This is a genomic window from Bacillus sp. ISL-7, assembly GCF_018613065.1.
Genome location: NZ_JAGGQW010000015.1, coordinates 1 through 57,671, shown reverse-complemented (window position 1 = coordinate 57,671; position 57,671 = coordinate 1). Strand labels below are relative to the sequence as shown.

At 37.9% G+C, this 57,671-nt stretch carries 56 protein-coding genes and 3 pseudogenes (1 of these 59 running past the window's edge); 40 read left to right on the top strand and 19 right to left on the bottom strand.

What is annotated here, in order from left to right:
- Positions 1–68: the 5' end (the start) of a hypothetical protein gene (locus J7E66_RS04100; protein ID WP_214998155.1), read on the bottom strand. Its footprint begins 787 nt before the window's first position; the window shows 68 of its 855 coding nt (coding positions 1–68); its start codon is at positions 66–68; the stop codon falls past the left edge of the window.
- Positions 69–297: 229 nt separating this feature from the next.
- Complete coding sequence (locus J7E66_RS04095; protein WP_214998154.1) at positions 298–639, bottom strand: DUF3889 domain-containing protein; 342 nt, start codon at positions 637–639, stop codon at positions 298–300.
- Positions 640–791: 152 nt separating this feature from the next.
- Between J7E66_RS04095 and J7E66_RS04090 the strand changes: the two genes are divergently transcribed.
- The 5 genes and pseudogenes from J7E66_RS04090 to J7E66_RS04070 all read left to right on the top strand — a co-directional run bounded on the left by J7E66_RS04090 (position 792) and on the right by J7E66_RS04070 (position 5,140).
- Positions 792–1,796 carry a DUF3231 family protein gene (locus J7E66_RS04090; protein ID WP_214998153.1) on the top strand — a complete coding sequence of 335 codons (1,005 nt, stop codon included), beginning with the start codon at positions 792–794 and terminating at the stop codon, positions 1,794–1,796.
- Between the two features lie 166 nt (positions 1,797–1,962).
- Positions 1,963–2,439 (top strand): annotated as a pseudogene (locus J7E66_RS04085) (N-acetyltransferase family protein); the annotation flags it as partial.
- 9 nt (positions 2,440–2,448) lie between these two features.
- Positions 2,449–3,021 (top strand): GNAT family N-acetyltransferase, encoded by a 573-nt coding sequence (locus J7E66_RS04080; protein WP_214998164.1) that lies wholly within the window; start codon positions 2,449–2,451, stop codon positions 3,019–3,021.
- Positions 3,022–3,053: 32 nt separating this feature from the next.
- Positions 3,054–3,593, top strand: coding sequence for an HD domain-containing protein (locus J7E66_RS04075; protein ID WP_214998152.1), 540 nt, complete (start codon positions 3,054–3,056; stop codon positions 3,591–3,593).
- A gap of 128 nt (positions 3,594–3,721) precedes the next feature.
- Positions 3,722–5,140 carry a tetratricopeptide repeat protein gene (locus J7E66_RS04070; RefSeq protein WP_214998151.1) on the top strand — a complete coding sequence of 473 codons (1,419 nt, stop codon included), beginning with the start codon at positions 3,722–3,724 and terminating at the stop codon, positions 5,138–5,140.
- A 95-nt stretch (positions 5,141–5,235) separates the two neighbouring features.
- Here J7E66_RS04070 and J7E66_RS04065 read toward each other — a convergent pair whose 3' ends face one another.
- A complete protein-coding gene (locus J7E66_RS04065; RefSeq protein ID WP_214998150.1) occupies positions 5,236–5,463 on the bottom strand; it encodes a hypothetical protein in 228 nt (75 codons plus the stop codon).
- A 129-nt stretch (positions 5,464–5,592) separates the two neighbouring features.
- On the opposite strand from J7E66_RS04065, the gene J7E66_RS04060 reads away from it, so the two are divergent.
- Positions 5,593–6,075, top strand: coding sequence for a DUF2269 family protein (locus tag J7E66_RS04060; RefSeq protein WP_251032753.1), 483 nt, complete (start codon positions 5,593–5,595; stop codon positions 6,073–6,075).
- A 61-nt stretch (positions 6,076–6,136) separates the two neighbouring features.
- Here J7E66_RS04060 and J7E66_RS04055 read toward each other — a convergent pair whose 3' ends face one another.
- Complete coding sequence (locus J7E66_RS04055; RefSeq protein ID WP_214998149.1) at positions 6,137–6,808, bottom strand: hypothetical protein; 672 nt, start codon at positions 6,806–6,808, stop codon at positions 6,137–6,139.
- A 101-nt stretch (positions 6,809–6,909) separates the two neighbouring features.
- The gene (locus J7E66_RS04050) at positions 6,910–7,197 is read right to left on the bottom strand and encodes a hypothetical protein (protein ID WP_214998148.1); all 288 of its coding nucleotides are present in this window, start codon (positions 7,195–7,197) and stop codon (positions 6,910–6,912) included.
- Positions 7,198–7,352: 155 nt separating this feature from the next.
- Between J7E66_RS04050 and J7E66_RS04045 the strand changes: the two genes are divergently transcribed.
- From J7E66_RS04045 to J7E66_RS04025, 5 genes are all read left to right on the top strand, one after another.
- The gene (locus J7E66_RS04045) at positions 7,353–8,030 is read left to right on the top strand and encodes an AlkZ-related protein (RefSeq protein WP_214998147.1); all 678 of its coding nucleotides are present in this window, start codon (positions 7,353–7,355) and stop codon (positions 8,028–8,030) included.
- Between the two features lie 281 nt (positions 8,031–8,311).
- Complete coding sequence (locus tag J7E66_RS04040; protein WP_214998146.1) at positions 8,312–9,556, top strand: MFS transporter; 1,245 nt, start codon at positions 8,312–8,314, stop codon at positions 9,554–9,556.
- A 662-nt stretch (positions 9,557–10,218) separates the two neighbouring features.
- Positions 10,219–11,850, top strand: coding sequence for a M4 family metallopeptidase (locus J7E66_RS04035; protein ID WP_214998145.1), 1,632 nt, complete (start codon positions 10,219–10,221; stop codon positions 11,848–11,850).
- A 413-nt stretch (positions 11,851–12,263) separates the two neighbouring features.
- The gene (locus J7E66_RS04030) at positions 12,264–13,460 is read left to right on the top strand and encodes a class I SAM-dependent rRNA methyltransferase (protein ID WP_214998144.1); all 1,197 of its coding nucleotides are present in this window, start codon (positions 12,264–12,266) and stop codon (positions 13,458–13,460) included.
- A 176-nt stretch (positions 13,461–13,636) separates the two neighbouring features.
- Positions 13,637–13,858: a hypothetical protein gene (locus J7E66_RS04025; RefSeq protein ID WP_214998143.1), complete on the top strand. Its 222-nt coding sequence runs from the start codon at positions 13,637–13,639 to the stop codon at positions 13,856–13,858.
- 57 nt (positions 13,859–13,915) lie between these two features.
- Here the strand turns inward: J7E66_RS04025 and J7E66_RS04020 are convergent, their stop codons facing one another.
- The 4 genes from J7E66_RS04020 to J7E66_RS04005 form a co-directional block, all read right to left on the bottom strand.
- Positions 13,916–14,425, bottom strand: coding sequence for a DoxX family membrane protein (locus tag J7E66_RS04020; RefSeq protein WP_214998142.1), 510 nt, complete (start codon positions 14,423–14,425; stop codon positions 13,916–13,918).
- Between the two features lie 214 nt (positions 14,426–14,639).
- Positions 14,640–15,029, bottom strand: coding sequence for an SRPBCC family protein (locus tag J7E66_RS04015; protein WP_214998141.1), 390 nt, complete (start codon positions 15,027–15,029; stop codon positions 14,640–14,642).
- A 56-nt stretch (positions 15,030–15,085) separates the two neighbouring features.
- The gene (locus J7E66_RS04010) at positions 15,086–15,541 is read right to left on the bottom strand and encodes an SRPBCC family protein (protein ID WP_214998140.1); all 456 of its coding nucleotides are present in this window, start codon (positions 15,539–15,541) and stop codon (positions 15,086–15,088) included.
- Positions 15,525–15,848 (bottom strand): ArsR/SmtB family transcription factor, encoded by a 324-nt coding sequence (locus tag J7E66_RS04005; protein ID WP_210427106.1) that lies wholly within the window; start codon positions 15,846–15,848, stop codon positions 15,525–15,527. Before J7E66_RS04005 ends, J7E66_RS04010 begins: the two co-directional genes overlap by 17 nt.
- A 192-nt stretch (positions 15,849–16,040) precedes the next feature.
- Between J7E66_RS04005 and J7E66_RS04000 the strand changes: the two genes are divergently transcribed.
- The 4 genes from J7E66_RS04000 to J7E66_RS03985 all read left to right on the top strand — a co-directional run bounded on the left by J7E66_RS04000 (position 16,041) and on the right by J7E66_RS03985 (position 18,675).
- Entirely contained in the window at positions 16,041–16,748 is a 708-nt protein-coding gene (locus tag J7E66_RS04000) for an MBL fold metallo-hydrolase (RefSeq protein ID WP_214998139.1), read from the top strand.
- Positions 16,749–16,760: 12 nt separating this feature from the next.
- Positions 16,761–17,333, top strand: a complete 573-nt coding sequence (locus tag J7E66_RS03995) for a TetR/AcrR family transcriptional regulator (protein WP_214998138.1) — start codon at positions 16,761–16,763, stop codon at positions 17,331–17,333.
- Between the two features lie 221 nt (positions 17,334–17,554).
- Positions 17,555–18,160 (top strand): exonuclease domain-containing protein, encoded by a 606-nt coding sequence (locus J7E66_RS03990; RefSeq protein ID WP_214998137.1) that lies wholly within the window; start codon positions 17,555–17,557, stop codon positions 18,158–18,160.
- Between the two features lie 119 nt (positions 18,161–18,279).
- Positions 18,280–18,675, top strand: a complete 396-nt coding sequence (locus tag J7E66_RS03985; protein ID WP_214998136.1) for a VOC family protein — start codon at positions 18,280–18,282, stop codon at positions 18,673–18,675.
- A 72-nt stretch (positions 18,676–18,747) separates the two neighbouring features.
- On the opposite strand, the gene J7E66_RS03980 is transcribed toward J7E66_RS03985, so the two are convergent.
- Positions 18,748–19,173 carry a VOC family protein gene (locus J7E66_RS03980; RefSeq protein ID WP_214998162.1) on the bottom strand — a complete coding sequence of 142 codons (426 nt, stop codon included), beginning with the start codon at positions 19,171–19,173 and terminating at the stop codon, positions 18,748–18,750.
- A 235-nt stretch (positions 19,174–19,408) separates the two neighbouring features.
- The gene (locus J7E66_RS03975; RefSeq protein WP_214998135.1) at positions 19,409–19,933 is read right to left on the bottom strand and encodes a DinB family protein; all 525 of its coding nucleotides are present in this window, start codon (positions 19,931–19,933) and stop codon (positions 19,409–19,411) included.
- 265 nt (positions 19,934–20,198) lie between these two features.
- Between J7E66_RS03975 and J7E66_RS03970 the strand changes: the two genes are divergently transcribed.
- The 8 genes from J7E66_RS03970 to J7E66_RS03935 all read left to right on the top strand — a co-directional run bounded on the left by J7E66_RS03970 (position 20,199) and on the right by J7E66_RS03935 (position 29,467).
- Positions 20,199–20,426 (top strand): hypothetical protein, encoded by a 228-nt coding sequence (locus J7E66_RS03970; protein ID WP_214998134.1) that lies wholly within the window; start codon positions 20,199–20,201, stop codon positions 20,424–20,426.
- 139 nt (positions 20,427–20,565) lie between these two features.
- A complete protein-coding gene (locus J7E66_RS03965) occupies positions 20,566–20,988 on the top strand; it encodes a hypothetical protein (RefSeq protein WP_214998133.1) in 423 nt (140 codons plus the stop codon).
- 233 nt (positions 20,989–21,221) lie between these two features.
- Positions 21,222–22,055, top strand: coding sequence for a BglG family transcription antiterminator LicT (gene licT / locus J7E66_RS03960; protein ID WP_214998132.1), 834 nt, complete (start codon positions 21,222–21,224; stop codon positions 22,053–22,055).
- A gap of 356 nt (positions 22,056–22,411) precedes the next feature.
- A complete protein-coding gene (locus J7E66_RS03955) occupies positions 22,412–24,277 on the top strand; it encodes a beta-glucoside-specific PTS transporter subunit IIABC (RefSeq protein WP_214998131.1) in 1,866 nt (621 codons plus the stop codon).
- Positions 24,278–24,363: 86 nt separating this feature from the next.
- Positions 24,364–25,809 (top strand): glycoside hydrolase family 1 protein, encoded by a 1,446-nt coding sequence (locus tag J7E66_RS03950; RefSeq protein WP_214998130.1) that lies wholly within the window; start codon positions 24,364–24,366, stop codon positions 25,807–25,809.
- 73 nt (positions 25,810–25,882) lie between these two features.
- Complete coding sequence (locus tag J7E66_RS03945) at positions 25,883–27,343, top strand: glycoside hydrolase family 1 protein (RefSeq protein WP_214998129.1); 1,461 nt, start codon at positions 25,883–25,885, stop codon at positions 27,341–27,343.
- 316 nt (positions 27,344–27,659) lie between these two features.
- The gene (locus J7E66_RS03940; RefSeq protein WP_214998128.1) at positions 27,660–29,060 is read left to right on the top strand and encodes a hypothetical protein; all 1,401 of its coding nucleotides are present in this window, start codon (positions 27,660–27,662) and stop codon (positions 29,058–29,060) included.
- A 23-nt stretch (positions 29,061–29,083) separates the two neighbouring features.
- Entirely contained in the window at positions 29,084–29,467 is a 384-nt protein-coding gene (locus J7E66_RS03935; protein ID WP_214998127.1) for a VOC family protein, read from the top strand.
- 63 nt (positions 29,468–29,530) lie between these two features.
- Here the strand turns inward: J7E66_RS03935 and J7E66_RS03930 are convergent, their stop codons facing one another.
- Both J7E66_RS03930 and J7E66_RS03925 read right to left on the bottom strand, forming a co-directional pair.
- Positions 29,531–29,845, bottom strand: a complete 315-nt coding sequence (locus J7E66_RS03930) for a DMT family transporter (RefSeq protein ID WP_088085642.1) — start codon at positions 29,843–29,845, stop codon at positions 29,531–29,533.
- Between the two features lies 1 nt (position 29,846).
- A complete protein-coding gene (locus J7E66_RS03925; protein ID WP_168242060.1) occupies positions 29,847–30,194 on the bottom strand; it encodes a DMT family transporter in 348 nt (115 codons plus the stop codon).
- Positions 30,195–30,426: 232 nt separating this feature from the next.
- Here J7E66_RS03925 and J7E66_RS03920 point away from each other — a divergent pair, with 232 nt between their 5' ends.
- Positions 30,427–30,831 carry a globin domain-containing protein gene (locus tag J7E66_RS03920; protein ID WP_214998126.1) on the top strand — a complete coding sequence of 135 codons (405 nt, stop codon included), beginning with the start codon at positions 30,427–30,429 and terminating at the stop codon, positions 30,829–30,831.
- A 59-nt stretch (positions 30,832–30,890) separates the two neighbouring features.
- Here the strand turns inward: J7E66_RS03920 and J7E66_RS03915 are convergent, their stop codons facing one another.
- From J7E66_RS03915 to J7E66_RS03905, 3 genes are all read right to left on the bottom strand, one after another.
- Positions 30,891–32,189, bottom strand: coding sequence for an ABC transporter substrate-binding protein (locus J7E66_RS03915; protein WP_214998125.1), 1,299 nt, complete (start codon positions 32,187–32,189; stop codon positions 30,891–30,893).
- 89 nt (positions 32,190–32,278) lie between these two features.
- Positions 32,279–33,106, bottom strand: coding sequence for a carbohydrate ABC transporter permease (locus J7E66_RS03910; RefSeq protein ID WP_168242063.1), 828 nt, complete (start codon positions 33,104–33,106; stop codon positions 32,279–32,281).
- On the bottom strand, positions 33,106–34,074 hold the full coding sequence (locus tag J7E66_RS03905; RefSeq protein WP_214998124.1) for a carbohydrate ABC transporter permease: 969 nt from the start codon (positions 34,072–34,074) through the stop codon (positions 33,106–33,108). Before J7E66_RS03905 ends, J7E66_RS03910 begins: the two co-directional genes overlap by 1 nt.
- Positions 34,075–34,285: 211 nt before the next feature.
- Here J7E66_RS03905 and J7E66_RS03900 point away from each other — a divergent pair, with 211 nt between their 5' ends.
- From J7E66_RS03900 to J7E66_RS03870, 7 genes are all read left to right on the top strand, one after another.
- On the top strand, positions 34,286–36,109 hold the full coding sequence (locus J7E66_RS03900; protein WP_214998123.1) for a sensor histidine kinase: 1,824 nt from the start codon (positions 34,286–34,288) through the stop codon (positions 36,107–36,109).
- Positions 36,106–37,695 carry a response regulator transcription factor gene (locus J7E66_RS03895; RefSeq protein ID WP_214998122.1) on the top strand — a complete coding sequence of 530 codons (1,590 nt, stop codon included), beginning with the start codon at positions 36,106–36,108 and terminating at the stop codon, positions 37,693–37,695. The genes J7E66_RS03900 and J7E66_RS03895 overlap by 4 nt, the downstream gene beginning before the upstream one ends.
- A gap of 156 nt (positions 37,696–37,851) precedes the next feature.
- On the top strand, positions 37,852–39,648 hold the full coding sequence (locus tag J7E66_RS03890; RefSeq protein WP_214998121.1) for a cache domain-containing sensor histidine kinase: 1,797 nt from the start codon (positions 37,852–37,854) through the stop codon (positions 39,646–39,648).
- Positions 39,626–41,206 (top strand): response regulator transcription factor, encoded by a 1,581-nt coding sequence (locus J7E66_RS03885; RefSeq protein ID WP_214998120.1) that lies wholly within the window; start codon positions 39,626–39,628, stop codon positions 41,204–41,206. The genes J7E66_RS03890 and J7E66_RS03885 overlap by 23 nt, the downstream gene beginning before the upstream one ends.
- 26 nt (positions 41,207–41,232) lie before the next feature.
- Positions 41,233–42,558: an ABC transporter substrate-binding protein gene (locus J7E66_RS03880; RefSeq protein WP_214998119.1), complete on the top strand. Its 1,326-nt coding sequence runs from the start codon at positions 41,233–41,235 to the stop codon at positions 42,556–42,558.
- A gap of 26 nt (positions 42,559–42,584) precedes the next feature.
- The gene (locus J7E66_RS03875; protein ID WP_214998118.1) at positions 42,585–42,971 is read left to right on the top strand and encodes a glyoxalase superfamily protein; all 387 of its coding nucleotides are present in this window, start codon (positions 42,585–42,587) and stop codon (positions 42,969–42,971) included.
- A gap of 99 nt (positions 42,972–43,070) precedes the next feature.
- Positions 43,071–43,238 carry a hypothetical protein gene (locus tag J7E66_RS03870; RefSeq protein ID WP_214998117.1) on the top strand — a complete coding sequence of 56 codons (168 nt, stop codon included), beginning with the start codon at positions 43,071–43,073 and terminating at the stop codon, positions 43,236–43,238.
- 64 nt (positions 43,239–43,302) lie between these two features.
- Here the strand turns inward: J7E66_RS03870 and J7E66_RS31585 are convergent, their stop codons facing one another.
- Both J7E66_RS31585 and J7E66_RS31580 read right to left on the bottom strand, forming a co-directional pair.
- Positions 43,303–43,704: a hypothetical protein gene (locus tag J7E66_RS31585; protein ID WP_251032751.1), complete on the bottom strand. Its 402-nt coding sequence runs from the start codon at positions 43,702–43,704 to the stop codon at positions 43,303–43,305.
- A gap of 38 nt (positions 43,705–43,742) precedes the next feature.
- On the bottom strand, positions 43,743–44,207 hold the full coding sequence (locus J7E66_RS31580) for a nuclease-related domain-containing protein (protein WP_251032750.1): 465 nt from the start codon (positions 44,205–44,207) through the stop codon (positions 43,743–43,745).
- A gap of 268 nt (positions 44,208–44,475) precedes the next feature.
- Here J7E66_RS31580 and J7E66_RS03860 point away from each other — a divergent pair, with 268 nt between their 5' ends.
- From J7E66_RS03860 to J7E66_RS03825, 8 genes and pseudogenes are all read left to right on the top strand, one after another.
- Positions 44,476–45,411, top strand: coding sequence for an ABC transporter permease (locus J7E66_RS03860; RefSeq protein WP_246869768.1), 936 nt, complete (start codon positions 44,476–44,478; stop codon positions 45,409–45,411).
- 18 nt (positions 45,412–45,429) lie between these two features.
- Positions 45,430–46,311, top strand: coding sequence for a carbohydrate ABC transporter permease (locus J7E66_RS03855; RefSeq protein ID WP_214998116.1), 882 nt, complete (start codon positions 45,430–45,432; stop codon positions 46,309–46,311).
- 61 nt (positions 46,312–46,372) lie between these two features.
- Positions 46,373–47,989 (top strand): ABC transporter substrate-binding protein, encoded by a 1,617-nt coding sequence (locus J7E66_RS03850; RefSeq protein ID WP_214998115.1) that lies wholly within the window; start codon positions 46,373–46,375, stop codon positions 47,987–47,989.
- Positions 47,990–48,085: 96 nt separating this feature from the next.
- A complete protein-coding gene (locus J7E66_RS03845) occupies positions 48,086–49,555 on the top strand; it encodes a glycoside hydrolase family 32 protein (RefSeq protein ID WP_251032749.1) in 1,470 nt (489 codons plus the stop codon).
- A 71-nt stretch (positions 49,556–49,626) separates the two neighbouring features.
- The gene (locus J7E66_RS03840) at positions 49,627–53,433 is read left to right on the top strand and encodes a GH32 C-terminal domain-containing protein (RefSeq protein ID WP_214998114.1); all 3,807 of its coding nucleotides are present in this window, start codon (positions 49,627–49,629) and stop codon (positions 53,431–53,433) included.
- A gap of 150 nt (positions 53,434–53,583) precedes the next feature.
- Complete coding sequence (locus tag J7E66_RS03835) at positions 53,584–54,543, top strand: carbohydrate kinase family protein (RefSeq protein ID WP_214998113.1); 960 nt, start codon at positions 53,584–53,586, stop codon at positions 54,541–54,543.
- A 61-nt stretch (positions 54,544–54,604) separates the two neighbouring features.
- Positions 54,605–55,744 carry a Gfo/Idh/MocA family protein gene (locus tag J7E66_RS03830; protein ID WP_214998112.1) on the top strand — a complete coding sequence of 380 codons (1,140 nt, stop codon included), beginning with the start codon at positions 54,605–54,607 and terminating at the stop codon, positions 55,742–55,744.
- Positions 55,745–55,875: 131 nt separating this feature from the next.
- Positions 55,876–55,989 (top strand): annotated as a pseudogene (locus J7E66_RS03825) (helix-turn-helix domain-containing protein); the annotation flags it as partial.
- A gap of 82 nt (positions 55,990–56,071) precedes the next feature.
- Here the strand turns inward: J7E66_RS03825 and J7E66_RS03820 are convergent.
- Positions 56,072–56,494: pseudogene (locus J7E66_RS03820) on the bottom strand (transposase); the annotation flags it as partial.
- A gap of 181 nt (positions 56,495–56,675) precedes the next feature.
- On the opposite strand from J7E66_RS03820, the gene J7E66_RS03815 reads away from it, so the two are divergent.
- A complete protein-coding gene (locus J7E66_RS03815; RefSeq protein WP_214998111.1) occupies positions 56,676–57,446 on the top strand; it encodes a DeoR/GlpR family DNA-binding transcription regulator in 771 nt (256 codons plus the stop codon).
- The last annotated feature ends 225 nt before the right edge of the window (positions 57,447–57,671 follow it).

The following is a 57,671-nucleotide window of genomic DNA, read 5'->3' as shown; positions in this document are numbered from 1 at the left end:
AATAGTATAAAACAAAATACACAAGTGCTGAGAACCAGTAAAGCATAATACCAATATGAATTATGCATATTATTCACTCCGATAGTAACTGGATTAATATAGTTTGTTCCTAAGAATGGAAATTATGCACTAGGGCTTACTATTTATAAACAAAACCACTAAGTAGAGACTTTTCTTAGTGGTTTACTTGGTTTTTAATAATGTTCTTATTTTTTATCAATCAGGTCATAGCCAGCAATATCCAAATTCCTATAGAATCCTGTCTTACTAGGCATTTAGATCCACCTTCAAAAGGAATTACCTTGCTGTCTCCTCAAAAGTTACCTTAAGGACCTTTTCGGTCTGCTTGTTAAATTCAATTGTGATGAAAACGCCGAATTCTCCATTGTTTTCTTTTAACCAAAGCTTGAACCTTTCAGTGGAGGTTTGTGGTCCACTCGTTCTTCCAATGTGGAGATAATCAATTATTTTTGCATGCGGATATTTTTCATGAGTTTTCTTTAGTGCTAATGTACCCCACTTGGCATAGGAGGGAATCGGTTTGTGTTGTGCACTTACTTCATGAATGGGGGTCAGTGGATGTACACTTACCGAGATGAAAAGTAAGCTTATATATAAACTAATCAGGATCTTTTTCACGTAATTACCCTCTTTGTTTTTGCTTATATCATTTCATTTTGAGCAATAACTTATGTAGGTTTTTGTCAATCACTTTATTTGTTTACCTTACACACAAAATAATTCATAACCCTCGCTCATTTGGTAAATAATACAATTGAGGTGGCGAAAATATGGATAAGGGAAATTTAAGACTCACAGCTTCCGAAATAGGTTCTCTTTGGGGACAATATATAAATGGAACGATGACTGACGTAGTAAATAGATATATGGTCTCCATTATTGATGATCAATCAATAAAGGCCTTTTTTGAGGATGCCATTCAGACCTTCGGAGGACAAAAGAAACAAGCCGCTGCTTTTTTAGAGAGTGAGGGCTTTCCGGTTCCGATTGGATTTACTGAATATGATATCAATAAAGGTGCAAAGAGATTATTTACTGATATATTTTGCTTAAATTACTTACATATCATGACCCTGCATGGGCTTATAGGTCATTCAACATCCTTATGTGTTTCTGTCAGAGCAGATTTACGCCATTTTTTCGATTCATGTTTAAATGATGGAAGTAGGATGTACCACCAAACCGTTGAGCTATTGCTCGAGAAAGGGCATTTCCAGCGCGACCCTTATATTTATCCTTCCGTGAACCCTGAGTTTATCTCCAGCAATGATTTCATCGATGGATTTTTTGGAAAAGGGAGAAGTTTAGCATCCATTGAAATCATCAGTATTTTTTTAAACCTAAAGAAAAGTATGATGAGTAAAGCCCTTTGTGTTGGATTTAGTCAGGTTGCTCAATCAACAGAAGTAAGGAAGTTTATGACAAAGTCGCAAAACGTGGCTGAGCAGCATATCGCAACCTTTTCAAAAATCCTGCAGGCAGATCATTTACCAGTTCCTCGTTCCATGGAAACGGAAGTGACCACTTCAACAGTGTCTCCTTTTTCCGATAAGTTAATGATGTATCATATAGGTTTCTTGTCACAAGTTGCGCAAGCCTATCATGGGACAGGTTTGGCATCTTCCATGAGATCAGACCTCGTTGCAGCGTATGAAACCATTATTCTAAAAAATTTGTACGTAACCAAAAAATGGTTTAACATAATGGAACAAAATAAGTGGTTGGAGCAACCGCCACTTGCCCCTAATAGAACAGAAATTGCCAAAGAAAAATAATTTAGGACCTAAAAGCCAAGATGTAGATGATATCTCGGCTTTTTACGTTTTCCGAGCAATAAACAGGAATGGAATTATATTTATAGAATTAATAAGAGAAGCAATTTGTAGTGGGTAAATTTTAGGTAAATAGAGAAACACAAAATGGATTAAAGGGGGGATCATTTTGAACATTAAATTATTAGATACATCTGATGCAGAGAGGTATTGGAAGTTAAGACTAGAAGCACTTAAACAAAATCCAGAGGCATTTTTAACAAGTTATGAGGATGCCATAAAAAGAGAAAATCCCATTGACCAAGTTGCCCGTAACTTTACCATAGAAGGAAACTTTACGTTTGGTGCATTTGATGAGGAAGAACTAATCGGAGTAGTCACCTTACTTCAAGAAAGTTCCGAGAAAATACGGCATCGAGCAAATATTTTTGCGATGTATGTCACGCCCAAGAAACAAGGACTAGGCGTAGGTAAGGCATTAATGGAAGAGGCGATCAATAAAGCTAAAACGATGGAAGAGATTGAAAAAATTAATTTATCAGTGATGGCAAGCAATGAAAAGGCGAAAAATCTTTATACCCAAATAGGTTTTAAAGTGTATGGATTTGAAGAAAATGCCCTAAAAGTGAACGGAATTCATTATAATGATGAACATATGGTTCTGCATTTGAAATCGGTAAAGGGAGATTCGACCTTTAAAGGTGAAAACATCTATATTCGACCATTTTCCACAGAAGATGCACATGCACTGCTTACATTACAAACCGAAAACCGTAGTTTTTTCGAAAAGTTTTCGATGGAACGAAATGACGATTTTTATTCGGTTGATACTCAGTTGAACCGGATACGTATGTATGAAGAAGATAGTAAAAGTGATCAGACATATACGTTTGGAATTTTTAAAAATGATGGTCTCTTAATTGGTACTATTAATCTATTTCAAGTACTAAGAGGCTCGCTTCAAAGTGCGTTCATCGGTTATTTTTTAGATGAAAAGCACAATGGGAAGGGCTACACAACTGAAGCGGCTAAGCTGCTTGTGAAATATGCATTCAATGAATTGAAATTACACCGGATAGAAGCCGGTGTCATGCCTCATAATATTGGTTCCATTCGAGTGTTAGAAAAATCCGGATTTCATAAAGAAGGAATCGCTATGAAAAATGTAAAGATCAACGGAAAATGGGAAGACCATCAAGTTTTGGCGATTATTAATCCGAATGACTAATATTATTTAACGTGAAAAGGAAGGTCCAAAAAATGAATATAGTTGAAAAAGCGCTGCAGATAGCGAGTAAAAGTCACCGAAACCAATTCAGAAAGAATACCGACATCCCTTATATCACGCACCCGGTTACAGTTGGAATGATGTTAATGAAAGCAGGGTACGATGATGACATCATCGCAGCGGGAATTTTGCATGATACAGTTGAAGATACAGAACTTACTTTGAAAGATATTGAGCGGGAATTTGGACCAAGAATTGCTAGCATTGTGGAAGGATGTTCTGAACCCGATAAATCGCTTCCCTGGAAGGAGCGAAAGGAACATACGATTGAGTTTTTAAAGACAGCATCAGAGGAAATTCGTGTGGTTGCCTGTGCCGATAAATTACATAACATTCGCTCCATCATAAAGGATTATGAGCAGCAGGGGGATGCTGTGTGGAACATATTTAACGCCGGCAAAGAACATCAAGCGTGGTACTACACAAATATTATTGACAGTCTCGGTCACAAGTCAACTTTCCCATTACAAAGGGAATTAGTAGTTGAAGTAAATCTGCTTTTTAAAAAATAATGTCGGTAAGACTCGGATCGGAAGGAGAGGACCTTGGTAAAGGAACTCTTTTTTTCGATTATGCTATAATAAAGTCACAAAAGTAAATTACTTTAATAAGTGTATATTATGATAGGGGGCAAAGGTGAATGGATAAAAAACTAATTATGCCAACTGAAATGTCGATAAAAGATAAAAAACATAATGTAAAGGGTAATATAATAAGGACAGCCGTATTTGCACGAAGCAAAGTAATCGAGGTAATGACCGCTGACCAGGAAAGATATTATCTTATTTATTATAAAAATGCCCTTATATATGGGGAGAAGCTTGATCAGATTGAAGAAGGAACATTTATAGATAAGGCATTTCATGAAGGTATTATTATTGAATCCCCACATCCGCTCTTAAGCGCATTAATTCCCCACGTAAACAACACCATTCCGAATAAAAATAACCTTTTTTCTCAATTACAAATCCATTATTCTCTTCAGGAAATGGTCTACATTCTGACAACACTTGACTCGTTTTTTCAAAAAGAACAGCTGATTAAGATCATCGACAAAGTATTCTACCACTTTAGAAGAAACGGAAAATTTATGAAATCCTTTCAAATCATTCAAATGTTAGCTGATTTTGCACCGACAATAAAATCTGCACAAGAACGTTTGGCCTCTCTCGAATTGAGTTCATACAACCATTTTTACCATTCCTCGAGTTTACCTGTAATCCAAATGAAGGACCCTCTATATGTTGAATTACATTGCTTCAAAAATCGAACCAATCCAGATGAACGAATATTATTAGAAGAAATCGTAAGAAAACAAGACGGTTTAGATGAGTTATTGCTGTGGTTAGAAAATGCAAAGAGGCTAAAAGCTGCTGAATCCATTGAAAAATATACCAGCATTGCTTTACGTTTTGTCTCGATGGAAGAATGGATGCTAATTTTAGCTCAAATCAACCTCAATCCGTTTCAAGTGCTGCCTGATTCAAAATCTATAGTCGAAAAAATGCTTAAAGACGGTAATTATGAGAAAGCTGCCTTATGCATATTAGATTTTATCGATGACATGCCCGCCTCCTATGATGCTATACTCCTTTTAATATGGGAAAATTCTGACCCGAGCTTTGTCATAGAACATTTAGACGAATTTATTAAATTGTTACAGCACCTGCCACATACTGAAAAGACCAAGCAATTTGAACAAAAGGTGTTTCAATTTGCTGAAATCCTTCTTAAGGAGCATGATCTTAAAACTGTTCATGAAAAACTTATCCCTATTCAAAAGGTAATCCCGGATTTAGAGGTGATTAGAAAAATTAGTGAAATGGTAAATTTATTAGAGGATCCCGATCGGATGATGGAATTGGGTGATTATTATGCGGAGTTTAAACAATTCGATCAAGCGATCGATTGCTTCTTCTGGGAAATGGAGCTGCAGCCGCAAAATCCTTCTCCCGTACGAAAAATCAGCAAAATGTATCAATCTAAAGGGATGGTAAAAGAGGCTTCAGCCTATCAAAAAATTTTCGCTCAATTAAAAAGTAATCAAGAAACTGGATGATCCACCATCATCCGCTTAACTAGTCGCATAAGCTAAGGTCATCAGAGTAAACTTCTGATGACCTTTTGTGGTTACTATACCTTTAATCATAAAAACTAAATTCTGTTTTTAACATCCTCTCTTATTCGTTCGATAATATTCTCGGATAAATTCACAGGCAGGGATGTGCCATTTTTAAAAACCCAAGCATTTACTAGTTCAAGGTCTCCTTTTTTAAAGGTAATACTGTAATCTTGATCTTCGTATGTAAAATCAGCTGTCACTTCTTCCTGGTCATAAGCTTCCTCATCAATAATCATATTAAATATTTCAAAAGGTTTCACAGTTAAGCTCCTTTGTATCTTTATTGTATGTAAATAGGGTTAACTTTAAAAATTTGTTTATTCAATGGTAGCCACAAAAACTACTATATTTCACTTTAATATATTAAATAAGAATATGATAAAATGGGGATGGGAGCGAATGGAGGTTGGCAGCAATTGATTACTTTCTATAAAATCCTTGTATGTATACATATTTTTTCAGCCATCCTGGGGATGGGGCCAGGTTTCATATTAACGACAGTGGTCAAATCTGGGAAGAACATGACCGAATTAAGACATTCATATAGGATTAGACATAAGTTACATATATTTGTAATGGTCGGCGGCACGCTTTTATTAATCACAGGGTTGAGCATGGGGGTCATCAATCCGAGCCTATTTCGGATGGGATGGTATGTAACCAGTCTCTTTCTCTTTTTGGCTGCACTAGCAATTGGACCACTTGTTTTATCACCTAGGTCAAAACCAGTTAAAGCCCTATTAGCGTCGCACAAAGGAGAAGAAATTCCCGAAGAATATTGGAGCTTATCAAAAATTCTTTTTCGATTTGAAAACCTTGAAAATGTGATCTTTCTCATCATCATCGCCCTGATGATTTTCAAGCCATTCTAAAAAGGTGTCAGGCACCACTCGTAGACAAATGTCCACGAACGGTGCCTGACACCATTTAAGTTTACCGCTTAACTTTGAATAGGACTGCTTTTAACGTGGAAGATGAGAATAAGCTAATCGGATGGGCTTTCAGTTGAAGTACATTGATAAGCTTTCCGTATACCTTTTGATTGCTTTCACAGGCTAAAATCACTCGTTTTACATACCACTTCAGTAATGGCAGGCCAAACGGTTTTGCACCGTCGGTATGAGTGAAGCGAAAGTCTTCAGTTAAAGCGATTAACCATGGGACATCTATGATTTTACTGAAGCTTCGATGAGTATTTTTCGAAATTTGTGAAAGCTTATTTTTATTTAACGCTTTTTGAAGTTTCTTTTTCAGAGCAATCGCCTCAAGTGCAGCGATGCTCATCCCCTGTCCAAAAACAGGATCAATACGACAAAAGGCATCCCCAATAACAATTAGTCCATTTGGGAAACGTTGTAGCTTCTCATAATGAAAGCGGCGTAAGGCTGGAAACCGATAAACGCTGACATCCGTCTCAGGTGTACCATTTTTAATTGCTTCATATACATCAGGTTGTTCAAGACTTTTGGCATAGTTTATAAATTCATCTTCCGTGCTAGGTGGTGATTCCACGCCATAGCCAAGTAATGTCACCATCCAGCGCTGATTTTCAATTGGGGAAATACTCCCTCCACGATTCTGTCTAGGCGGATTAGGGTAAACCAATAAATTCCCCCAGTCTTTATTTTGGGAGGAAAGCCTGCTGTAGATGCGACTGGCATAGAAAAGATTTACTTTTACTTCGGTTTTTTGGGGACCATCGAAACCTAATTGTCTGAGCCAATTAGTTGAATTTGACCCAGCCCCTGTAGCATCCACAACCAAATCCCTGGAAAAAGTTCAGTGAGAATCTCCTCACCACTTTTTAAAAGGGCATGTCCATGCGAACCTTGTGGCACTCCGGTTCTGGTCAAATGTTTTTCGCGCTTTTGGTCCTTTTCTATAATTAACACTTCTTCAAAAAAGTCGGACAGGATGCGAGCAGCGAATAAACCAGCAACACTTCCGCCGATAACAAGCGCTTGTTTTCCTAAAAAACTATTTGTTGTTGACATTCCTAGCAAACCCCCGATAATACTATTTGCACGATATAATTAATGGTTAGTATTATATCATTTTTTTATGGTTTCTATGAGTTTAGAATGTAGAGGATTTACCTAAACTAATAGGGAATTAAAGAGAAAATCGGATTAAAGGGAGATTGGTGTGTTTGGTAGATTATAAAATTAGTACATATGAGGAAGCAGTCAAGGTCATTAAGGAAGTTGGTTTACTTCCATTATCACCGCTAATACCTGACTACCCATCACTTGATAGCATCACTCCGAAAGAGAATTGGCATTCAGGTTCGGATGATGATCCATGGATGTGGCGTGCAAGGTTCCCAGTTGATGGAGTAGCTGCCTACGGAAAATTCATTAAGAAAAAGTCTATTTTAATCTCCTCGGAACTCCTCCCTTTAGTGAGTGCAGTATTGGGGTCACAGTATTCAGTGGCTAAACGTTACAATGACGGTCTTGTTTCTAGAGAAGCCTTAGAATTATTTACTTTGATTAGTGATGAAGAAGGCATAGACACAAGAGTATTAAGGGCCAAAGCAGGCATGAAAGACAAAGAAAAGAAAAAGGCTTTTGATAACGCATTGTTGGAATTACAGGGGTCTATGGATATTGTTGTTTCAGGGACAAAGGAGAAAACAAACGTTTCGGGCGAGAAAAACGGCTGGAGCAGTACATCCTTCGAAACACTTGCCTTTTGGTCAAAAAATAACCACATGGATCAAAGAAAAATAGAAATGGACGAAGCAAAACATGAGCTGAAAAACCATATTGCGCAGTTTTGCGGTCCCGAGTCCATGAAAGCATTAGTAAAGATTTTTAAGCTTTAGGTTTAGGTAAATATCATTGATTTACATTTTATGACAAACTTCGCTCTTGATTCTTAGCGTAGAATAAAGTAGTATGGAAACTACGATATTCGAAAGGGTGACCATAAAGCCAATGATTCACTAAACCTATTAAAAGAAAAAATTCGGATCATCATACGAACATATTTCTGGATAGGGTTAGTGCGGGCTTTTATGACAAAAGGGAGTAGAAGGTACTTGGTGTACTGTGCCCTTTTGCTGAAGTACCTCCTGTCCAGATAAATGGATAAGGAGGTTTTTTTATGGAAGAAACAAAATCAAACATTACCATGGGGGATTTATTTAGAAATCGAGTAATACGTACCATCTTGCTCTCGACATTATTTTTACAAATCGGTATTTGGGTACGTAACTACTCCATATTGTTATTTGTTATTGAGCAGACAAATGAAGATCCGGTTGCGGTATCGCTTATTTCTGTAGCAGAATTCGCGCCTATTTTTCTATTTTCCTTTATTGGAGGCACCTTTGCTGACAGATGGCGTCCGAAACGGACAATGATATGGTGTGACTTCCTCAGCGCGCTGTCTATCTTTATTGTATTGTTAACACTAGTATTTGGGGGCTGGAAAGTTATTTTCTTCGCCACACTTGTATCATCGATTCTTTCACAGTTTTCACAGCCTTCTGGAATGAAACTGTTCAAGCTTCATGTAAAGGAAGAACTTATTCAAATGGGTATGTCGATGTACCAAACGGTGTTTGCTTTGTTTATGATTTTAGGGCCGATTATCGGTACGTTTGTTTACCAGCATTACGGCATTAGTGCAGCGATTGCCATTATGGGTATTGCCTTTATGCTTTCGGCAGCGATTCTATTTATGCTTCCTCCTGACCGGGAAAACGAGGGAAATGCTGTAAAAACCACACTTATGGAGGAAATGAAGGAAGGCTTCCGTTATGTTTGGAACAGCCGGGCACTGACTCTGCTGGGTGGCTGTTTTGCAGCAGCAGGTTTAGGACTGGGGCTAACGCAGCCACTTTCCGTTTTCCTCATTACAGAACAACTTGGTTTACCTAAAGAGATGCTGCAATGGTTGATGGCAGCGTTTGGGGCAGGAATGATTTTAGGTGGAGGTCTCACGATGGGGTTAGCGAAAAAGACTCCTCCGCAAATCTTGCTTGCAATTGGAATGAGCGCCAGTGCTCTCGGATTTTTTGTAATGGGGCTATCAGAGCAGTTATGGCTGACATTGACCGCGCAATTTATTAGCGGCTTGTTTATGCCCTGTATTCACATTGGAATTAATACGATGATTTTGAAAAATACAGATGAGGCTTTTATTGGCCGAGTCAATGGCATTTTAAACCCGATGTTTATGGGGACCATGGTCATTACCATGAGTGCGAGCGGATGGCTGAAGAAAACAACTTCGCTTGTCGCGATGTACGAAGCGTCAGCCCTACTCTTTATTGTGGGTGTGATTATTCTCATTCCACTCTTTAAGCGTTCGGTTAGTATATTGAAAAAGAGTAAGGAAGTATAAGTTTTAAAGCTGCTCTGTTTTTTAGAGCAGCTTTTTTACGCAAAAAAACACCAGTGGCATGAGTATACCCTACCAATTATTTTGTGATTATTATGAGAAAATTATATTTATGAAAGTATTGGATCGATAATAGATTGAGAAACCCCAAATTAGGAATAAGGGGAAAAAAGTTATGTAAAATCCTGTATATGTATAATAAATGTTCTCTTTTTGTAGATTCTAATACCAAATGGTATTTATTATCCGGTGGATGGAGGAACCTCCTCGAGCAGATGATCGGGATGAAATCATTAAGGGCTAGGAGACTAAGTTTAAGCTACTATATTCAACTATTTTTTCGAAAACTGTCATTTTTTAAATGTCGGTTTTTTTCTTATTTATTTAAACTGCATAGGAATTACCTTTTGATACTATGAAGTTATTAATAAAAAAATGAAACTTTTGGACCATCAGGATTTCACCGTTTATTCCTCCAAAAAATAATCGAATAAATTTTCCCAACGCAAAAATGAACTTAGCTTTGGGATTTTAATAGAATAGATAATATTTTTGCTGGTGCCTGACACCATGTCCCACACTTTTTCCCAATTATCCTTAAAGATTCATCGTGTTATGATTATTTTGAAAATTCGTACAGAATGATCATTAGGAGGCGGTTGGAGATGAAAAAGAGAACTTCACTTGTACTAGCTTTGGGATTAACAATGGGGTCTGTGCTACCGATTACAGCTGCGGCTGAGACAATTCCTTACAATGTTACGGTTAAGAAAGACGCGTCGCAGTTTGGTAAGGATGCAAAGGTCAACTGGAAGAAAGGACAAACGGTACCATCTTTTGTCCATGGGAAACTATCGACCAAAGTTTATAAAGACATAGATGGGATTAAGCAATTTTTAAAAGAAAATAAGGCACTTTATCAGTTAGATACAGCTAAAGATTTAACTTTACTCGATGTTGAGACGGACGGGCTAGGTAGCACTCACTATAATTTTATTCAATCGATTCAGGGGATTCCGGTGGATGGGGCGAAGTTTAAGGTCCATACCGATAAAAATGGAATCGTTACAGCAGTCAATGGTGATGTGTTCCCAGAAGCATCTTCTTATTTCAAAGGTGCCCTGAAAGCACAACTATCCAAGGAAACTGCCCTTGATCAGTCTTGGAAATCTATAAAAGTAACCAAAGAGGAAACCATCACGAATGCTGAAGCAGGTCCTACTGGCAAAAAAATAGAAGATACCGTTGAAAAGGCGGAACTAGTTGTTTATAAAAATGGTAATGAATTTAATCTGGCTTTCAAAACAAATCTGCAATTTATTCAGCCATATCCTGCAAACTGGGTGGTCTATGTGGATGCCGTAAATGGTAACATTTTAAATTCCTATAATGCAGTAGCTGATGGCACTGGAGTAGGTGTTCTAGGAGATACGAAAACGCTTAACACCTATTATTCGAGCGGTACTTACTATTTATATGATATTACTAAGCCAATGACGGGTGTCATAGAAACAAGAACGGCGGTAAATAGATCCCGGTTACCTGGAAATTATTCTGTTGACCCTGACAATAATTTTAACGCAACGTCACAGCGAGCGGATGTAGATGCCCACTACTATGCGGGTGTCGTCTATGATTATTATAAAAATACGTTTAATAGAAACAGTTTTGATAATAATGGAGCGACTCTTCGCTCAACCGTCCACTATGGCAGGAATTACAACAATGCGTTCTGGAATGGTTCGCAAATGGTATATGGAGATGGGGATGGAATTACCTTCCGTTCATTGTCAGGTGCGCTTGATGTCGTAGCCCATGAATTAACACATGCAGTAACAGAAAGAACAGCTGGGTTAGAGTATCAGTATCAGTCAGGTGCATTAAATGAGTCCATTTCTGATACGTTCGGAGTATTCCTTGATAAAGGGGATTACTTAATGGGTGAGGATGTGTACACGCCGAATAAAGCTGGCGATGCTCTTCGCAGTCTTTCAAACCCTGGTCTTTATGGACAACCGGAGAATATGAGCGGCTACGTGAATACTACTTCGGATAATGGAGGAGTTCACACGAACAGCGGGATTCCAAATAAAGCAGCCTATTTAACGATTTCAAGTCTGGGTACAGCTGTCGCTGAAAAAATCTACTATCGAGCACTCACCGTTTATTTAGCTCCACAAAGTGATTTTAGCGACGCACGCGCGGCTCTTCTTGCTGCTGCAGCTGATTTGTATGGCTCAAGCAGCACACAGTACAATGCCGTTAAATCTGCTTGGACACAAGTGGGAGTAAACTAGGCCATTAACTATTTCCAATGTCAGCCGTCACATAATGTGATGGCTGACATTATTATGGGCAAAAAAAATAGATTGGTGTCAAGCACCAATCCAAAATGGGAAGTTTTAAGAAATGAGCTCTTCGAACCATTTCCGTATTAACTTGACTTAACAATAAGAAAAACTTGTGTAGAATTTAGGTGGAACTTGTGTGGAAGTTGTGAAGATTTCAACTGACCAGTGTATTTTATAAAGGCCTGCGCATTTAAGAATTAAAAGAATAATGATCACAACTGCTACTAGATTAGTGGCGGGTTTTGTTTTAGAACAAGCAGAATTAATGTTATGATAACGTTATTGCTCTCTAGTTGATTTGTAAGGCAAGATATTGTCTACAATATTTTAATAGGATAAAAAACAGATGGGATGACACGATGAATAAAGAAGTCAGTCTTAAGGTGAAAACAAAGTTTGTAAATAAATTTAAAAGCGGCTATCCACTTATTTCTAAGGAAGCCGTCATTAATGTGGACAACCTCGTAGAAGAGGGGTCCATTGTTAAATTGGTCGACGAAAGAAATATATTTATTGCCAAAGGCTATTATGGTAAGCAAAATAAGGGCCTTGGCTGGGTGTTGAGCAGAAAAGAAAATGATTCTTTGGATCAACGTTTTTTTGAGAAAATGCTAAAAGAAGCGATTAAGGAAAGAGAATCATTTTATCAAAGTTCAGAAACTACCGCGTTTCGAGTGTTTAATGGTGAAGGTGATGGAATCGGTGGTTTGACGATTGACTACTTTGCTGGTTATTATCTGTTAACTTGGTACAGCAAGGGTATCTATCATTTTCGAGACTATATCATTCAAGCTTTAAAGGAACTGATTGAATTCCAGGGCATTTATCAGAAAAAGCGTTTTGATGAAAAAGGGCAATACATCGAGGAAGATGATTTTGTCGCAGGTGAAAGAGGTCAGTTCCCTCTTATTGTCAAAGAAAATGGCGTCAACTTTGCAATATATTTAAATGAAAGCGCCATGGTCGGGGTGTTTTTAGACCAGCGGGATGTAAGGCGCACAATCCGAGATGTGTATGCAAACGGTAAGACAGTTTTAAATACATTCTCTTATACGGGGGCTTTTTCCGTGTTTGCAGCTCTAGGGGGAGCAACGAAAACTACAAGTGTAGACCTGGCCAATCGGAGTAAGAGTAAAACGATTGAGCAGTTTAGTGTAAATGGTGTGGACCATGAAACGCAAGCAATTATTGTTGAGGATGTATTCAAGTACTTTAAATATGCTGTCAAGAAACAGCTGAAGTTTGATATGGTCATCCTTGATCCGCCGAGCTTTGCCCGGTCCAAGAAATTTGTCTTTAGTGCGGAAAAGGACTACAAGAATCTTCTAATCGAAGCGATTGCGATTACAGCGGACAACGGAACCATTGTTGCATCCACAAACAGCAGCGCTTTTGGGATGGATAAATTCAAGAGCTTTATCGATGCTGCCTTTAAAGAATCTGGCAGCCGGTATAAACAATTGGAAGAGTTTTCACTTCCCGCCGATTTCAAAACCGTCAAAGAATTTCCAGAAGGGGACTACTTGAAGGTAGTATTTATTAAAAAAATAGGATAAAAATGGTGCCTGACACCCACATGAAATTAGCTATGGGGGAGGGCCTTTTTTTATTTTTCAGGGTGTTGTAAATCCCATTTTTGCAATATAATAGAGGGAAGATGTTCACGAAATTGTCATAAATGCTACTTCCTTAACTTACATAAATAAAAAAAATCATTTCTAGGGGAAACGATATGATTAGAGCGGCTATTGCTGGTGTTGTTGGTTTTGTGCTTATTTTTATCGAGTCGATGATTGTGATGAAACTAAAAGGTCTTGAAACGATTGAATTTGGCGGGTTGGCTCCGTTTATTAATGTCTGGGCTATGAATTTCTTTTTCATGTTTGCCATCCTTACACAGGTAACCAATTGGTATATGAACAAAGAAAGTGTAAAAGAAGATAAAAGCTTTTAGTATTAAAAAAAGCGACGCAATCTGGTAGGATGACCAAGACTGCGTCGCTTTTTTAGATTAAACGTTATGTGTTACAGTTTTATTCCCTTTAAATGCTGTGTTGCGAATGAATGGGATAACCCAATGGTCAAGACCGATGCGGCCCGCATTGTAGCCAGAGAACAGGATGATCGCTCCTAGGAAAAGATCTGTTGGAATATGTGATACGGTTCCTGATAAGAAAAATGAAAAGTTCATCACAAGGCCAAAGAACATGGCGGCAGTTGTTAAACATCCAAGAATAAGTCCAAGTCCGATTAAGAATTCACCTAGTGGGACGATCGTGTTAAAAATATCAACGTTTGGTAACGCGAAATGCTTTAAGAAATCAACATACCAGCCATAAACCATCGCACTGTCTGGACCTTTCACTGGATTAGCGATTGCCCCTTTTAGATAACCAGAAGCATCAAAACCGCCTGATAATTTGTGGAACCCAGCTGTAATCCAAGAATACCCCATATATAAGCGAAGAACTGTTAAAATTCCAGCGGCAACTTTGTTTTCTCTTAACCAATTTACTACCATGTGAAACACTCCTTGTTAATTTATTTTTATTTGTTTGTTCGTTAACTACATTGTTACTATACCAAACTTATTTTGAAATAAGGGTAAATTGTTCACTACTTCACATATTTGTAAAAAAGTTGTGAACATTTTATTAACAGGGCCTTGAACTCCATTACTTACTAATTCACACGCAAAAATGCTTGGAGATGCTCCAAGCATTTTTGCGTGTGAATTAACCTAAATATTTTTCTAAAGGGTTCCAGTAATTGGCTCCCCATCCTGCTGCAAGATGTTCTCCTTCAGCCTCAGGAAAACCAATGTGGTCGAAAACCAAAAGGGTTTTTGAGTCTTGTTCTTTTAGCTCAAACTTAGCAATAGAGTAAACACCCTCTGGCCAATTCGCTACTCGCCAAGCTTGTACTATTCGCACACCTGGAACAAGTTCAATGTTTCTTCCAAGAATCATGCCGCCAAAACAAGAAAAAGTACCACCAGCTTCGGGACTGATTTCTGTAGGTGCACCTCCCGTCATTTCGCTGAATTGTTTCGAATCTGTGAGTGCTTCATAAATAAGTCCAGGGCTGGCATTGAAAATTACTTCTTGATGAATTGTTTTAGTCATTTTTTATTCCTCCAATATATTATTCAATAGAAAAGGTTATTTATTTTTTATAAAAATTAATGCATGGCCATTTCGGACCATGGGTCTATACCCGGATCGTTGCCTTCTGCAAAATCTTTAATGCGGGGCATGTAATGGGACCATCCTTGTTGGTGCGATGGGATTTCTTCAACTGGCAAGTCATAATGAGTTAATACCAAATTTGTGCCATTTTCTTTCGGAGTCAGTTTGAATTCGACCTTACTTGAACCAGGTGGCACGAGCTTTGATTTTTCCCAACCCCAAGACATGACGATTTTTTCATATGGAACAATTTCTACATATTCGCCCATGGCTATATCGCTGCCATTCACATCAATTCGATATTTACCACCGATTTTTGGTTCGAGCAGAATATGTCTCCCCATCCAGCGAACCATTTTGTCCGCATCAGTAAAGAACGAAAATAATGTTTCCGGGCGGGCTTCAATAAATATTTCTTTTGTGATGATTTCATTATTGGTCTGATTCATTTTTTCTCCTTTCTTCCTCTTCTGCAGCTTCTTTCAAACGAAGTAAACTATCATCCCAAAAACGGTCAATATACTGCTTTAATTCAGAAAAACCGTCCCTTCTAATACCGTAGTACCGTTTCGTTCCGTCTCTCCGAACTATAACTAGGCCGGATTGTTCGAGAACTTTGAGATGCTGAGAAACTGCTGGAGCTGAAATGTCAAAATGTGAGGCAATCGCGCTGGAGGTCATTTCTCCATCACGAACGAGATAGAGTATATCTCGACGTCTAGGTTCTGCTAACGCATGAAGGACTTTTTCAATCATATCGTTATTTTAGCGTACACTTAATTAAGTGTCAACTTAATTAAGTGGTAGTCATGTTAGTATCTTTTGGCAAAAAAGATGAATATATGAATTCATAAGGGGATTGTAATTTTTTCCAAAAAAGAACTTGATAAAACTAATGCAATTAGTTATTATAAAACTAATGATATTAGTTAAAGGGGATGTGTCACTATGAGGATGATCAAAAATGGGTACTTGTATCAAGTTACATTCATGGCGAATGTTTTTCCGGTCAACTGCTATTTGGTGGAGGAGGAGGACGGGTTAACGTTAATTGATGCAGCGCTTGGCTTTTGTGCCAAAGGCATTATGAAGGCGGCTGAATCGATTGGAAAGCCGATTACCAAAATTGTGTTGACGCACGCTCATGAGGATCATGTCGGGGCGTTGGATTCTATAAAAGACTTGCTGCCAGATGTACCGGTTTATATTTCGATACGAGACAACAGACTTATGAATGGCGATCGGTCGCTTGATCCTCAGGAGGCGCAAATCCCGATTAAAGGCGGTGTACCGAAAAAATTAAAAACGCGGGCCAATCTATTATTGAAGGAAGGCGACCTGATTGGTTCGTTAACAGTGATCGAAACGCCAGGACATACACCAGGCTCCATGTCATTTTTAGATTTGCGGACCAAGGCGTTGATAGCAGGTGATTCCTTTCAAACACGAGGTGGAATGGCTGTTGCAGGGGATATTAGAGCTTGGTTTCCATTCCCGGCTTTTGGTACGTGGAGTAAGGAAACCGCCTTGTCCAGTGCCCGGAAATTAGTGAGTTATCGGCCTGAATTGCTTGCAGTTGGCCACGGAGAGATCGTGATAAATCCTGTAAACTCAATGGAGCATGCAATCAAAAATCTGGAACGAAAAATAGGATAGGGAGTATTTATTATGTCACCAAGACCAAAAATCGGTCTCGAAATATCTTTTATTATCGAAGCAGCAGGAGAGATTGCCGACCAATATGGTGTGCAGGAAGTTACCTTGGCCAACTTAGCAAAGAAGCTGGGGATACGTTCTCCTTCTTTATATAATCATTTTGATGGACTCACTGGATTAAGAAAGAAATTGGCAATTTACGGAATCGATATGCTTTATGAAGTGATGGCAGATGCAGCAATTGGGGTGTCAGGCACCGAAGCTGTGCTGGCGGTTAGCCAGGCCTATGTGGATTTTTCCCGAAAGCACCCAGGGATTTATGAGGCAACCTTACTTGCCCCTGACCCGGAAGATGTGGATGTGCAGCAAGCAGGGGCGAAAATCGTTGACCTTTCCGTCCGCGTTTTGCAGGTATATCCTTTAGAAGGAGAGCGTGCTTTGCATGCTGTCCGGGGCTTACGTAGTATTTTACATGGATTTTCTGCTCTAGAGCAAAAAGGCGGATTCAAGATGCCGTTGGATTTGAATGAAAGTCTTATGATAATTATTAAGGCATTTCTTGTGGGGATTGGGCTGGAGGACTAATAGATGAGAGGGTCAGTAGCGCCCATGCTGGAGGAAAAAAGCCGAGGACAGTAACTAAGAGTGGACCACAGTGCCCGTACTCATCGAAAAATATCGGTCGTGGTCACTCTCTAACGTTCCTCCCCTGTAATATTCTCATTAAGGTACATTTTGGAGATAGAGTCCTATGGCAAGCTTTGGTATAATGGGATAAAGTTTAGTATTAAGGGATGATCATTTAGATGAGGTCAGAAAAATTGGGTTTAGTATTAGATGTGGAGACAACCGGTTTAGGTCCTACCAAGGATGAAGTAATCGAGCTCGCATTAAAGTTATTTTCCTATCGAGCAGATACCGGCGAGGTTATCGATATTATTGATGAAGACTCCTTTTTACGTGAGCCGCTTTCCCGTTCGGCAAGAAATAATTATGACACAGCCTATCGAGTTCACGGAATCCCTTATGAGTTAGTTCAAGGGAAAAGCTTTTATGATGTAAAAATAAAAACCTATTTCCATCGTGCCGATTCGGTTTTTGCCCATAATGCTTCCTTTGATCGAAGCTTTCTCTATCACATGTATCCGGAAGTCAACGACCTGAAGTGGTATTGCACAATGAGAAACATCCCTTGGAAAAATTACGGCTTTCCAAATGGGAAACTATTAACCCTATTACAAGCGCATAACATCACAAATTACCAAACACATAGAGCTCTAGATGATATTACATACTTGTTAGAGTTGCTCAAGAAAACAAGTCCGAATGGAAACCTCTATTTGCAAGAAGTTCTAGATAAGGCCCCGATGAGAAAATATCAGCCTGCTGTTTCCCGTACTAAAATGGGTTGAAAAAACTAATCAAACGTTTTGATTAGTTTTTTTGCTAATTTGTCAATAATGTTATGTGTTGCCAATTGAAATAAAAATCAATCCTAAACAATAATTTATAAAAAAGAAGGAGGAATACTATGTCAAAAGTTACACCATTCTTAATGTTTCAAGGAAACGCGGAAGAAGCAATGAATTACTACATATCATTGATTGAGGATTCAGAAATAATCAGAATTACTCGTTATGGGGCAAACGGACCGGGGGAAGAGGGAAGTGTTATGCATGCTGCATTTACACTCAAAGGTCAGGAATTCATGTGCATTGATAGTAATATAAAACATGAATTTACTTTTACACCATCCTTCTCTATTTATATCACCTGTGATACTGAAGAGGAAATAAATCGACTATATGAAAATTTGTCTAGTGGTGGAGGCTTATTAATGTCGTTAGATAATTATGGTTTTAGCAAAAAGTTTGGCTGGGTCGTTGATAAATTCGGCGTTTCATGGCAGCTTAACTTACCTTTATAAATTTGATGGGTCTAAAAAAAGCCCGGTCGCATATGGACCGGGCTAATTTGCATGCATCTCGTATGTAAAAATCTATTGTCGACCCTCAGTGAAAATTTGAAAGTTCACACCGAACTTGTCTGTTAGACTACCATAAGCTGGGCTGAAAAACGTTTCCTGAAGCGGCATGTTTACTTGACCACCTTGCTGTAAGGCTTCGAAAAATTTATGCGCCTGGTCTGCGTCGCTCGTTGAAATACAGATAGTCACTTGATTTCCGCTTTGATGTGGCTGTCCTGGGAACGTATCAGAAAACATTACTTCCGTTTCACCCACTTTGATCGTCGCGTGACCTACACGATCTTTGGCTTCGGCAGGTAATGGAAATTCAGGGTTTTCTGGCATTTCGCCGAAAGATTGAGAAAAGAGAACCTGTGCATCCAAAGCCTTTTCGTAAAATTGAATCGCTTCCTTCGCATTTCCATCCATCACTAAATAGGGAATCAAACGTAATGTCATCATAAATCTCTCCTCGATTTAAAAGTATTTTTTTTCTATCCTCGATAGGAAATAAGCTAGCCAACCTCCTAAGAGATGCTCACTTCTTATTATTACCGATATTTTGATTATAAAACAAAGAACAAATGTTCGCAAGTGAATTTTTACCAAAATCAATAAAAACCCATGAGCTAAAACTAAACTCACGGGCTTTTAATCGTGGTGCCTGACACCATTTTCACTTCTATGCCAGGGCTTATTTCAATAAAGAAACGTATCTTTCAATAATGATTTTATAATGGTGGAGGGCGTGACCTGCGATAATGTAGCCTATAGCACGGGCTGTGACTTCAGTGTTATTGGCAAAGCCAATGTTTGCCCAAGCCTCTTCCGGCATGTTTTGAATTAAGGAAAGGGTAGCTTTTCTAATGGCAATAAAGTCTTCGAGAATATTTTTTATTGGTAATTTATTAATTTGCGAACCTTGGACATAATCATTCTCGTTAAAACCAGCCAAAGCAGTCTGGTCTCCCCGTCCAACACGGAGAAGCCGGTAGCTCATAATTCTTTCAGTGTCTGCCATATGGCCAAGTACTTCTTTGATGCTCCATTTATTTTCAGCATAGCGAAAGTGGCCATCTTCTTCCGAAAGCGACTCAAAAAGCTCAATCGTTTTGACCAAATTCTCTTTCAAAAGTGTTAATAGATTACCCTCAGGAACTAGATTTACATAAGGTTTATAGTATTCTGGGTACTCACTTGCTAAAGGACGTTGCAGCATTTCATTTTCTCCCTTCTAATCTCATGACATCAGTCTCTCCTCATCCTAATGGTATGAGGGACAGCAAAGATATTATTCGTTTTTTTAAAAGAAAACCCATAAGATGGACTAGCATAGAATAATCCTATCATAATATTCATAACTACATGACCGGCATTTTAAAAAATAAGCCGAGTAAAGCACATTTCCTATAGTAAAAAGGACCATTTGGTGAATAAGACATATTATATATTTGATAACGAATATTTTTACAGGGGGAGATTTAATGGATTTTTTCTTGGTAGGAATCGTCTATTGGCTATTGATTGGAGCATCCGTGCTGCTTTTTGTTAGGGGTCTTTGGGAAAAATCATGGAAAGCCTTTTTGTGGAGTGGGATTGCCCTTGCGATACCAACCATCTCGCTCTATGTTGGCGGTGCGGAGGGATGGTTTAGATTCGCTGGTCTGCTGCCTCTTCTATTGTTTGGACTTGCTTATTATACAAAAAAATAGTCGCTCATTTTAATTGTCCATTTTTCAAATCAAAATTAGGTGGGAAAAATACCTTTTTTTGTATAATTAACAAATAAATTCCTCCAATTTGCGCATTCTAAAAAGAAAAAGTGAATGGCATATAGATGAGAAAATGATTTTGCTCTTAATGATGTTATTACCTTGGTTGACAGTGCCGTTCTTAGGGAAACTAACCATTAAGCGCTTTTATCCAGGGGCCTTATTTATTGTTGTCTGGGTAGCAGTTGAAAGTATTATCGCCAAAAATAGAGTATGGTGGCGAATTTATGAAAAACTCATTCCTAATGCAATTGGCGAAATGCCATTCATGGTGGGTCCATTTTTTGTAGGATCCTTATGGATATTAAAATTCACTTTTGGTAATTTTATTCGTTACCTCTTTTTAAATTTATTTTTAGATACTCTATTTGCCTATCCTGGGATGTTTATTTTAAAAAGATTGGGAATTGCCTCGTTTGTTAGATTAAGACCATTCCAAATGGTTATTTTATTTATGAGTAAATCAGTGATCATGTACGGGACTTCAGAACTCAGTGGATAAGTTGAGGAAAAAACCTAAATCACTTCTTCAAAAAATATTATCCTAAATAGTAACATCACGAGTACTGGATAACAAAAATCGTTGCAAGCTTTTTCAAACAATGTTAAGATTTTAATTAACTTTTGAATAATAGGATTGTTACTGTTAAATCAGGCAAAACCTAAGACTAATGTTTCTTTGATTAGTTTTAGGTTTTTTTTCTTTTAAAAAACTTCCATAAAAAGGTGATTTATATGAAAATCGCAAAGGTAATTAATAATAACGTGATTAGTGTATTGAATGAACAGAAAAAAGAGTTAGTAATCATGGGCAGGGGAATTGCGTTTCAGAAGAGGCCTGGTGATGTTGTGGACGAGTCCAAGATAGAGAAGATTTTTAAATTGGACAATAAGGATGTCTCAGAAAAATTTAAAACGTTATTATACGATATTCCATTAGAATACATGGATGTTTCAGAAAGAATCATTTCTTATGCGAAGGAAAAACTCGGAAAAAAGTTAAATGACAGTATCTATGTATCATTAACAGACCATATAACGTTTGCTATTGAGAGAAATAAAAAGGGCTTACTAATTTCAAATGCGTTGCTCTGGGAGATCAAAAGAATTTATAGTGACGAATTTGCGATTGGTTTAAAGGCAATACAAAAGATCGAAGAGATGCTTGGGATTTCTCTACCCGAAGATGAAGCGGGCTTTATCGCGATGCATATTGTAAATGCTGAGTTAAACGAAGAAATGCCCAATGTAGTCAGTATTACAAAATTAATTCAAGATATATTAAACATTGTAAAGTATTATTTTAAAATTGAAATTGATGAAGAATCCTTGAATTATTTTCGATTCCTTACCCATCTAAAGTTTTTTGCTCAACGCCTTTTTAGTGAAAAAAACTTGGAAAGCCCAGACGATTATCTATATGACATGGTGAAAATAAAGTATCCCGATGCCTTTGCATGTACCGGAAAAATAAAGGAATTTATTGAGAAGGCACATAACAAAAAAATTACGAAGGAAGAAATAGCGTATCTTACCATTCATATTGAACGAGTCGTTAATCGAAACTAGAAAAAAATTCCATAAAAGAAAGCGTTGACATGAAATGAAAGCGCATGCTAGTATGTTCTTATAAATTAATATTAATTGATTAGGATTGTTACTGATTATGCAGGCAAAACCTAAATTGCAATGTCATATTTTTATGGCGTGCAATTTAGGTTTTTTTTATTCTCTTGAAAGGCCTGAATATAAGCGTAAGGACTGGCCAATACTTACGAAGGTATCAGAAGTTTCTACAAAACTTAATACGATTAATACAGGATTGTTACTGGTAATGCAGGCAAAACCTGAGTAGCTCGAGTTCGGAATTTTGTGGACTCCTGCTGCTCAGGTTATTTTTTTACAAAAATAAGGGGGAACTTCTCATGGATTACAATAAATCAGCTAAAGAAATTCTAGAGCTTGTCGGCGGAGATGGAAATGTACAAAACGTTATTCACTGTATGACTAGATTGCGTTTTAACTTACATGATCAAAGTAAAGTGGACCGTAAAAAGATAGAAAAAGTAGCTGGAGTAATGGGGACGAATATCAGCGGTGACCAATTCCAGATTATTATCGGAAATGATGTACCAAAAGTATATAACGCAATTTTAGGAAACAGTTCCATTAAAGCAGATAGCCATGGCAAGAAATCAGGAAAAAATAAAAATATCATCAATGCCATTTTCGATGTGATTTCTGGTGTGTTTACACCAATCCTGCCAGCGATTGCTGGAGCCGGGATGATTAAAGGGTTACTAGCGATTGCACTTGCATTCGGCTGGCTTTCTGATAAGAGCCAATTATATACCATCTTAAATGCAATTGGTGATGGTGCTTTCTATTTCTTGCCTATTTTACTAGCAGTTAGCGCAGCAAAGAAATTTGGCAGCAATGTATACGTGGCAGCAACAATCGGGGCAGCACTTTTACATCCAACGCTAACAGCATTGTTAAGTGCGGGTAAGCCCATCGAATTTCTTGGCATCCCAGTAACGGCTGTCACCTATTCTTCAACAGTTATCCCAATTCTTTTAGCCATTTGGATTGCAGCCTATGTTGAAAAATGGGTAGACCGTATTATTCCAAGTATGTTTAAACTGATTCTTGTTCCCACTCTTACGATATTAATTGTTGTCCCTGTCACATTGATTGCGGTTGGTCCACTTGGATCATTTATTGGAAACTGGCTTTCTTTAGGAGTTGGCGCATTATTTGATAATGCAGGTATTGTTGCAGGGTTAATTTTAGGCGGTACATGGTCATTGATTATTATGACAGGTATGCACTATGCGTTTTTACCAATTGCAATGAACAATCTAGCTACAAAAGGTTACGATGTGATCATGCCTTCCATGTTCATGGCAAACATGGGGCAAGCTGGAGCAACATTTGGTGTATCCTTACGTTCAAAAAACAAGTCTTTTAAATCATTAGCGATGACAACAAGTATAACGGCTGTTATGGGGATTACTGAACCAGCCATGTATGGGGTTAACATGCGATTGAAGAAACCGTTTATCGGTGGATTAATTGGTGGTGCCGTCGGTGGAGCGTACTATAGCGCTGTTGGTGTAAAATATTTTATTCTTGGTGGTAGTGCAGGTTTACCGGGTATCCCTTCATTTATTGGTGAAACGTTTATATTAGCCATTTTAGGATTCCCAATTGCATTTGCAGCAGGTGCGATTGCAGCATATATAATGGGATTTGAAGATGTGGAAAGTGAAGAAGATAATGCACCTACAGTATCTGATGAAAGAGCAGTAGAACCAAAATCAGGATTAATTATTGCGGCAGAACAAGTATACAGCCCAATTAAAGGTTTAGTAAAACCATTAACTGACGTGAATGATTCCACGTTCTCCAGCGGAATCATGGGTAAGGGCTTCGCGATTCAACCAGAAGAAGGAAAAGTAGTTTCTCCTGTAACTGGAAAGATAACAACCATTTTTAAGACAAAGCATGCCATTGGCATCACAAGTGATAGTGGTGCAGAAATTCTTATCCATGTTGGGATCGATACAGTGAAACTGAATGGCAAACACTTTACATCTCATGTAAAAGATGGCGATTTTGTTGAAATGGGTGATACCCTTGTAACCTTTGATATCGATGCTATTAAGGCAGAGGGTTATGACTTAATTACACCGGTTATCATTACAAATCCAGACCGCTATCAATCCATTAAACCTGTTAAAGAAGGCAAGGTTAATAGTAGTGAAGCATTCATGGCATTACTAGTGTAGGTTCATAAGGGGGAGATTTCCCCCCTTACTACATATTCCGATATATACACACTGAAGTACTGATAAACATTATGAGGTGAAAAAAAATGAAGACAAATGAAACGAAATTTCCAAAAGGATTTTTATGGGGCGGAGCTACAGCGGCTAACCAAATGGAAGGCGGATTTTATGAAGGCAATAAAGGATTAAACATTGCAGACGTTCTTCCAGGCGGAAAAGAGCGACTCTCGATTCTACAAACTCCTGGCTTTAATTTTGAAATTGATAAAGAAAAGTACAGCTACCCGAACCATGAAGGCATTGATTTCTACCATCGTTATAAAGAAGATATCGCGTTATTTGCGGAAATGGGCTTCAAAGCGTTTCGTATGTCGATTGCCTGGACACGTATTTTTCCAAACGGCGATGAATTAGAATCAAATGAAGAAGGGTTAGCATTCTATGACCGTGTGTTTGATGAATTACACAAGTATGGAATAGAACCGGTTGTCACGATCTCTCACTATGAAATGCCGGTTACCCTTGTAAAAGAATATGGCGGTTGGAGAAATCGCAAGATTGTTACTTTCTTTGAAAGATACGTGAATGCTATTTTCAATCGTTATAAGGATAAAGTGAAAAATTGGATGACATTCAATGAAATCAATAGTGGTTTGGTTATGCCAATCATGGGACTAGGATTCTCTATCCATAAAGAGGAAGACAAATATCAGCCCACATTCCAAGCCTTCCATCATCAATTTGTGGCCAGTGCGATTGCCGTAAAAGCGTGCAAAAAAATAATTCCTGATGCAAAAATTGGCTGTATGATTATCTTTGCTCCTGTTTACTCTTTCGATTCGAACCCAGAAAACGTGATGTATGCCCTGCAAGAAGAACGTTTGTTTAACAATTTCTGTGCTGATGTTCAGGTACGCGGAGAATATCCAGCGTTCATTAAGCGCTACTTTAAAGAGCATGGTGTTCAATTAGAAATTCAAGAAGGCGACCTGGAATTACTTAAGGAAGGCACCGTCGACTATATTGGTTTCAGTTATTACATGTCACGTACAGAGAAAAAGGTAAAGTCAGAACTAGAAGCATCACAAGGAAATATCATCGGAGGAGTGAAAAATCCATTCCTAAAAGCTAGCGATTGGGGTTGGGAGATTGATCCAGCCGGTTTACGTATTAGCTTAAACAAATTATATGATAGATATCAGGTTCCATTGTTCATCGTGGAAAATGGTCTCGGTGCATATGACAAGGTTGAAGAAGACGGCTCCATTAATGATGATTACCGGATTGATTATTTACGTGAACACATCAAGGCGATGGGTGAAGCGATTGAAGATGGCGTGGAACTAATGGGGTATACCAGCTGGGGCTGCATTGACTTAGTCAGTGCATCGTCAGGGGAAATGTCGAAGCGCTATGGTTACATTTACGTCGATAAACATGATGATGGCAGTGGTACATTAGAGCGCAAGAAGAAAAAGTCATTTTTCTGGTATAAAGATGTCATTGCTACTGATGGGGAAGAACTACAATAAGGGCGTATTTCATTAAAACTGCTAGATGTGTGAATATCATTCGGAATCTTTAAAATGACGGGAGGAATTTGTTATGACTATAAATAAACAAACACTATTTCCAGAGGGCTTTCTATGGGGCGGAGCAACTGCTGCCAACCAATTAGAAGGTGCCTATAATGAAGGTGGCAAAGGATTATCTATTTTTGATATGGTTTCGTTTGTACCTAAAGAAGAACGAAATGACATCGAGATGGATGTCAGAAGTGAAGAAGAATTAGAAGCGTTATTAGCGGGAACAGGCGGAGACAACTTCCCTAAACGCCGTGGAATTGACTTTTACCATCGTTATAAAGAAGACATTGCCTTGTTTGCTGAAATGGGCTTTAAAACATTCCGTTTGTCTATTTCTTGGCCGCGAATTTTTCCAAATGGTGATGAGCTGGAGCCAAATGAAGAAGGACTAGCATTCTACGACAAAGTGTTTGACGAATTATCAAAGTATGGAATTGAGCCTTTGGTGACTTTATCTCATTATGAAATGCCGCTTTACTTGGTACAAAAATATAATGGCTGGACAGATCGCAGCTTGGTGGATTACTTTGTACATTATGCAGAGACTGTATTTCAACGTTATAAAGGAAAAGTAAAATACTGGTTAACATTTAATGAAATTAATGTATCCACCATTTCTCCGTATATTGGCAGTGGTATACTTGTTGACCGTGTAGAGCATAAGGAACAAGCCGTTTATCAAGCTCTCCATCATCAATTTGTTGCAAGTGCAAGGGCCGTAAAAGCATGTCATGAAATGATTCCAGATGCCATGATCGGTTGTATGTTGGCTCGTATGGAAGTTTATCCAGAAACTTGCAGTCCAGATGATGTTCTAGCCGCATTAGAAGAAGATCAAAAGAATCTATTCTTCACAGACGTTCAAGTACGCGGGTATTATCCAAGTTTTATGTTAAGTTATTTTGAAAAAAATAATATTAAAATTGATATGTTACCAGGTGATGAAGAAATCTTGTTACAACATACAGTAGACTTCCTATCATTTAGCTACTATATGACCATGGTCACTAGTGGTGCGCCTGAAAGATTAAAAGAAAAAGGAAACTTTTTTAGTGGTATCAAAAACCCTTATTTAGAAGCCTCTGATTGGGGATGGCAAATTGATCCTAAAGGGCTGCGGATCACTTTAAAGAAAATGTACGATCGTTACCAAGTACCATTATTTATCGTCGAAAATGGTTTAGGTGCCTACGATAAAGTAGAAGAAGATGGATCGATCAATGATGATTATCGTATCGATTATTTACGGGCCCATATTGAACAAATGGGGGAAGCTATTAAAGACGGAGTAGAAGTTATGGGTTACACCAGCTGGGGCTGTATTGATTTAATAAGTGCAAGTACCTCAGAAATGTCAAAACGTTATGGATTTATTTATGTGGATCAAGATGATTATGGGAATGGTACATTAGAAAGAAGGAAGAAAAAATCATTTCATTGGTATAAAAATGTCATCGCAACTAACGGTGAACAACTGTAATTAGAAAAACGTCGATAACCGTTGTGGTTATCGGCGTTTTTTGTATGATAAATACCAAATAACTCGAGGAGAAACTCAATTAAAATGATATATTATGTAAAATTACACTCGAATGATTGGACATTTATGATGTTTTTACGACATGTCCCTTCAATGAGCGAATTTAGGAAACAACAATCTTTTAGAAATTAACGTTAAAACAATTAAGCCTACTGAAACAGCCTTTTCTAAATACAACTTTAGGTTTTATTTTCTGCCCCAAATCTATGTAAACTGCTACAATATAGTATATATTATCCAAATGGGGTGATAAAACATGAATCAATCTAATCCAAATACAACCTCACGATCAAACGAAATTGATTTCCGTACGATCCTATCGAATCAAAATAAAGAAGAATTAATAAAGATTATTCTTGACCTGTCCAATGATTACCCTGAAATTGAAAAACCACTTCTTTTTAAATACACTCCTCATAAAGACGAAATTTCATCAGCGAAAAAGCTTATTACTGAATCTATTAATCGTGCAAAAAGGAAAGGTTTCATCGATTGGCGTCACGTGGCCACAGCATTACAAGGTGCAGATCTGACTCTCCAAAAAGCACAAGAAAAAGTAGATAAAGGTGAATGGGAGAGTGCAGTTTTACTATCACTGGTCGTATTGTCACCTGTTGTAAAAATGCTCAATTTTTCTGATGACTCAAATGGCTCAATCGGTGACATTATGAATTGGGCAATAAGAATGATTGACGATGCAGTTATTTCCGGTCTGACACATTTGAATGAGAAAGAGAAGAAGGGTCTTTTTGACGCGATTATGAAAGAAGCATTAAAAGCACATTATGATGGTTGGAGTGATTGGCGCTATGCTCTTTTAAAAATTTGTGCCTATTATTCTCCTAATAAAGTGTTTAGAAAAAAGTTAGAAAAACAGCTGGAATCCCTACTGTTGAAGACAGAATTCTCTTGGAATGATAGATTTGAAAAAACACAAATAAAATTATTGCAACTCGAAATCATTGAACGATGTGATGGGGCTGAGGCAGCTGAAAGATTTATTTCTGAGAATATCGACCATAGCGAGTTTCGTGAAAAGGCAATTGTCAATGAACTTGGAAAAGGCGACTACAAGAAAGTAATTCAACTTTGTTTGGATGGAGAAAAAGCAGACGCAGAATATCGAGGCCTTGTCCATAAGTGGCGGGAATACCGCTATCAAGCCTATGAATTTCTTGGCGATATGGAACAACAAAAGAAGTTAGCAAGAGAACTGTTATTCAAAAATGAATTTACATATTATTTAAAACTAAAAGAATTATATGGAGCAAATGAATGGGATGTTAATTTGAAAAAGCTTGTTGATGATTTTAAAAAGATGGAGTACCAGCCCTCTGTGTACCTCTCCATATTAAAAGAGGAAAATTTGTCTGATGAGCTTTTAAACTATTGTCAAAATCATATTTCATCTATAACGGACCTTTATCCATATGTAATTAAGGAATATTTAGAAGAAGTAAACAACCTTTTTATTAAGTATATTGAATACTCGGCGGAGGAGGCTACGGATCGAAAAAAATATCGTACGGTTTGTTCAATCATAAAAACCTACAAAAATGCATGTGGAACGATTCATTCACATAAGCTGATCGGAGAATTAAGACAAAAGTACATGAGACGGCCTGCATTTTTAGAGGAATTGGGGAAAATCAGGTAAGCCATAAAGGAGATAGAAGCCCAATGCTGCACCATTTAGAAATCTATGTTTCCAACCTAAGCAAAACTATCGAGTTTTGGGGGTGGTTTTTAACTGAAATAGGATATGAGCCTTTCCAAAAATGGGAGTCTGGTTTCAGCTGGAAACATGGAGAAACTTATATTGTTTTTGTTCAGGCGGATGACCGTTTTCTAGATATTCCGTATCATCGTTCTAGAGTCGGCCTGAACCATTTAGCTTTTCAGGCAGTATCAAGAGAGCAGGTTAATCAAATGACAATACAATTGAAGGAAAAAGGAGTTAATATTCTATATCCAGATAAACATCCATTTGCTGGCGGGGAATCTCATTACGCTGTTTTTTTCGAAGATCCTGATCGAATCAAAGTGGAATTAGTAGCACCGTAAAAGCAGTGGTCAGTCCCTGATAAGTTACGCGTTAACTTACCTGAGAGCTGACCCTTTTAAGTATTATGATAGTGCCTTTAAGCCGACAACACCTATAATAATTAAAATGACGCTAATGATGCGCCCAAGGTTTTTTGATTCACCAAAAAGAAACATATTAATAAAAACAGCACCGGCTGTCCCAATTCCGACCCAAACGGCATAGGCAATGCTTAGTTGAAGAAACTGAAAGGACACATATAAAAAAGCCAGTGATGCGCCGAACCCTCCAATATATAGAACACCATTTCGGAGCGTTTTTTGCTGGCTGTATAATTTAAGTCCAGCCGCACCGGCGACCTCACTTGCAGCTGCTAAAAAGACAAAAACCCAACCCATATTAGGCAACTCCCTTTACGGCTGTTTTTTCATCTTCCTTGTCCGAGAGATTTAATCCGATCACGCCAATGACAATGGTCAAGATAAAAAAAGCCTTCCCAGGACTAAAGCTTTCTCCAAAAAGATATATATCCATTAACACCGTACCAATTGTCCCTATTCCGGCAAATATTGCATAAACAGTACCGGTAGGGAGAGTCTCACATGCTTTAGGCAGAATATGATAGTCTAAAAAAATAACTCCAACGACGATTGCCCACTGCCACCACGTTTGTGCCTCATTAAATCCGTATACCCAAATCAATTCAAACAAACAGGTTAAGCCTACGTAAATCCAGGCCTTATTCATTCTTTACACCTCTTGAAAGACCGCTTGTACTATAAACCAAAATGGTCCGATTAAATACTAATATGAAACCAGCATATTATATTAGGATACCACAATTTTTTAGAAAGTTGTTTTAAACACCTTTCCAACGCGTGGAAATTTATGTATTTTTAAATTTACTGTGATATCAATCACAAAAATCTTTCCGCTTTAACTTTATAATAATCACAAATAGGGAAAAAAATAAAAGTGGATGGTGACGAATTTGGAATACAAACTTAAATCACTTTATGAGGAAATAGGCGGGCAGGAAACAATTGATAAATTGGTCAATGCCTTTTATCCACGAGTATATGCTGACCCAGAGTTAAGACCCTTGTTTGAAGGGGAAATGGAAGAAATTAAGCGCAAACAGAGGATGTTTCTTCCACAGTTTTTAGGGGGCCCAGCCCTTTATTCTCAGGAATTTGGTCCCCCAGCAATGAGAGGGCGGCACCTGCCATTTGAAGTAACACCGAGAAGAGCTGCATGCTGGCTTCGCTGTATGAAGGAAGCATTTGAAGAAATTGGGCTTGATCAGCAATCAGCAGGACAGGCCTTTTATGACCGGTTAACGCAAGTGGCTGGAATTATGGTTAATAGCCCGGACCGTGAATAAGAACTAGTTAAATGAAAATAGGCTCTTCTCAGATTGAGAAGAGCCTTAGATTTTTAATACTACTTCTTTAGTTTAGCCCAAGTTGCATCTAAAGATTTTTCTGTTTCTGCTTTAGACTTTTGGCCGCCAACATAGGCTTGAAGGGAAGCACCAAATTCTTGTCCAGCACCATCAGGATATTTCATGAACTGCCAAGAGTAGGTTTTGCCTTCTTGAGAGTATTTCTGAAGTTCTGCACCTAGTGGTCCAATATCTTCTGCTTTTGCTTCAATTGTTTTAAAAGCAGGGATGTATTTGAATTCCTTAACTAATGCTGTTTTACCTTCTTCAGATGAAACCATCCAGTTTAAGAAATCTTTTGCCGCTTTTTTATCTGCTTCAGGAGCTTTGTTATGAACTACCCAGTTTGTTGGTACGTCAACCATTAATTTATCTGCTTGTGCTGCATCATCAGTCAGTGCCAACGGAATGAAACCAACTTCCATGCCAGGACTTAATTTATCCAGCATCGGCTGGATCCAGTTACCTTGCTGAATCATTGCTGTTTCGCCGTTTGCAAATTGTGTTACTTCTGTATTGTAGTCAGTTGTTAATGGATTTTTATTACCATATTTAATTGTTAGGTCTACAAGCTTAAAGTAGTCATTGAAGTATTTGTTGCCTTCAATTTTTGCTGTACCTTCGTTTAAACCTTTAATGAAGTTTTCGTCATCCGCTTGTTGGTAAGCGAACGGAACGTTAAGACCATGGTTTGCTAAAACCCACCATTCAGCATAGCCAACAGAGAAAGGAGTAATCCCGGCAGCTTTCAGTTTTTTCGACGCAGCTTCTAACTCCGTGAAGGTTTTTGGCAGTTCTGTAATACCAGCTTTTGCAAATAATTTTTTATTGTAAGCAAAACCATAGCCTTCCATATTAACAGGCTGGCCATAAACCTTCCCATCAATTGTCATAGGTAGTAACGCGCTCTCATAGGCATCTTTTACCCAAGGCTGATCGGATAAATCTTCAAATTTATCTTTCCATGTTTGCGCCTCTTGATAACCGCCATTACCAAAGATATCAGGTGCTTTATTAGAAGCAAACTTTGCTTTTAGGGCTGCAGAACCATCCGCGCCGCCGCCAACTGTTTCAATATTAAAAGTAACTTCTGGATGTTCTTTTGTATATTGGTCTGTTAAGGCCTTTAATTGGTCAGCGATTTCAACTTTCCCATTAAAAAGATCAACAACTACTTTCCCGTCTTTGCCACCGCTGCTTTTTTTATCACTCGATGCACTGTCGCTAGAACAAGCTGTTGCTAATAGAAGTGAAGCGGATAGTACACCTGCTAGTAAAGAATACTTTTTGAACCCCATTAAAATTCCCTCCTGTTTGTAAAATCTATTTTTATATTAGTCTCTGCTAACTGTCAATTAGATAGAAGAGGTTGTTCCCCACGTATATTTCACTTTATTGAACCGCTGGTAATCCCTTTAATAATGTGTTTTTGCATCGCAAAGAAGAAGATTAACAACGGAATGATGCCCATGACCAATGCTGCTAGTGCTAAATCCCATTGCTTTGTATATTGTCCAAAGAAGGAGAACGTTGCTAATGGAATCGTTTTTAATTCCGGATCCTGTAGAACAAGTGATGGTAATAAGAAGTCATTCCAAATCCATAAGCTGTTTAAAATGACAATCGTAACCGTTATCGGTTTTAATAGTGGAAAAACGATTCTCCAAAATACGCCAAACCTTGAACAGCCATCGATAATTGCTGCCTCTTCAAGTTCGACCGGAATTCCTTTGATAAAACCGTGATACAAGAAAATAGTCATCCCTGATCCAAAGCCTAAGTACATAATGACAAGACCCCAGACGCTATTTAAAAGTCCAAAGGTACCTGCTGTTTTGATAAGCGGGATCATGATCGATTGAAACGGAATAATCATCGCTGCAACGAAAATCATGAAAATTACGTTACTGATCTTCTTTTTTGTTCGGACTAGCATGTACGCCGCCATTGAACAAAAGATAACCAGAACGATATTACTCACAACAGTAACAATTAAAGAGTTTGAAAATACTTTCAGATAGTTCAGTTTTTCGAAGGCGCTCACATAGTTCTCAAACTGCAGCACGGACGGCAGGGCCGATGTGTTAGTTAAAATCTCAGCAAACGGCTTTAAGGAGTTTGCTATAACATAATAGAAAGGGACTAAAAAGGCTAGGCCAAGCAGGATGGCAAGGATTTCAACAATAAATGTTTTTCCTGTGTACCTGTTTCCCATTAGGACTCAACCTCCTTTTTCTTCGAATATGTCACTTGAATAACAGAAATAGCTGCGACAACAAGGAAGAAAATAAGTGCTTTTGCTTCACCAATTCCGTATCGGTTATTAACAAATGCTTCTGTATAAATATTAAGCGCTAACATTTCAGTTGACTTAAATGGACCGCCATTCGTCAAGGAAAGGTTTGCATCAAAGACCTTAAAGGATGATGCCGTTGTTAAAAATAAACAAATGGTAACAGCTGGTGCGACGAGAGGCATGGTGATGTGACGAAGAATCTGCCACCTATTTGCACCGTCAATTTTCGCTGCTTCAATTAATTCTTGAGGAACGTTCTGTAATGCTGCAATATAGATAATCATAATGTAGCCTGCACCTTGCCATACACTGACAATCACAATTCCCCAGAAGGCGGTATTTTTATCGCCTAACCAAGCTAACTCAAACAGAGGGATACCTGTAAGCGCACCGATGGAGGCAAAGCCTTTGACAAAAATAAACTGCCAGATAAATCCTAATAAAAGACCGCCGATCAAGTTAGGCATGAAGAACACTGTTCGTAAAATATTTCTCGTTTTCAACATTTGGGTGACTAGTAACGCTAATCCAAACCCAATTGCATTAGTTAAGATAATGGCAACGACCGTATATTTCGTTGTAAGTTTAAAAGAATCTTGGAATTGCTTGTCATCGGTGAAGATGTACTTGAAATTGTCCAAGCCAACCCATTTGACCGCTCCTGTGATCCCGTTCCAGTCTGTAAAGGCATAATAAATACCTGTGAAGAAAGGAATCAGAACAATGAGTGTAAAAGCTAACAAAACGGGCCCTACAAATAAAGCAAATAATCCTGCATCTTTCAGTTTCTTATTTTTATTTAAGGAAACTGACTTTGAAACTGCTGCGTTTTTTGGATTTACTAATACTGATGATTCTACTTTTTCCAACTTACTATGACTATTCATTACCTGCACCTCCATAATTTCATTTTAGAGAATAATGAAAATTATGAAACGGCTTACATTGACCAGTAGGGTGGAATATATTGAACAGTCATTCCTATGGACAAGTCAATATATGCCATAGGAATGGATATAGATAGTTGTTACAATGGAGAAAATTCATTAATTGGAGGAAGGTTAGTTCTGTTTTTTTCATATAACTAACCAAGATGATATGCAATGGGGAATTCGTAAAAAGCTTATTATATTTTTAATACTAGTAACGGTTCTGCCTTTTGGAAGTTCGATTGCGATTACTTATTACCAAACAACAAAGTCTCTTAATAATCGCTTTGTTTCAACCAATCATGACCTGATTGTCAAAGGTGAAGACGAGCTAACTGTATATTTGGAAGATGTGGCCCAGATGTCGTCCGTACTTTACCGTTATACGCCCTTTATGAATGTGATGAGGGATGGGCTATCACAGAATTTAAACACTAATCAGGAAGAAGTTCGCCGAGCTCTTGCCTATTTATTTAATACACGTCCTGAGATTGAACAAATGCACATTTACATTGATAAAGGAAAGGATTCCTATACCAATTATCATTCTAGAATTAGCGGCAGAGCAAAGTATGAGAGTATCTTTTCGCATCCTTATTATGCACGATTAAATCGATATAAAAGCCTTTTTTCCGTTATTGAACCGCCACATGAAATGTATAGTTATAACAATATATCGGTTATCCCAAACTCAGAAAAGAAAAATGTCCTAAGCTTTCATAACATCCTTCGTGACGTACCGTCAGACAAGCTATTAGGCTTTTTGTCTATTGATATTAATCTTTCCAAAATAGGTGCGATTGCCGGCCGCTTATATACAAAGGACATGGAAGACTTGTACATTATGGATGAAAAAGGAGTTATTATATACTCCTCCAACGAATCAATGATCGGCAAGGAAAATAAAGAAAAGTGGTTTGGGAAAGTAAAAAAGGAGTCCGCCTCCAGTAAAAGTATGGAATGGAAGGATAAACAATTCTCGGGTGTGATTGTTCACGATAAGTTTTCCGCCCCCTACAAGAATTGGTATATTGTGAAACGAATTCCTTACAATGTACTCTATCAAGGTGCAAGAGAAACGGCCTTAATCAACATTTTGATTGGTATCGTGACGCTCGTTATTGTGTTAATTGCGACCATGTTTGTTTCATTTAAGATAACCGCACCGATCAAGGTATTAATTGATAACATGAAAAAAGTAGAAAAAGGTGAATTTGAGGCGGATTTTGATTCATTAGGAAACGATGAAATTGGGATGTTAGGAAGGCATTTCAAAGTAATGATTGCGAAAATCAATGATTTAATTGAGCGAGAATATAAATTAGAGATAGAAAATAAAGAATCACAGCTGCGTGTATTACGGTCACAAATTAACCCGCATTTTTTATATAACGCCCTTCAATCGATTGGTACCTTGGCGTTGAAATCCAAAGCCGTTCCTGTCTATTCCTTGCTCACTTCCTTATCGAAAATCATGAGATACAGTATGAATATGAAGGAAGACATTGTCCCTTTTATTTCAGAGCTGATGCATGTTAAATCCTATTTATTGTTACAAAAACAACGCTTTGACGAGCAGTTCGAATTTGAATTAAATGTCTCAAAAGAGGTACAAGAAATCATGATACCGAAAATGATTTTGCAGCCCATTGTGGAAAATTGTTTTAAGCATGGCTTTGATCAGCAGGTAGGAAAAGCATTTATACAAATTGAGGCGAGTGTTCAGGATGACGCGTTGGTTTGTCTTACTGTAAAAGATAATGGAATAGGCGCAAATGAAGAACAGTTGAAAAGTATCAGGCAGGAATTATATCATGGTGTGTCAAAAGAAGAGAAGCATAGAGAAACGATTGGCTTAAAAAATATATATGACCGCTTACAGATTTATTACGCTAATCAAGCACACATGACTATTAATAGTAATGAAGAAACTGGATTTTCTGTGACCGTTCAGTTTCCAAAGGTTATGCAAAAGGAGGTGGAGCTTTCATGAGAGCATTAATCGTCGATGATGAAAAGCACGTTCGCGAAGGAATTAAGATACTGGGTGATTGGGAAAAAAACGGAATTGATGAAATTTATGAAGCCGGAAATGGAGAAGAAGCGATACATTTAATTCAAAAGTATAAGCCAGAGATTATTTTTTCAGATATGAAAATGCCAAAAATGGATGGCGTCAACCTGTTAGAATGGATTAAAGAAAATCAGCCAACAAGCAAAACTATTGTTGTGACAGGTTATGATGATTACCACTATATGCGCAAAGCCATTCATTTCGGAAGTTCTGACTATCTCCTAAAGCCGATTGATCCCGAAATCTTAAATCATACGTTGGAAACAGCTGTAGATGAATGGAAAAAAGAAGCTTTAGACAGGGAGAGAAAAGAAAGCAGCTCTCAATTAATCAATGAAATGAAGCCGGTTTATCGAGACCGCAAGCTTACCCAGTTAGTAAATAGCGACAATCTGAAGGAAGATTTGTATGAGAATTTTGGTATTCATCCGTCTCACAATTATCAAGTAGCCCTTGTTCGGATTAACGGAAAAACAATTGAGGCATTTCAAGGAGATCGAGATTTAGCCTACTTTACGATTTTGAACGTCATTAACGAAATTATGATGAAAAATGAATGTGGAATTGGTTTTCGCTACTTATCCAATAAGGGAGAAGTTGTGATTATCTTCTGGAATAGGTTTGAGCAAATAGAAGAACTTTTAAAACAAATATATAAGACGATAAGAAATACAATGGATATTTCTTGTCCCATCGTTTTAGGTAAGTTAGTTACTAAGAGTTCCAATTTATTTGATTCGTATCTTTATGCTAAACAGCTATTATTCACTAGTAACATCTTGGACAAAACAGAAAATCGAGTCTATGTGCAGGAGAAACTGCCAAGCCATGCCTTAAGGAACCTTTTGGACTACTCTGCTAATATAGAACTGGCTGTACAAGCTGGTGAAATAGGTGCCTTTGAAGAAGTGATAAATCAAATTTCAACAGATTTTACAGAAAACCACTTTCTGTCATTAAAACAGCTGTCCCATTTAGAAAATGAATATTTGGTGATCAGCAATAGATGGTTTAAGCATTATAATCTACCTGTTAAAGCAGCTGAGGACATCGAAAAACGAATTGATTTATTTTTTGATATAAACGGTCACTTTATGCTTGAAGAATACAAACAGAGAAAGAAACGAGAGATTGCTATCTTTTTGAAAAAAGTTAAGAAAAGAACCCTTCAGAAACATAGTAACATCATTTATGATATTGAAAAGTATTTGCAAGCGAACTTCGATCGGGATGTAAAACTGCAAGAGATCTCCGAGCATTTTTATATCAGTCGAGAATATATCTCGAGAAAATTCAAACAAGAATTTAACGTCAATATATCAGATTATATTGTGAAGTTTCGGATGAAGAAGGCCAAATCTTTATTGAAAAACAGCCAGTTAAAAATCTATGAAATCGCGACGATGATAGGGTATCAAGACGACAAATATTTTCGCAAAGTATTTAAAAAGGTTGAGGGCATTACCCCGAATGAATATCGTGAAGCCTATATGAATCAGAAATGAGCAGAGCCGGAATCCAGCTTCTGCTTATTTATTTGGAATTAAATATCACGTGGTAAGTTGCTAGGGGATATGTTAAATTGAAAAGATAATAATAGTCAAAACTAATAGATTGAGCTATAGAATGTAAGGGTTTTCTTTTTTATTCGGGGGGATACCATGTTTTTTTCCATACGCAATCGCTTGTTTATTATTTTTACTTGTTTGTTAACAATTCCATTAATTATTTTATCGATTATAATCCCAAGCTGGTTTACATCCATTATTGAAGATCAGACCCAGGAGCTAACAATTGAAGCCATGGATCAGTACTCGCTCTATATTGACTCGATTACAACGCAGGCGGAGGATTTAGGAAAACAGGTCCTTGTCAATCAAACGACTCAGCAGTGGTTAAAGTTAGAAAAAAAGGATGCAAATATACCGAAAGAACAGAGCTTGTTACAGAAGAATCAACTGAAAATGATGCTATCATCAATGATGGTGAACAACTCAAATGGCATGTCTATTTCAGTCGTTCTAAATAATGGTGAAGGGGCATGGGGCAATAACCCCAACTTACACAACCTAGATTGGTTTAAAGACTTTAGGATCAATGAACAACGATTTGTAAAATCACATATTGATCCTTATTTGCCAGCACAAGGAAGTAGTAATAGTTATATTTTGCCCCTCGTTGATTTGAATACGGTTGTTTCATACGGATTTATAAAGGTTAATTTCCCTACAACTTTGCTGGAAACAGCCTTAGAAAAAATAACAATTGGAAAAAATGGACATGCTTATTTGTTGGATGCTCAGGGAGCAAATGTTTTAGAGGGGAAGATCAATACCCCAACAAAGGTATTAAAAAATAGTTTGACTAAAATAAAAAATAGTCAAAAACAAAAAGGTTTATTAGAAGCTGATTATCATGGTGAAAAATACTTTGTTTTTTTTCAAAAGTTATCTGTTGGTGATTGGATTCTTGTCAGTGAAGTGACAAAGTCTGACTTATTCTCAAAAGTTAATATTCTACAGCGAAACTTACTTATTACTAGTGCGATTGTGTTTTTAATAACAATCTTTGCGTCGTTCATGCTCTCTTCCAATATCGTAAGCCCTTTAGGAAAGCTAGCAAAAGCGATGAAATTTATCGAGTATGGTGATTTTTTAGGTGCAAAACGCTTTATGCCAACCATTAAATCGTCTAATGATGAAGTTGGATATGTGATTAAAGTATTCGACCATACAGTCGATCATTTAAAGAATTTAATTGAAACAGAATATGAAGCTAACATACGTCGAAAAGATGCAGAATACAAGGCCTTATTACTACAAATCAATCCTCACTTTTTGAACAATACCCTTGAAATCATTGGGGGATTAGCTGTTCAGGGCAAGAATAAAGAGGTGATGAATGTAAGCATCTACTTAGGCCGGATGATGAGGTATTCATTGAATACACAAAATGACGTCGTGAGATTAGGTGAAGAAATCAGCTATATTCGCAGCTACACCGACATTTTAAAGGTGAGATATGAGGACGCCCTCACGATTGATATTGTGGAGGATCCGGAGACAAGGGATCTTCCTATTATTAAATTCATTCTCCAGCCACTCGTGGAAAATGCCGTCAAATATAGTTTTATAGAAAAGACCACGGCTGAAATTTTTATTATAACGAAAAAAGCGAATAATCAAATAAAGATAGTTTTAGAAGATAAGGGAATTGGCATGTCTGAAGAAGTGATATCAGACTTAGTGAGTGAAGAAATAAAGAATGAAACCATTAGTGTCCTAGCGAGCAAAGGAAACAGCATTGGTCTAAAGAATGTCCTTGGCAGATTAAAGCTTTACTACGGAGAGCGCTTTTCCTATCAGATTGAATCTGAAAAGAATGTAGGCACGAGGATTACATTATGTATAAATTTTGATAGAGGTGATATACATGATGAAGGTCATAATCACGGATGATGAAATTCAAATTCGTAATGGCTTACGAATGAAAGTGAACTGGGAAGATGAAGGTTTTGAAATTGTTGGCGAAGCTTCTAATGGGAAAGATACACTTGAATTGCTTGGTTGCATGGATATTGATTTGGTCATTACAGATATGAGGATGCCCATTATGGATGGCCTTGAATTAGCTAAACGATGTCAGCAGGAATTTCCAAGAGTAAAAGTGATCGTATTATCGGGTTATTCCGATTTTGAATTGGTACGTGGTTCCATGAAGGAAGGGGTTAGAGACTATCTGTTAAAACCGGTAGCTCCCGATGAATTAGTAGAAGCATTACGAAAAATTCGTAAAGAAATTGAGGAAGAGCGGCGAAAACAAGTTGAAACGGCTCAGATGCGGCAGCTTGTTCTTACCCAGCTTCAAGAAGTACAGGAACAATACTTGCTCTATTTAGTTAAAGAGGAATGGTTACAGCTTAATTTGGTTATTGAAAGACTGCGCCAGCTACAACTCGAGGAACTTGTAAATGAGGACGCCATTGTCCAATTTGTCAGCGTGGAAATTAGAGAGGGCTTTGGCAATCCCAATCGATTAAAGGAGCTCTGGCTTCCTTTCCAAATGTTATGCAAAGAGATCTCAAAAGAGAATACAGGAACTTATTCGTTTTACGACCCAAGCTATGCAAATATGGTTCATTTTCTAATACGAATAGATATAAATAGTCCTTCTAGTTTGGTTGAAAGGGTACAACAGAATGTGAAAAGATTGTTGAGTTTAGAAACGGTGATTGGAATCGGAAATGTTGTCAAGGGTCTAGCTAGCTTTAAGACAGGTTATATTTCCAGTTTACTTGCCTGGAGTAAAAGTCAACTTGGCTCGCAATCGCAGGTAATTGATGCGGCGATAACGAAAGAAGAAGAATTTGAGTTTTCACCTGATTTTGAAAGAAAGTTAACTAATACGATTGAAAATGTTAATTTCGAGGCGTTTAAAGAAAATATTCAAACCTTATTGCGAGGGAATGGAAACCAATCGATTTTGTCCTTTTCTTTTGCTGCCAATCGAGTGTTATTTTTGTTAGGGTCGCTGGCAAAAAAATATGATATCGAAACGAAAGATATTCAAAAAACGATTTGGAATTGCCAACAAAGTATCTGGGAACTTAATTCGCAAAGTAAAGTGCTTGAAAACCTCCTTCAATTAGCCCAATTAATTATTGGAAAAGTACGTACGGCACGCTTTTCGAACGGGAAATTAATCGTTGATAGTGTTCGACACTATTTGGACCAGCATTACGCTAGTGAAATCTCACTTACCTTATTATCGGAACTCTTTCATATCAATAGTGCTTATTTATCTGAAACCTTTAAAAATTATGTGGGGCAGAATTTTAGTGATTATCTGGTGAATTTACGAATGGACAAAGCCCGGGAGTTTTTAAGAGATAAGCAACTAAAAATCATTGATGTAGCAAACTTAGTTGGCTTTTCTAACTCTGGATATTTCAGTACTGTTTTTAAAAAACACTTTGGACAAACCCCTGTTGAATTCCGTAATGCCTTAGATGTTTAAGTTTTCAAGAAAGAAAGGGAATGTAGATGAAAAAATGGTTCACTATTTTTGCAATTATACTTTTGGGTATTTTAGTGTATGCGTTGTCCTTTTTTGATACATTCTCTGGTAGCCCCCAAAAAGAGAAAGCGGCAAAACCAAAGAGTTCCGAACGAACTGAGTTGACGTTTTGGCGAAATAGTGGAAATACGGCTGAAAATAAGGCATTTGAAGAATTAGTTTCTGTTTTTGAAAAAGCAAACCCCGATATCTCGGTGAATATGAAGTCGATTCCATACAGTGATTATGAAATAAGACTGCGGACAGAACTTGCTGCAGGAAACCCTCCGGATATTTTGACGATTGACAGTCCTACGCTTGCTCTTTATGCAAATACCGGATCGTTATTATCAATTGATCCATTTATGAGAAAGGAGGGGCAGATTGAAGATATTCCTGCCTCTACCTTGCGAGGATTAATTTATAAGGGTCAAATTTACCTTGCACCGATTGTCGAGTCAAGTATTGCTTTATATTACAATAGACATTTATTTAAAGATGCCGGTATCCCTTATCCATCTGAAGATCCCAAAAACCCATTAACATGGGATAAGGTATTAGAGATTGCTAAAAAAGTAAATAATCCTGCTAAAGATGTGATCGGTATTGACCCGGCACAGGGTTTTAATGATGGAGAATCTCCTGCTTATTTTAAAACACCGCTCCTTTGGCAGTTTGGTGCTAATATTATAAGCCCCGATGGAACTACGGCAAGTGGGTATTTAGATTCAAAAGAGGCGTTAGATGCCCTTCAATTTTATCAAGATCTATATCATAAAAATGCTGTTGCCGCATTTGAATTACCCCCAGCTGCGTTTGAGTCAGGCAAACTTGCGATGACTGTGCTTGGTTCTTGGACACTTGCAGATCTGGAAAAAAATCACCCTGAATTTAAGCTCGGAGAAGATTTTGGAATAACTCCACTGCCAAAGGATAAATATCAGTTTGTTCCAAATGGTGGATGGGCGCTCGGAATCACCTCTAAATCAAAACACCCACAGGAAGCATGGAAGTTTATTAAATATGTGACAAGTTATGAAGGAATGAAAAAGTATGTAACTATAACAGGTGATATTCCTGCAAGATTCTCTGTAGCTAAAGCTTTTCCGGAGCTAAATGAGTATCCTAAAAACATATTTTTACAGCAAACGCAAAAATTTTCAAAGAACCGCCCTGTTACTCCTGCGTATCCCGTAGTCAGTAATGCAATCAGAACATTGTTTGAGGATGTTGGAATCGGCGGGAAGGATGTTAAGACTTCGGCGAGGGAAGCTGTAGAAAAAATCAATATAGGTCTTAAAGAAATTCAATAAAATGGGGACAAGGGGAAGGGATTAGTATGAATACATCCGAAATAACCATGAAAGGTCTCACATCTATCCTTCGTATTTTTGATGAAGCGAAGGCAAAAGAGTTTTATATGGATTATTTGGGATTTGTGATCGATTGGGAGCATCGGTTTGAGGATAATATGCCACTGTATATGCAAATATCCTATAAAAATTGTATTATTCATCTTTCTGAGCATCACGGGGATTGCTGTCCAGGTGCAGCGGTGAGGATTGAAGTGGGGAACATCGAGTCATTTTATTCACGGCTTCTTTCAAAGGATTATAAGTACGCCCGCCCTGGTATCGAAGAAACTCCATGGAAAACCAAAGAACTATGCATTCATGACCCGTTTGGCAATAGAATAATATTTTTTGAGAGCAGCTCCTCTAGTTAAGATACTAGAGGAGTTTTTTTTGTTGTAAGATCTCCTTAGTGATCCTGTTGTTGAATATTTAGGTTCCGAAGGACAAAACCGTACAAGGGAACAGGAAAAATGTCTATCGTAAGGGCTCCGAAGGACAAAACTCCACATGGAACAGGAAAAATGTCTATCGTGAATGTTCCGAAGGACAAAAACGCACAAGGGAACAGGAAAAATGTCTATCGTAAGGGTTCCGAAGGACAAAACTCCACAAGGGAACAGGAAAAATGTCTATCGTAAGGGTTCCGAAGGACAAAACTCCACAAGGAAAAAGGAAAAATGTCTATTATAGGGATTATAAAGATCACTCATAAAAAGTCCAATTACGAACACCTACTCTTTTAAAGTTTCTCTCTAGAATCCTGCTTATTCTTTTCTTAGATTCAACCACCACACACCATTCGTGAACAAGATTGGTGGTTATCTTTCGATCCGGAAATAGGAGCTTGATTTCATCCACCATGCGCAAAACAGCAGATTCAACTACCTCTTCGCACCTACAATCACCACACACTATTTTCTTTCCTTGGACAAACATCGAAAACGAGCTGCATTCTTTACACGTTATCCCCTTTTTCACCTGATCAAAGTTATAAGCCGGTACTTGAATAAATGAGGAGTCCATTTGATGCAACGAAACTAGTTTTTCAGCAATCTTTTTATGCTGGGTTGTTAGTTTTGACGGTTGCGCATTTAAATTTTCCATAAGTGCGTCTAGCTGCGTTGGATAAATTATGGGTTCATTTACGGGGCTTGATATAAAGTAAACCGGGGGTTTATATAAACAACATATCCCTCAATTGGTAAATTATATCCGTATTTTTGGAGTAATTGGCGAAGCAAAGATTTGCTGCGTCTCAACTGATGCAGTGGATTCTTAATTTCCTTTTCAGCCAGCGTTTCGAACCGGCCGTTTCGAAAACAATAATCGCCTTCATAATTTTTTACTTCAAAAAAGCTAATTTTCTTTTGAAAAATGATAGTGGTATCAAGTTGGAAGGTTGTTTTGTTAACGTTTAACAGCAAATCATTTAAAATATAACACTCACTCTGAATCTTTTCTGTTAATAAATCAAACTGAACTTCACCCTCAAAGCCTTTTTCTTGGTACAAATAGTACTTTTTCTCGTCAACGGTTTGATCCATTCTCTTGTTTAAAATCCTTAGAATAATTAATTTACCTGGGACAGTTCGTGCTTTAAAAGGCATCTCCCACTTCCTCTCCTATGTTTTAACAATCCACCTTAATCATAAATAAAAAAACAAAAGATATGCGTGAATACTTTGTTAATTTTCCAGAAGTTAAATGGAACCGTTTTCAACTGCCGAAAATTTTAAACGTCCATTTCCGAAGATATTAAACTCTCTCCTTTTCCAAATTTGCTAAAGTTAAAACCAGATAAAGAAAAAAGCTATTAGATAGGAGGTTAAGAGCTTGCAAGAATTAGTAAATGTCCAAAAGGAACCAGTTGTACAGATCCAAGCGGAAAAGAAAGCAGCTTCGAAACTGACAGGCAAATTGGAATATATCAAGAAAAACTATCATCTTTATTTGCTGATTGCTCCAGCTGTCATTTTAACAATCATTTTTAAATATATCCCCATGTATGGAGCCATTATTGCCTTTAAAGATTTTAGTACCATCAAAGGGATTTTAGGAAGTGATTGGGTCGGATTTGATAATTTCACCAAATTCTTATCTTCACCTAACTTTACCGACATTTTTATGAATACGCTTAAACTCAGTTTTTTTGGCTTAATCGTTGGCTTCCCAGTCCCTATCATCCTTTCATTAATGCTTAATCAGCTACGAAGGGCGGCCATTAAAAAAAATATTCAACTCGTGCTCTATGCACCAAACTTTATTTCTGTGGTTGTAATTGTTGGTATGGTGTTTATTTTCTTATCACCAACAGGCCCTATTAATCAACTGGTTAGCTTCATAACTGGAAAGCCGCTTATGTTCATGTCAAATCCAGATTATTTCCGATCAATCTATATTATCTCTGGTATTTGGCAGGCGGCAGGCTGGTCATCGATTATCTACGTGGCGGCTTTATCGAATGTTGACCCTGAATTACACAATGCAGCAACGATTGATGGAGCAAATATTCTTCAAAGAATGATTCACATCGATTTACCGACATTGAAACCATTAATGGCAGTAACATTTATTTTGGCTGCTGGAGGGATTATGTCGATTGGATTTGAAAAAGCATATTTAATGCAAACCGCAATGAATTTGCCTTCTTCCGAAATTCTGCCAACGTATGTGTATAAAGTAGGTTTACAGTCCGGCGACTATGCTTATTCAACAGCTGTTGGCCTGTTTAATTCAGTCATTAACGTAATCTTGTTAATCGTAGTTAATAAAATCGTTAAGAAGTTAAACGAAGGTGAAGGTTTATATTAACGAGAAAGGAGTCTTGAGATGAATATAAAGCACACCCGCATAGACCGAATCATATTAGGCTTTAATAATATCTTTCTATGCTTAGCCGTATTAATCGTGTTAGTTCCCTTGGTATATGTCGTTCTTGCGTCATTTATGGATCCAACAGTGTTATTAAATAAAGGGATTTCGTTCAATTTTTCAGATTGGAGTTTTAAAGGGTATCAGTTGATTTTATCCAATGATGCGATGGTCCGTGGCTTTATCAATTCTATTCTTTATTCAGTAGGATTTGCCGTTATAACTGTTGTGGTTTGTATTTTTGCTGCCTATCCATTATCGGTAAATGGCTTTGTCGGGAAAAATTTCTTTATGACACTATTTATTATCACCATCTTCTTTGGAGGTGGACTTATTCCAACTTACCTGGTTGTAAAAGACCTAGGAATGCTAAACACCCCTTGGGCGATTTTAATACCAGGCGCCGTGAATGTATGGAATATTATCCTAGCAAGGACTTATTTTAAAAGTATTCCTTATGAATTACATGAAGCCGCAAAGGTGGATGGAGCATCCGATCTACTAATCTTCTTTAAAATCGTTATGCCACTTTCCAAACCTATCATTTTCGTCCTAGCAATGTATGCATTTGTTGGTCAATGGAACTCTTATTTTGATGCGATGATTTATCTCGAGGATCCGAAATTGCACCCATTACAATTAGTTTTGAGGTCGATATTGATTCAAAATCAAACAGGACCAGGAATGATAAGTGATCAGCAGGCAATGGCTGAGCTTAAAAAGCTCTCAGAAATGATCAAATACTCATCGATAGTTATTTCTAGTCTGCCACTTATTATCATGTATCCGTTCTTCCAAAAGTACTTTGAAAAAGGTGTCATGGTGGGTTCATTGAAATAATGAGCCAATTTAATAGATTTAATTGTAAATGCTTACACACGATATTTAGGAGGGTAATGATATGAAAAATGTAAAAAAAGTTATGGCTGCATCACTTGCTACGATATTACTAGTTTCAGGCTGTAGTAACAGTGGCAAAAGTGAAACTGCATCATCAAAAGAGTATAAATTAAAGGATGTTTCTTTCCCTTTAAAGGAAAAAGTGACATTGAACTTTATGACCCAAAGCTCACCATTAGCGCCGGCTGATCCTAATAAAAAATTAATTTATAAGCGTTTGGAAGATCAGTCGGGTGTTCATATTAAGTGGAAAAACTATACCTCCGATGCTTTTATTGAAAAAAGAAACCTGGCAATGGCAAGCGGTGATCTGCCAGATGCCATCCTCGATGCAGGTTTTAATGACCATGATCTATTAAAACTTGCAAAAGATGGTGCGATTGTTCCTGTGGAAGATTTAATAGAGAAGTACATGCCTAACCTGCAAAAGGTTTTGGAAGCAGCACCTGAATATAAAGCAATGATGACTGCTCCTGATGGACATATTTACTCTTTCCCATGGATTGAGGAGTTAGGTTCAGGAAAAGAAAGTATTCACTCGGTTGATGATTTCCCATGGATCAATGTGGAATGGTTAAATAAATTAGGGTTAAAAATGCCGACAAACACAGAAGAATTAAAGCAAGTATTGATTGCCTTTAAAACAAAAGATCCAAATGGCAACGGAAAAGCAGATGAAATCCCAATGTCGTTTATTGGTAAGCAAGCAGGCGGGGAAGACTTAGCATTCTTATTTGGATCGTTTGGCCTTGGTGAAAACTGGGATCATACGGTTGTAAGCAATGATGGTAAAGTTACGTTTACAGCATCAGATAAAGGATATAAAGAAGGTATTAAATTTCTCAATGAGTTATATAAAGAAGGCCTAATCGATGTTGAAGCGTTTGAACAAGATTGGAACACGTATCTAGCAAAAGGCAAAGATAATCGCTATGGTTTATATTTCACTTGGGATAAAGCCAATATTACTGGAATGAATGACAAATATGACCTAATGAAGCCGCTTGCTGGTCCAGATGGCCAAGTGAATGTAGCCAGAACCAATGGAATGGGATTTGATAGAGGCAGAATGGTTATCACAAGTTCGGATAAGAACATTGAACTGACTGCAAAATGGATTGATCAATTATATGAACCAAAACAATCTGTTCAAGATAACTGGGGTACGTATGGTGATAAAACTCAACAAAATATCTTTGAATTAGATGAAGCAGCAGGAATGCTAAAACATTTACCTTTATCAGGTACAGCACCAGTGGAATTAAGACAAAAAACAAATATAGGCGGACCATTAGCGATTTTAGATGAGTATTATGGAAAAGTTACCACAAAACCAGATGATGCTGCATGGAGATTAGGATTAATGAAGGAAGTTATGACTCCTCATATGACCGCAGAAAATATTTATCCAAGAGTATTCTTCTCATTAGAAGATAGCGATAAACTTACAACAATTGAAACGGATATGTTTGCTTTCGTTATGAGAAAACGGGCCGAATGGATTCAAAATGGCAAAGTGGAAAAAGAATGGGATGGATATTTGAAAGAATTAGACCGCTTAGGATTACAAGAGTGGTTAAAGATTAAACAAGCAGGATACGACAGGAACACAAAATAAACGGTTGGCTGAGGCTGTACAGTACAGGCAGTACGTACAGCCTTGTTTCGAAATAAAAGGTATATTCCATTATCTAAATATCAAAAGGAGCGACAAATGATGAAACAACTATATAAAGAAAAATATCGTCAGCAGTTCCATTTTTCACCTGAAGAAAAATGGATGAACGACCCGAATGGAATGGTCTTTTTTAATAATGAGTATCACCTTTTTTATCAATACCACCCATTTGGGACCACATGGGGCCCAATGCACTGGGGGCATGCGGTTAGTAAAAATCTAATTCATTGGGAACAGCTGCCGATTGCGCTATATCCAGATGAGCATGGTGAAATTTTCTCTGGAAGTGCAGTAGTGGATTGGAATAATACATCAGGATTATTCCAGAATGGACCTGGGTTGGTTGCCATTTATACAAGTGCGGATAACTATCCAGATTCCGACAGGCCGCGTCAGCGTCAAAGTCTTGCTTATAGTACCGACAATGGAAGAACATGGACCAAATTCGAAGGAAATCCCGTACTTTCTGATGTAAACATTACCGATTATCGTGATCCAAAAGTTTTTTGGCATGAAGAAACGAATAAATGGGTAATGGTGTTAGCGACTGAACAATCCATCACCATATACACCTCTCCAAACCTAAAAGATTGGGAGTTTGCTAGTGAATTTGGAAATAATGCTGGGTCACATGATGGAGTTTGGGAATGCCCTGACCTGTTTCAATTGCCTGTCGATGGTAATGAAAGTATCCAAAAATGGGTCCTGCTTGTCAGCATTGGTGATAACCATGATTTCAAAGAAGGGTCAAGGACCCAGTATTTTATTGGTCAGTTTGATGGAACTACCTTTGTAAATGACAATTCAGATGAGACGATTCTTTGGATGGATTATGGCAGGGATAATTATGCAGGCGTAAGTTGGTCTGATATCCCAGCTGAAGATGGAAGAAGAATTTATATTGGCTGGATGAGTAACTGGCGTTATGCCAACCAGGTTCCAACGGAGGAATGGCGTAGTGCGATGACATTGCCAAGAGTATTATCGTTAGCTTCCAACGAGGCTGGAGTTCGCTTGATACAAAAAGTGGCAGCGGAAATCGAGACAATTCGAAAAAGTTCAGAGGTTTATCAAGACCTTACGGTTGAAGCAAACCAACCTGCAATCTTTAACATGTTCAGTCCATTAATGGAAGTGAGCATTCAACTTGAAAGCCAAACTTCAAATTCTTTTGGTATTGTTTTTCAAAACTCTGAAGATGTAAAAACAGTGGTTCGTTATGATGCAGAAAAGGAAATGCTACTAGTCGACCGGACGAAAGCTGGAGATAATAGTTTTTCAGAATCTTTCCCGACTGTACAAGAAGCCTTTGTAAAATTGGAAAATCTGCAAATTATTATTGATACTTCATCAATAGAGGTATTTGCAAATGATGGAAAGGTAGCTTTTACTAGCTTAATCTTTCCAAACCAACCATATGAGAAAATTGTTTTATTTTCAAACGAAGGAAATATCCGAGTGTCTTCATTAAAACTAACAGAACTAGATTCCATTTGGGGGAAGTAACTTTATTTTTAGGCAAAGCTCTAATCGAATTAATTGGGTTAGAGCCTTGTTTTTGGAAGAGAGGGCAAAGGATGAAACCAACTTTGATAAAATGGACTTCTGTATTTTTGTCCATCGTACTTATCTCTGCCTCCGTGGGCACGATTCTTGTTGATCCTACAACAGGCTTGGCAACCGAATCGAATGAAACGGGAAGTAAAGAAACGCGGGAGGGTGCGACAATTATTGAAAGTGTATCCAAAGCAATTACTAATCTGACAGACTGGCAAATTAAAGGGAAAGGCACGTTAGAAGACACAGAACAGGGACTTTTGCTTACTTCAGAACCTAAAGAGAATGTAATGGCTATATCAAGTGTTAATTCTGAAGATTTTATTTATGAATCGGATGTAAAAATAATAGACATGAATGCGGACGCCACCCTAGTATTCCGTTCTAATGAAGATGGCTGGGACTCGTACATGTTGCAAATCGTTCCAAATACGGGAATCATTCGTCTTCGTGATGCTCGTGACGAGAAGAAATTAAAAGAGGAATTCCAAGTTAACCTGCAAGAGGGAGGAATCTATCATCTGAAGGTGAAGGTGGTTGGAGATCATATCAAAGTTTATTGGGGGAATCAGTATGCTCCTATTATTGATGTCCATAATGCTACATATTATAAGGGTTTTCTTGGCCTTAATGTATGGGATGGAACAGCGTTGTTTCAAAATGTAAAAGTTAGCGAACTCTCTGCAAATCTAGGCCCTTCCCTATATAAGGAAGGAAGCTGGGAACCAGCAATCAAAGGTCTGAAGGGAATTGCTGTTGATGGTGTGAAAGCCAAGCAAATCTACAATAAGAGTGCAAGCGACTTTGTGCTTGAAGGAAATATTTCTTTTGATCAAGATCCATCGGAAGCAGCAATTTCATTTCGTACCAATGAACAAGGAACAACTGGTTACCAGGCCGTGCTTATGAAAAAAGGAAGTACTGTCAAAGCACATTTGGAGAAGGCGGACGGTACTGTGCTCAAAACATCTGACCGCACCTATGTAACCGAAAAAGGTGCCAAACACCATCTTGAAATTATAACAAACGGTAATCAAATCGAACTTTATGTTGATGGATATTCTGAGGCAGCTGTAAAAGTGGCGGATATGAGTTACAGTACTGGATTTGCCGGATTTTCTGTAACATCAGGTTCTGCTTACTTCCAGGATATTTATCTTGTTCCATCATCCAGCTATTACAAAGAAAAATATCGACCAGATTATCATTATACTCCAGCTCGAGGCTCTGTAAGTGATCCGAATGGGCTCGTCTACTTTGAAGGCGAGTATCATTTATTTCATCAAGATGGGGGGACTTGGGCTCATGCAGTAAGTAAGGATATGGTGAATTGGAACCGTCTCCCTATTGCTTTGCCATGGAATGATTACGGGCATGTTTGGTCTGGTTCAGCTGTAGCAGATCTAAAAAATGCTTCCGGTTTATTCACCAATTCTGGTGGTAAAGGGCTTATTGCCTACTACACTACCTTTAATCCGGATGGAACAAATGGTAATCAGCGGATTGGTCTTGCCTACAGTACTGATCAGGGACGTACTTGGGAATATTCAACGGAGCACCCAATTGTCATTGAGAATCCGGGCAAGAATGGAGAAAATCCAGGCGGCTGGGACTTCCGTGATCCTAAAGTTGTCAGAGATGAGGCAAACAATCGATGGGTCATGGTTGTATCTGGAGGAGATCACATTCGCTTCTTTACTTCTACTAATCTAATTGATTGGAAGCTTACTGATAATTTTGGTTATGGAAATTATGTTCGTGGCGGTGTATGGGAATGCCCTGATCTCTTCGAACTTCAGGTAGACGGTACGGAAGAGAAAAAATGGGTTTTGATGATTAGTACAGGTGCAAATCCAAAGACGCAGGGATCCGATGCGGAGTATTTTGTAGGGCATTTGACAGCTGATGGTAAATTTGTCAATGACAATACAGCAGGTAAAGTACTGAAAACGGATTACGGGAAGGAGTTCTACGCATCTATGTCCTTCGCCAATATGCCGGATAACCGTCGTGTGATAATGGCATGGATGACCAACTGGGATTATCCATTCGCTTTTCCAACTATGGGCTGGAAGGGAGAACTGACTATTCCGAGAGAATTAAGATTGGTGAAAACAGATGAAGGGATAAGACTTGCACAAGCTCCTATTAAAGAACTACAGTCGATTCGCAGTACCATTTTCCAGACACATAACAAGGTAGTCAATCCGACTAATGCCTCCAACTTGTTGAAGGGAATCTCTTCAGGAGCAATTGAAATAGAAGCGGAGATTGAAATTCCTTCTACCAGCAAATTAACGGAATTTGGTTTTCATGTTCGTGAAGGGGCTGACCAAAAAACAGTCGTAGGCTACAAAACAGCAGATAATCAAATATTTGTAGATCGTGCTGAGTCACGAGAGAAGGATTTCTCCAGCCTTTTTTCCACTTTACATGAAGCTTCTTTAAAACCGGATAATAAACGTATCAAAATGAATATATTTGTAGACGATTCGTCCATTGAAGTATTTGCTAATGATGGAAAAGTTGTTTTTTCTGATGTTATTTTCCCGGATCCTTCAAGTCGCAGTATGAACTTCTACACCAAGGGGGGAGATGTAAATGTTGTATCATTAAAGGTACATTCGCTAGCAAATACTTGGAATCAAAATGCAGATGAGGATACAAGAATTATAATGGATACAAATCAAAGAGAGATGAATATTGGCGATGCTCTACCGTTGTTTGCTTCCGCGGAGAACCGAAAAGGAAAGCGAACTCAGCCAATTAAATGGACATCTAGTGATTCGAATGTAGTGAGGGTTGACTCCTTCACTAACTCCAATGCAGTACTTAAAGCAGGAAGCAAAGGAGAAGCAATTATTACAGCTTCTGCAGCAAATGGAAAGACATCAGCAAGTGTAGTTGTTAGAGTGTATGATGGTAAAATCTATACTAATCTCACTGGATGGAAAGCAGATCTTTCTGCCTCCCAATGGACCATCACAGAAAATGGAATCCGTGGTACGTATACAAGTGATGCAAACTATATGGCCAAGGAAACGGCAGGAGACTTTACTTATGAAGCAGATATGATACTGGGACAATCGGGAGGAGCAGGTTCCATTCTGTTCCGGGCAAGTGAAGACGGTAGAAGCGGCTATTACTTCAATCTTGATCCGACCATGAAGGCTTTTCGCCTTTTTTACAAGATTGACGGTCTCTTCGTGGACCGTATGGTCATTGCGAAAGTGCATGCCTTTATTCAACCAAGTAAGACATATAAGGTGAAAATCGAAGCAAAGGGTCCTCACATTCAGATTTATGTGGATGGTCAAAAAATCATGGATTTACAGGATGGAACCTTTGCTGAAGGCCATTTTGGTTTAAATGTCTTTGGAGGTCAAGCTTACTATCAGAATGTCAATGTCAGCAATATGTCAGAAGCAAACTTAACCGTAACAAGCTTTACGAATATAGCAACAGGCAAAGCGATTTATACTGCTAATTCTCAAAACGGTGAGCCTGTGACCGTAGCTGACGCAGACAAAGCTACAAACTGGACTTTGATTCCGACAGGTGATGATTATGGTTCTTATTCCATACGTACAGAGGCCGGCAAAGCTATAGATCTGGATACAGGGCAAAATAAAATTCAGCTGTACAACTATCTTGGCTATAATAATCAGCGCTGGTTAATTACCAAAAATGATAATGGAACTGTAAGAATCACTTCTGTTCATAATGGCAAGGCACTCGAAATATCGGGAGAGGGAATTTTGACACTTAATGATTTGAATTTGAAACTAGAGCGTCAGCAGTGGACACTTTCGTCTGATATAAAATAAAGAAGTAAAAAAAACGCAAATTATCATTAACTTCCAGTGATAAGTAATTTTATTTTTCGGCAGAGCTCTAATTAAAGGTTAGAGCTTTGTTTTTGCAAGGCCATGAACAAGTTACTATATAGAACAATTTGAAAGGACGGTTGAGCTAAAATGAAAAACAATTCATCAGTCAATTGTATTGGAGAAATATTAATCGATTTTTTCTGTACAGATATAGATATTGATTTAGTAGAAGGTCAAAATTTTGTAAAACAGGCAGGGGGAGCGCCTGCTAATGTTTGTGCAGCGATTGTGAAATTGGGAGGCCAAGCTTCTTTCAGTGGAAAGGTTGGCAATGATCCATTCGGACTTTTTTTAAAGAAAACATTAGATGAAGTGAATGTCGATACCTCCATGCTTGTGCTCGATGATGAGCATCCAACAACATTAGCATTTGTTTCGTTAAAAGCAAATGGGGAAAGGGATTTTGTTTTTAACCGTGGCGCAGATGCTTTCTTAACGGAGAACGATCTGGATAAAGAAAGAATAATGGAATCTAGTATTCTACATTTTGGCTCAGCGACCGCTTTATTGGATGATCCATTTCAAACCACTTATTTAAATTTAATGCAGGATGCCAAAAATAAAGGAAAATTTATCTCATTTGACCCTAACTTTAGACATGACCTTTGGAAGGGAAGAAGAGAACAATTTGTAGAGTTGGTAAGAAAGGGAATTGCGATCGCTGATTTTGTCAAAGTCAGTGATGATGAATTAAAGATTATCTCGGGAGCAGATAATTTAACAGAAGGAATCGCTGCCTTTCATCAAATAGGGGCAATAGCAGTAGCCGTTACGTTAGGGAAAGAAGGGACATTGATTTCAAATGACCATCACATCGAAACCATCCCTAGTATTGTAGTTGATGCAATCGATTCCACCGGTGCCGGGGATGCTTTCGTAGGAGCAACGCTTTACCAGCTGGCGAAAGCAGAAGAACCGAAAAGTGTTTTAGAAGACTTCGCACACCTAAAACAAATCATTTCCTTTAGTAATAAAGTGGGAGCGATGGTCTGCACGAAAGTAGGAGCCATTTCTGCCCTGCCGACCGAAGTGGAAATACAGTTTTAAAGATACGCTGATTAAAAGTCGTTAAGTCAGTCCGTTTTATAAGTTTAAGGGAGAGTGTCTAATGAAACTAGGTTTTATTGGTTGTGGTGTTATTGCGATGGCACATGTTGAAGGGTTGAAAGAGTTAAAAAGAAACGGGATTGAAACATTTGAATTGTCAGCGGTTTGTGATATTCAGCAGGAAAGGGCTGAGCAGTTTGCTTCAGAGGTGGAAAAGCGGTTAGGCAACAGTCCTGCAGTCTATACGGAATATCGTTTGATGTTGGAAAAAGAACAATTAGATGCCGTATCCATCCTGATTAATCATGATTTGCATCATACAGTAGCAGAAGATTGCTTTGCAGCTGGGGTTCATGTGCAAATGCAAAAGCCGCTTTCGATTTCTCCTTCCCTTGGCCGAAAAATGATCGCTGATGCTAAGAAGTATAATCGAGTATTAACGCTATCTGAACCAAGTGTACTAGGGGCAGAAAATGTTGCAATCGCGAAGGCAGTAAAAGAAGGTCTGATCGGTCGTGTATCTTTCATTATCGATTATGCAACTGTTACATTGCATCGCGGATTTTTCGCCGGTACACCTTGGCGGCATATGAAAGGTCAAGCAGGGGCGGGCTGGATCAATGATCATGGAGTTCATAGAACTCACTTTTTTACTGAGATTAATGGTTCGATTGATGAAGTTTTTGCCTATACGGAAATTTTTGAAAAAGAATTAAGTAATGGGAATGTTACGGTCAAACCTACGGGAGAAGACACGGCCGTTACGGTCTTCAAGTTTACAAATGGAGGACTCGGTCATTGGATGTGTGCTACATCAGCCCATGGTGAAGGGACCGGAGGTGTGTGGATTTATGGAAGTAAGGGATGCCTTCGCCCTGGGCTTCATGCAACACTTGAAGATGGGAAAAAAATTCTGATCCCGGAATTGATTGAGCGGTTTGCCCCGAATATCGTTGAACATCCATTCGCCCATTCCTATGTAGAATTATGGGAAGCCATTGCTGAAAATAAAACACCTATTTCGAGTGCGATGAGAGGCCTGGAAGCATTAGGAGTTGTATTTGCTGCTCTTGAATCTGCAACAATCGGCCAGCCCGTTAAAGTTCAAGACATACTTAATGGGAAAAAACATGCTTATGAAGATACCGTTCTGGAAGAGATGAAATCAATCTTAACACCGGAACTTAAAGGATTAAGATAAAAGAAATAGGTTAGTAAATTAGGTACAGCCCTTTCTTAATTAAAGGAGGGCTTTTCACTTTAGTTTTTATGAACTATAGGAAGGAGAAGTAAATACATGCATTGTATACGTTGGGTATGGGGGTATATGCGGTAGAAATGGCCGTTAAAATGTATAAGAGTAAGGACTATACCATTAAGGAAATTACAGCAGCGACTGGAATCAGTAAAACCTCACTGTATAGGTATTTGGACAAAGTACAGTAGGGCTGCCAAGTTGAGCTTGTTATGATAAATTACATTTTATCTAAATAATCTGACGGACTAGAGCAGTAACCCTGTGACTAGGCCTAAAAGGGCAAATTTTACATTTCTCAATATCAAAGTAATAGGTTACACGTGGATTTTTTTTCTCATTTGATCTTTTATTTTTTGCTTTTCGTATTGCCATATGTCCTGCCTTACAAACATACATACCAGCATATTTATTAAAATCAAATTCGTCTTCCTTTTGTCGAATTCCTTGAGTGATATTTGGATTTAATTTGGCTACCAATTTAATATTATTCCCTGTCGTGTAAATGATATAATCCTTCTCAGAATAAGCGGCATCACCAATAACTGTCTCAACTTTTACGCCTGCATTCTCACTTTTTTCAATGAGCGTTTGAAGTTGTTTGCCATCATTTTTTTCTCCAGAAGTAATGACAGCTGCAGTAATAATTCTTTCCTCACTCATTGCCAAATGTGTCTTATATCCAAAAAAAGCAGACAATAATTCCTCTTTAGTTCATCGTAAACAAAGGAGAAGTCGACACCCCCGGAACGAAATTTTAGACCTTCTTAAACAAAACCTTTTAATTATGCAGTATACTTAAAAATGCGTTCATTGAAAACGCCCTCATGCGATGTGGTAGAAAGAAAAAGTATATTATACAGAGGTGTAATGTTTCATGTTATATGCCGAAGAGCGGAAAAGGGAAATCAAGGATTACATTCAAGGAAATTCAAGAGCGTCTGTTCAAGAGCTGAGTCAATTTTTTGAAGTATCAGAATCCACAGTGCGCAGAGATTTAAAGGAGCTAGAGGAAGAAAAGCTATTGAGAAGAACGCATGGGGGAGCTATTGCTCTCCAAAATGTCAACTTTGAACCAACATTTAATGAAAAGGAAGATAAGTTTCAAGAGGAGAAGAAAGCGATTGCCAGAAAAGCACTGGAATTTATTGAAGAAGGCGATACAATTTTGTTTGATGCAGGGACAACAACCTTCCAGCTTGTTAAGGAACTGCGGGCTTTTTCAAAGCTGACAGTAGTGACCAATTCACTTGTTTTTGCTCAAGAGTTGCAGGATGTTCAAGGAATTGATGTTGTGATAGTAGGGGGGGATTTACGAAAAGAGATGTGTGCCCTAGTAGGTCCGCTTACCGAAGCGGGATTATCAATGATGAGAGTAGATAAGGCTTTTATTGCGACGAACGGGATTGAGGCGGAAGAGGGGCTAACAACTCCTAATCTTACTGAGGCGGCAACGAAGAGGAAAATGATTCAAATTGCAAAACAAGTGATCTTGTTGGCAGATCACAGCAAAGCTGGGAAAGCGGCTTTTGCAAAATTTGCTGACATTCATGAGGTGGATAAATGTATTATCGATGCTGGTGTTCCTGATTCCTTTGTGGAGAAACTTAGAGAAATTGGGATTGATGTGTATGTCGTTTGTCCATAGTGTATGTTGACTATTTTTAAACCATATAAAGCTGAAATAGCTTTATATGGTTTTTTATTTGTTAAATAAACCATTAATGGAATTAAGTGTACTTGATGGAAAAAATTAATAAAAAAGCATTGTAATTTACAAATTCATCAATTATAATCATAAATAATCACATTTGATCATCAAATACCAAGGTATATGATGATCAAATGATTAAAAGTAAGCAAAGAATTGGAA

Coding starts and splice junctions, on each gene's coding strand:
- J7E66_RS03940 (WP_214998128.1), top strand. CDS start 27,660: ATGAATCAATCTAATCCAAATACAACCTCACGATCAAACGAAATTGAT.
- J7E66_RS03895 (WP_214998122.1), top strand. CDS start 36,106: ATGAGAGCATTAATCGTCGATGATGAAAAGCACGTTCGCGAAGGAATT.
- J7E66_RS03920 (WP_214998126.1), top strand. CDS start 30,427: ATGGTGACGAATTTGGAATACAAACTTAAATCACTTTATGAGGAAATA.
- J7E66_RS04030 (WP_214998144.1), top strand. CDS start 12,264: ATGAATAAAGAAGTCAGTCTTAAGGTGAAAACAAAGTTTGTAAATAAA.
- J7E66_RS03870 (WP_214998117.1), top strand. CDS start 43,071: ATGTCTATCGTAAGGGCTCCGAAGGACAAAACTCCACATGGAACAGGA.
- J7E66_RS03830 (WP_214998112.1), top strand. CDS start 54,605: ATGAAACTAGGTTTTATTGGTTGTGGTGTTATTGCGATGGCACATGTT.
- J7E66_RS04025 (WP_214998143.1), top strand. CDS start 13,637: ATGATTAGAGCGGCTATTGCTGGTGTTGTTGGTTTTGTGCTTATTTTT.
- J7E66_RS03995 (WP_214998138.1), top strand. CDS start 16,761: ATGTCACCAAGACCAAAAATCGGTCTCGAAATATCTTTTATTATCGAA.
- J7E66_RS04090 (WP_214998153.1), top strand. CDS start 792: ATGGATAAGGGAAATTTAAGACTCACAGCTTCCGAAATAGGTTCTCTT.
- J7E66_RS03835 (WP_214998113.1), top strand. CDS start 53,584: ATGAAAAACAATTCATCAGTCAATTGTATTGGAGAAATATTAATCGAT.
- J7E66_RS03850 (WP_214998115.1), top strand. CDS start 46,373: ATGAAAAATGTAAAAAAAGTTATGGCTGCATCACTTGCTACGATATTA.
- J7E66_RS03875 (WP_214998118.1), top strand. CDS start 42,585: ATGAATACATCCGAAATAACCATGAAAGGTCTCACATCTATCCTTCGT.
- J7E66_RS03890 (WP_214998121.1), top strand. CDS start 37,852: ATGTTTTTTTCCATACGCAATCGCTTGTTTATTATTTTTACTTGTTTG.
- J7E66_RS03980 (WP_214998162.1), bottom strand. CDS start 19,173: ATGACATTACGTTTGATTCCCTATTTAGTGATGGATGGAAATGCGAAG.
- licT (WP_214998132.1), top strand. CDS start 21,222: ATGAAAATCGCAAAGGTAATTAATAATAACGTGATTAGTGTATTGAAT.
- J7E66_RS03900 (WP_214998123.1), top strand. CDS start 34,286: ATGCAATGGGGAATTCGTAAAAAGCTTATTATATTTTTAATACTAGTA.
- J7E66_RS31585 (WP_251032751.1), bottom strand. CDS start 43,704: ATGGAAAATTTAAATGCGCAACCGTCAAAACTAACAACCCAGCATAAA.
- J7E66_RS31580 (WP_251032750.1), bottom strand. CDS start 44,207: ATGCCTTTTAAAGCACGAACTGTCCCAGGTAAATTAATTATTCTAAGG.
- J7E66_RS04070 (WP_214998151.1), top strand. CDS start 3,722: ATGGATAAAAAACTAATTATGCCAACTGAAATGTCGATAAAAGATAAA.
- J7E66_RS03990 (WP_214998137.1), top strand. CDS start 17,555: ATGAGGTCAGAAAAATTGGGTTTAGTATTAGATGTGGAGACAACCGGT.
- J7E66_RS03905 (WP_214998124.1), bottom strand. CDS start 34,074: ATGAATAGTCATAGTAAGTTGGAAAAAGTAGAATCATCAGTATTAGTA.
- J7E66_RS04040 (WP_214998146.1), top strand. CDS start 8,312: ATGGAAGAAACAAAATCAAACATTACCATGGGGGATTTATTTAGAAAT.
- J7E66_RS03840 (WP_214998114.1), top strand. CDS start 49,627: ATGAAACCAACTTTGATAAAATGGACTTCTGTATTTTTGTCCATCGTA.
- J7E66_RS03945 (WP_214998129.1), top strand. CDS start 25,883: ATGACTATAAATAAACAAACACTATTTCCAGAGGGCTTTCTATGGGGC.
- J7E66_RS03970 (WP_214998134.1), top strand. CDS start 20,199: ATGGATTTTTTCTTGGTAGGAATCGTCTATTGGCTATTGATTGGAGCA.
- J7E66_RS04000 (WP_214998139.1), top strand. CDS start 16,041: ATGAGGATGATCAAAAATGGGTACTTGTATCAAGTTACATTCATGGCG.
- J7E66_RS03855 (WP_214998116.1), top strand. CDS start 45,430: ATGAATATAAAGCACACCCGCATAGACCGAATCATATTAGGCTTTAAT.
- J7E66_RS03985 (WP_214998136.1), top strand. CDS start 18,280: ATGTCAAAAGTTACACCATTCTTAATGTTTCAAGGAAACGCGGAAGAA.
- J7E66_RS04005 (WP_210427106.1), bottom strand. CDS start 15,848: ATGATTGAAAAAGTCCTTCATGCGTTAGCAGAACCTAGACGTCGAGAT.
- J7E66_RS04020 (WP_214998142.1), bottom strand. CDS start 14,425: ATGGTAGTAAATTGGTTAAGAGAAAACAAAGTTGCCGCTGGAATTTTA.
- J7E66_RS04010 (WP_214998140.1), bottom strand. CDS start 15,541: ATGAATCAGACCAATAATGAAATCATCACAAAAGAAATATTTATTGAA.
- J7E66_RS04080 (WP_214998164.1), top strand. CDS start 2,449: ATGGTTCTGCATTTGAAATCGGTAAAGGGAGATTCGACCTTTAAAGGT.
- J7E66_RS03935 (WP_214998127.1), top strand. CDS start 29,084: ATGCTGCACCATTTAGAAATCTATGTTTCCAACCTAAGCAAAACTATC.
- J7E66_RS03930 (WP_088085642.1), bottom strand. CDS start 29,845: ATGGGTTGGGTTTTTGTCTTTTTAGCAGCTGCAAGTGAGGTCGCCGGT.
- J7E66_RS04060 (WP_251032753.1), top strand. CDS start 5,593: ATGGGAGCGAATGGAGGTTGGCAGCAATTGATTACTTTCTATAAAATC.
- J7E66_RS03815 (WP_214998111.1), top strand. CDS start 56,676: ATGTTATATGCCGAAGAGCGGAAAAGGGAAATCAAGGATTACATTCAA.
- J7E66_RS03950 (WP_214998130.1), top strand. CDS start 24,364: ATGAAGACAAATGAAACGAAATTTCCAAAAGGATTTTTATGGGGCGGA.
- J7E66_RS04050 (WP_214998148.1), bottom strand. CDS start 7,197: ATGTCAACAACAAATAGTTTTTTAGGAAAACAAGCGCTTGTTATCGGC.
- J7E66_RS03880 (WP_214998119.1), top strand. CDS start 41,233: ATGAAAAAATGGTTCACTATTTTTGCAATTATACTTTTGGGTATTTTA.
- J7E66_RS04075 (WP_214998152.1), top strand. CDS start 3,054: ATGAATATAGTTGAAAAAGCGCTGCAGATAGCGAGTAAAAGTCACCGA.
- J7E66_RS03925 (WP_168242060.1), bottom strand. CDS start 30,194: ATGAATAAGGCCTGGATTTACGTAGGCTTAACCTGTTTGTTTGAATTG.
- J7E66_RS03915 (WP_214998125.1), bottom strand. CDS start 32,189: ATGGGGTTCAAAAAGTATTCTTTACTAGCAGGTGTACTATCCGCTTCA.
- J7E66_RS03975 (WP_214998135.1), bottom strand. CDS start 19,933: ATGCTGCAACGTCCTTTAGCAAGTGAGTACCCAGAATACTATAAACCT.
- J7E66_RS04035 (WP_214998145.1), top strand. CDS start 10,219: ATGAAAAAGAGAACTTCACTTGTACTAGCTTTGGGATTAACAATGGGG.
- J7E66_RS04015 (WP_214998141.1), bottom strand. CDS start 15,029: ATGACTAAAACAATTCATCAAGAAGTAATTTTCAATGCCAGCCCTGGA.
- J7E66_RS03910 (WP_168242063.1), bottom strand. CDS start 33,106: ATGGGAAACAGGTACACAGGAAAAACATTTATTGTTGAAATCCTTGCC.
- J7E66_RS03845 (WP_251032749.1), top strand. CDS start 48,086: ATGATGAAACAACTATATAAAGAAAAATATCGTCAGCAGTTCCATTTT.
- J7E66_RS03885 (WP_214998120.1), top strand. CDS start 39,626: ATGAAGGTCATAATCACGGATGATGAAATTCAAATTCGTAATGGCTTA.
- J7E66_RS03955 (WP_214998131.1), top strand. CDS start 22,412: ATGGATTACAATAAATCAGCTAAAGAAATTCTAGAGCTTGTCGGCGGA.